Source organism: Pseudomonas sp. 05N432 (assembly GCF_056396945.1).
Genome location: NZ_JBFTMM010000013.1, coordinates 57,672 through 115,342 on the forward strand (window position 1 = coordinate 57,672; position 57,671 = coordinate 115,342).

Annotated in this window: 41 protein-coding genes and 1 pseudogene (2 of these 42 cut by a window edge); 14 read left to right on the forward strand and 28 right to left on the reverse strand. The window is 58.4% G+C overall.

Annotation, left to right across the window (positions count from 1 at the left end):
• The 7 genes from AC1DHT_RS15330 to AC1DHT_RS15360 all read right to left on the reverse strand — a co-directional run.
• A protein-coding gene (locus tag AC1DHT_RS15330; protein WP_427540934.1) for an AprI/Inh family metalloprotease inhibitor crosses the window boundary here: on the reverse strand, positions 1-130 show its 5' portion. Its footprint begins 257 nt before the window's first position; the window shows 130 of its 387 coding nt (coding positions 1-130); its start codon is at positions 128-130; its stop codon lies beyond the left edge, outside the window.
• A 103-nt stretch (positions 131-233) separates the two neighbouring features.
• On the reverse strand, positions 234-1,658 hold the full coding sequence (locus tag AC1DHT_RS15335; RefSeq protein WP_427540931.1) for a serralysin family metalloprotease: 1,425 nt from the start codon (positions 1,656-1,658) through the stop codon (positions 234-236).
• A gap of 410 nt (positions 1,659-2,068) precedes the next feature.
• The gene (locus AC1DHT_RS15340; protein WP_442114787.1) at positions 2,069-2,404 is read right to left on the reverse strand and encodes a hypothetical protein; all 336 of its coding nucleotides are present in this window, start codon (positions 2,402-2,404) and stop codon (positions 2,069-2,071) included.
• 776 nt (positions 2,405-3,180) lie between these two features.
• Positions 3,181-3,639 carry an REP-associated tyrosine transposase gene (locus AC1DHT_RS15345; protein ID WP_427540926.1) on the reverse strand — a complete coding sequence of 153 codons (459 nt, stop codon included), beginning with the start codon at positions 3,637-3,639 and terminating at the stop codon, positions 3,181-3,183.
• Positions 3,640-3,729: 90 nt separating this feature from the next.
• Positions 3,730-4,824, reverse strand: a complete 1,095-nt coding sequence (locus AC1DHT_RS15350; RefSeq protein ID WP_427540923.1) for a polyamine ABC transporter substrate-binding protein — start codon at positions 4,822-4,824, stop codon at positions 3,730-3,732.
• Positions 4,825-4,905: 81 nt separating this feature from the next.
• Positions 4,906-6,312: an NAD(P)/FAD-dependent oxidoreductase gene (locus tag AC1DHT_RS15355; RefSeq protein WP_442114788.1), complete on the reverse strand. Its 1,407-nt coding sequence runs from the start codon at positions 6,310-6,312 to the stop codon at positions 4,906-4,908.
• A 50-nt stretch (positions 6,313-6,362) separates the two neighbouring features.
• Entirely contained in the window at positions 6,363-7,178 is an 816-nt protein-coding gene (locus AC1DHT_RS15360) for an AraC family transcriptional regulator (RefSeq protein WP_427540918.1), read from the reverse strand.
• A gap of 274 nt (positions 7,179-7,452) precedes the next feature.
• On the opposite strand from AC1DHT_RS15360, the gene AC1DHT_RS15365 reads away from it, so the two are divergent.
• Positions 7,453-7,728: a DUF1652 domain-containing protein gene (locus AC1DHT_RS15365; protein WP_019690213.1), complete on the forward strand. Its 276-nt coding sequence runs from the start codon at positions 7,453-7,455 to the stop codon at positions 7,726-7,728.
• Positions 7,729-7,808: 80 nt separating this feature from the next.
• Here AC1DHT_RS15365 and AC1DHT_RS15370 read toward each other — a convergent pair whose 3' ends face one another.
• Positions 7,809-10,283: a UvrD-helicase domain-containing protein gene (locus tag AC1DHT_RS15370; RefSeq protein WP_427540915.1), complete on the reverse strand. Its 2,475-nt coding sequence runs from the start codon at positions 10,281-10,283 to the stop codon at positions 7,809-7,811.
• A gap of 276 nt (positions 10,284-10,559) precedes the next feature.
• On the opposite strand from AC1DHT_RS15370, the gene AC1DHT_RS15375 reads away from it, so the two are divergent.
• Positions 10,560-11,255 carry a pirin family protein gene (locus AC1DHT_RS15375; RefSeq protein WP_427540912.1) on the forward strand — a complete coding sequence of 232 codons (696 nt, stop codon included), beginning with the start codon at positions 10,560-10,562 and terminating at the stop codon, positions 11,253-11,255.
• A 334-nt stretch (positions 11,256-11,589) separates the two neighbouring features.
• Here AC1DHT_RS15375 and pgm read toward each other — a convergent pair whose 3' ends face one another.
• From pgm to AC1DHT_RS15395, 4 genes are all read right to left on the reverse strand, one after another.
• Complete coding sequence (gene pgm, locus AC1DHT_RS15380) at positions 11,590-13,236, reverse strand: phosphoglucomutase (alpha-D-glucose-1,6-bisphosphate-dependent) (RefSeq protein WP_427540909.1); 1,647 nt, start codon at positions 13,234-13,236, stop codon at positions 11,590-11,592.
• Between the two features lie 125 nt (positions 13,237-13,361).
• Positions 13,362-14,762, reverse strand: coding sequence for an aminotransferase-like domain-containing protein (locus AC1DHT_RS15385; protein WP_427540906.1), 1,401 nt, complete (start codon positions 14,760-14,762; stop codon positions 13,362-13,364).
• Between the two features lie 55 nt (positions 14,763-14,817).
• Positions 14,818-16,293 carry a hypothetical protein gene (locus AC1DHT_RS15390; protein ID WP_427540903.1) on the reverse strand — a complete coding sequence of 492 codons (1,476 nt, stop codon included), beginning with the start codon at positions 16,291-16,293 and terminating at the stop codon, positions 14,818-14,820.
• Positions 16,294-16,891: 598 nt separating this feature from the next.
• Positions 16,892-17,914 (reverse strand): zinc-dependent alcohol dehydrogenase family protein, encoded by a 1,023-nt coding sequence (locus tag AC1DHT_RS15395; RefSeq protein WP_427528794.1) that lies wholly within the window; start codon positions 17,912-17,914, stop codon positions 16,892-16,894.
• A gap of 267 nt (positions 17,915-18,181) precedes the next feature.
• On the opposite strand from AC1DHT_RS15395, the gene AC1DHT_RS15400 reads away from it, so the two are divergent.
• On the forward strand, positions 18,182-19,096 hold the full coding sequence (locus AC1DHT_RS15400) for a LysR family transcriptional regulator (protein WP_019690206.1): 915 nt from the start codon (positions 18,182-18,184) through the stop codon (positions 19,094-19,096).
• 16 nt (positions 19,097-19,112) lie between these two features.
• Here the strand turns inward: AC1DHT_RS15400 and fabF are convergent, their stop codons facing one another.
• The 3 genes from fabF to AC1DHT_RS15415 are packed head-to-tail and all read right to left on the reverse strand — an operon-like array spanning position 19,113 to position 24,719.
• Positions 19,113-20,405: a beta-ketoacyl-ACP synthase II gene (gene fabF / locus AC1DHT_RS15405; protein WP_427537286.1), complete on the reverse strand. Its 1,293-nt coding sequence runs from the start codon at positions 20,403-20,405 to the stop codon at positions 19,113-19,115.
• Positions 20,406-20,463: 58 nt separating this feature from the next.
• Positions 20,464-23,613: an efflux RND transporter permease subunit gene (locus AC1DHT_RS15410; protein ID WP_427537289.1), complete on the reverse strand. Its 3,150-nt coding sequence runs from the start codon at positions 23,611-23,613 to the stop codon at positions 20,464-20,466.
• Positions 23,610-24,719, reverse strand: coding sequence for an efflux RND transporter periplasmic adaptor subunit (locus tag AC1DHT_RS15415; RefSeq protein WP_427537292.1), 1,110 nt, complete (start codon positions 24,717-24,719; stop codon positions 23,610-23,612). The genes AC1DHT_RS15410 and AC1DHT_RS15415 overlap by 4 nt, the downstream gene beginning before the upstream one ends.
• 219 nt (positions 24,720-24,938) lie before the next feature.
• Here AC1DHT_RS15415 and AC1DHT_RS15420 point away from each other — a divergent pair, with 219 nt between their 5' ends.
• Both AC1DHT_RS15420 and AC1DHT_RS15425 read left to right on the forward strand, forming a co-directional pair.
• Positions 24,939-26,399, forward strand: coding sequence for an efflux transporter outer membrane subunit (locus tag AC1DHT_RS15420; RefSeq protein ID WP_427537295.1), 1,461 nt, complete (start codon positions 24,939-24,941; stop codon positions 26,397-26,399).
• A 140-nt stretch (positions 26,400-26,539) separates the two neighbouring features.
• A complete protein-coding gene (locus AC1DHT_RS15425) occupies positions 26,540-27,325 on the forward strand; it encodes an SDR family NAD(P)-dependent oxidoreductase (protein ID WP_427537298.1) in 786 nt (261 codons plus the stop codon).
• Positions 27,326-27,436: 111 nt separating this feature from the next.
• Here the strand turns inward: AC1DHT_RS15425 and AC1DHT_RS15430 are convergent, their stop codons facing one another.
• The 11 genes and pseudogenes from AC1DHT_RS15430 to AC1DHT_RS15480 form a co-directional block, all read right to left on the reverse strand.
• A complete protein-coding gene (locus tag AC1DHT_RS15430) occupies positions 27,437-28,708 on the reverse strand; it encodes an OmpP1/FadL family transporter (RefSeq protein WP_427537301.1) in 1,272 nt (423 codons plus the stop codon).
• 199 nt (positions 28,709-28,907) lie between these two features.
• Positions 28,908-29,534: a TetR/AcrR family transcriptional regulator gene (locus tag AC1DHT_RS15435; protein ID WP_054597228.1), complete on the reverse strand. Its 627-nt coding sequence runs from the start codon at positions 29,532-29,534 to the stop codon at positions 28,908-28,910.
• 78 nt (positions 29,535-29,612) lie between these two features.
• Positions 29,613-29,819 (reverse strand): annotated as a pseudogene (locus AC1DHT_RS15440) (12-oxophytodienoate reductase); the annotation flags it as partial.
• Positions 29,820-30,087: 268 nt separating this feature from the next.
• Positions 30,088-32,394, reverse strand: a complete 2,307-nt coding sequence (locus tag AC1DHT_RS15445; protein WP_427537305.1) for a TonB-dependent receptor — start codon at positions 32,392-32,394, stop codon at positions 30,088-30,090.
• Between the two features lie 193 nt (positions 32,395-32,587).
• Positions 32,588-33,571, reverse strand: coding sequence for a siderophore ABC transporter substrate-binding protein (locus AC1DHT_RS15450; RefSeq protein ID WP_427537308.1), 984 nt, complete (start codon positions 33,569-33,571; stop codon positions 32,588-32,590).
• Positions 33,568-34,350 carry an iron ABC transporter ATP-binding protein gene (locus AC1DHT_RS15455; RefSeq protein ID WP_477761392.1) on the reverse strand — a complete coding sequence of 261 codons (783 nt, stop codon included), beginning with the start codon at positions 34,348-34,350 and terminating at the stop codon, positions 33,568-33,570. The genes AC1DHT_RS15450 and AC1DHT_RS15455 overlap by 4 nt, the downstream gene beginning before the upstream one ends.
• Positions 34,347-35,297 (reverse strand): iron chelate uptake ABC transporter family permease subunit, encoded by a 951-nt coding sequence (locus AC1DHT_RS15460; RefSeq protein WP_427537314.1) that lies wholly within the window; start codon positions 35,295-35,297, stop codon positions 34,347-34,349. Before AC1DHT_RS15460 ends, AC1DHT_RS15455 begins: the two co-directional genes overlap by 4 nt.
• The gene (locus AC1DHT_RS15465) at positions 35,294-36,238 is read right to left on the reverse strand and encodes an ABC transporter permease (protein WP_427537317.1); all 945 of its coding nucleotides are present in this window, start codon (positions 36,236-36,238) and stop codon (positions 35,294-35,296) included. Before AC1DHT_RS15465 ends, AC1DHT_RS15460 begins: the two co-directional genes overlap by 4 nt.
• On the reverse strand, positions 36,235-38,004 hold the full coding sequence (locus AC1DHT_RS15470) for an ABC transporter ATP-binding protein (protein WP_477761393.1): 1,770 nt from the start codon (positions 38,002-38,004) through the stop codon (positions 36,235-36,237). The genes AC1DHT_RS15465 and AC1DHT_RS15470 overlap by 4 nt, the downstream gene beginning before the upstream one ends.
• Complete coding sequence (locus AC1DHT_RS15475) at positions 37,998-39,788, reverse strand: ABC transporter ATP-binding protein (protein WP_427537323.1); 1,791 nt, start codon at positions 39,786-39,788, stop codon at positions 37,998-38,000. Before AC1DHT_RS15475 ends, AC1DHT_RS15470 begins: the two co-directional genes overlap by 7 nt.
• Positions 39,789-39,948: 160 nt before the next feature.
• The gene (locus tag AC1DHT_RS15480) at positions 39,949-40,467 is read right to left on the reverse strand and encodes a sigma-70 family RNA polymerase sigma factor (protein ID WP_427537326.1); all 519 of its coding nucleotides are present in this window, start codon (positions 40,465-40,467) and stop codon (positions 39,949-39,951) included.
• A 229-nt stretch (positions 40,468-40,696) separates the two neighbouring features.
• Here AC1DHT_RS15480 and AC1DHT_RS15485 point away from each other — a divergent pair, with 229 nt between their 5' ends.
• Entirely contained in the window at positions 40,697-42,865 is a 2,169-nt protein-coding gene (locus AC1DHT_RS15485; protein WP_477761394.1) for a condensation domain-containing protein, read from the forward strand.
• Positions 42,866-42,923: 58 nt separating this feature from the next.
• Here AC1DHT_RS15485 and basC read toward each other — a convergent pair whose 3' ends face one another.
• On the reverse strand, positions 42,924-44,243 hold the full coding sequence (basC, locus tag AC1DHT_RS15490; RefSeq protein ID WP_427537332.1) for a putative histamine N-monooxygenase: 1,320 nt from the start codon (positions 44,241-44,243) through the stop codon (positions 42,924-42,926).
• A gap of 92 nt (positions 44,244-44,335) precedes the next feature.
• On the reverse strand, positions 44,336-48,670 hold the full coding sequence (locus AC1DHT_RS15495) for an amino acid adenylation domain-containing protein (protein ID WP_477761395.1): 4,335 nt from the start codon (positions 48,668-48,670) through the stop codon (positions 44,336-44,338).
• A 132-nt stretch (positions 48,671-48,802) separates the two neighbouring features.
• Between AC1DHT_RS15495 and AC1DHT_RS15500 the strand changes: the two genes are divergently transcribed.
• The 8 genes from AC1DHT_RS15500 to AC1DHT_RS15535 all read left to right on the forward strand — a co-directional run.
• Positions 48,803-49,978 (forward strand): isochorismate synthase, encoded by a 1,176-nt coding sequence (locus AC1DHT_RS15500; RefSeq protein WP_427537338.1) that lies wholly within the window; start codon positions 48,803-48,805, stop codon positions 49,976-49,978.
• Between the two features lie 26 nt (positions 49,979-50,004).
• Complete coding sequence (locus AC1DHT_RS15505) at positions 50,005-51,840, forward strand: (2,3-dihydroxybenzoyl)adenylate synthase (protein ID WP_427537341.1); 1,836 nt, start codon at positions 50,005-50,007, stop codon at positions 51,838-51,840.
• Positions 51,841-51,867: 27 nt separating this feature from the next.
• Complete coding sequence (locus AC1DHT_RS15510) at positions 51,868-53,094, forward strand: histidine decarboxylase (RefSeq protein WP_427537344.1); 1,227 nt, start codon at positions 51,868-51,870, stop codon at positions 53,092-53,094.
• Positions 53,095-53,130: 36 nt separating this feature from the next.
• Positions 53,131-53,454, forward strand: a complete 324-nt coding sequence (locus tag AC1DHT_RS15515; protein ID WP_427537347.1) for an isochorismate lyase — start codon at positions 53,131-53,133, stop codon at positions 53,452-53,454.
• Positions 53,455-53,721: 267 nt separating this feature from the next.
• Positions 53,722-54,072 carry a DUF4190 domain-containing protein gene (locus AC1DHT_RS15520; RefSeq protein ID WP_427537350.1) on the forward strand — a complete coding sequence of 117 codons (351 nt, stop codon included), beginning with the start codon at positions 53,722-53,724 and terminating at the stop codon, positions 54,070-54,072.
• A 15-nt stretch (positions 54,073-54,087) separates the two neighbouring features.
• The gene (locus AC1DHT_RS15525; RefSeq protein ID WP_427537353.1) at positions 54,088-54,543 is read left to right on the forward strand and encodes a DUF805 domain-containing protein; all 456 of its coding nucleotides are present in this window, start codon (positions 54,088-54,090) and stop codon (positions 54,541-54,543) included.
• A gap of 275 nt (positions 54,544-54,818) precedes the next feature.
• A complete protein-coding gene (gene mexE, locus AC1DHT_RS15530) occupies positions 54,819-56,072 on the forward strand; it encodes a multidrug efflux RND transporter periplasmic adaptor subunit MexE (protein WP_427537356.1) in 1,254 nt (417 codons plus the stop codon).
• Positions 56,073-56,087: 15 nt separating this feature from the next.
• On the forward strand, positions 56,088-57,671 hold the 5' end (the start) of the coding sequence (locus AC1DHT_RS15535) for an efflux RND transporter permease subunit (protein ID WP_427528762.1). The gene runs 1,596 nt beyond the window's last position; 1,584 of the gene's 3,180 nt are visible here — the first part of the coding sequence; its start codon is at positions 56,088-56,090; the stop codon falls past the right edge of the window.

Consider the following 57,671-nt stretch of genomic DNA (forward strand, 5'->3'; position numbering starts at 1 on the left):
GCCATTGCCCGGCCAGTTCCGACGGGTCCGCTAATCTCAGGCTGCTTGCCATGACTACATCTCCAGAAAACATCATCAGCGTGGCGATCAGCCAGGCCATTGCCCTGTAGGTAAAGGCGTTATGGGTCATAAGGTGCTTCGTTCCAGGTTGTAGCCTATGCAGCCTCGCCTACCGCAGCGGTGCTGGCAAGGACAAAGGGCAGCGCAGATGCGCTGCCCCCATAGTCATCGACTCAGGCCACGATGTCCGTGGTAGCTGCCTGGCCAATGGTGGCGACCAGGAAATCAGCCACGCCATGCCCGGAGAAGTCGATGGCAAGGCTGCTGCCACCGGAGATCGAGCTCAATACCGCGTCGCCCGCTGCACCGGTGAACGAATTCACGAAGTGCAGGCCTGCGCCGTTGGTAATGGCACTCAGGTCGATTTTGTCCAGACCACTGGTGAAATCCAGGATCTGATCGGCCGCACCCGGCTTGGAGTCGGAGCTTGCAGCAAACACGAAGGTGTCGGAACCGCTGCCACCCCAGAGTTTGTCCGCGCCACCCGCGCCGTAGATGATGTCGTTACCGGCACCGCCCTTGAGCTCGTTGGCCACGCTGTTACCGATCAGCAAGTCGTTGCCCGAACCGCCGATGGCGTTCTCGATGGTCACACCCTTGGCAATGGAAACGTTACCTACCATGCCGCCAACATCGGAGAACGAGGCCTCATTGAGGTTGATCTTCTGGTTTTGGGTGAAGCCGGAGAAATCCAGGGTATCCTTGCCGCCCGCGTCCCACACCGAGAACACGACTTTGTCCGACGACGAGGTCGCGCTGTAGAAATCGCGGCCGGCGTTGGAGTTGAAGCCGTAGGTGGTGTCACCGGTACGGGTGCTCATGTTGGCGCCGTAGAGCTTCTGCACCGCAGCAATATCGTCCATCAACGGACCGGACGAATAAGCCTCGACACCGCCCTTGCTGAAGTTCTGGTTGGTGTTGCTTTCACTCCAGTAACTCATGAGGCTGTAGCCGCGCGTGTCCTGGCCATAGGACGCGTCGTTGTAGGTCGGGTTGCCTTCGCCGGCGTTGTAGTCGCCTGGGTGAGACAGACCAAGGGTGTGCCCGATTTCGTGAGTCAGGGTCTGACGACCGTAGTTGTTCACGCCCGGGGTTTTGTTGACGTTGTAGCCACTGCCGGTCAGGTACCACGATTGGCCGTCATAGCCAGGCTCGGTACCCGGCAGGAAGGCGAACGCTGCTGCACCTTCCTGGCCGCCACTGTAGTTGCCAAAGGTCATGTGACCATCGCCACCCTTGGCGGCTTCAGTGAAGGTGACATTGGCCACGTCGCCCCAGGATTGCATGGCGAGTACGGCCTGAGCCTTCTGCAAGGAGCTGAACTGGCTAAAGCCGGTAACGCCCAGACCGCTGAAGTTTGACGTCGGTGCGGTCAGAAACGTGTAGGTGAGTTCGATCTTGCCGCTGCCGTTGAGATCGTGCCAGGAGGCACCATCACGCAGCAGTTGCGTCGCGGCTTGATCTACCGAGTAGGAGGGTTTGCCATTGACCGTAAGATTGCCGCCACGGTCATATTGATGGCTGAAACTATCGATCTGCGACCAGGCGCTACTTGTGGCGGCCAGTGAGTCAATAGCGTTCACTTTTACTTTCGACATAAACACACTTCCTTGTTTAGCAATGGAACAGTTTTTGTCAGACAGCGACAATCTCTGGCGAGATCGTCCTATCACTCGCCCAATGAAGGCGTAAGAAAGCTGACACATTTCGAAATCAAACGTCTACTACTTTTTTGACGTCAAATTGAACTGTTCCACAAAACTCCCGAAAACAATGACCGGAGAGTCGAAATAATCTTTGTAGTTCAATCTCAAAACAGGATTGTCGGACAATCTTTTATTTAAATATTAAATAACAGTACAGTTGTATTTGATTACTACGCCGCAGTTTTATGTGGCTTTTCTCCACCCACTTACACTCAACGCGCGCAGTAAATGTTCGGATTCAAGTGCATCAACTGCCGGGTTTACGAAGCAGTCGTAAAACCATGCCCTGCGGTGCGTCAGATTCACCGAGTCGCCGTATTGGCGAGCGCTTCGCCCGAACGCGGACCGACTCGAACGCCGGCTACGCCAGCTGCTACAAAAGCTGCGGTGCGCACATACCCCTGTAGCAGCGGCCGCAGGCCGCGTTCGGCTGCGCAGCAGTCGTAAAACCGGACGCTGCGGTGCATCAGACTCACCAAGCCGCCCGCATTGGCGAGCGCTTCGCCCGAACGCGGACCGACTCGAACGCCGGCTTCGCCAACTGCTACAAAAGCCACGTTGCACACACAACCCTGTAGCAGCGGCCGCAGGCCGCGTTCGGCTGCGAAGCAGTCGTAAAACCAGACGCTTCGGTGCATCAGATTCACCAAGCCGCCCGCATTGGCGAGCGCTTCGCACTCGAACGCCGGCTGCGCCAGCTGCTACAAAAGCTGCGGTGCGCACATACCCCTGTAGCAGCGGCCGCAGGCCGCGTTCGGCTGCGAAGCAGTCGTAAAACCAGACGCTTCGGTGCATCAGACTCACCGAGTCGTCCGCATTGGCGAGCGCTTCGCACTCGAACGCCGGCTACGCCAGTTGCTACAAAAGCTGCGGTGTTCACAACTCTGTAGCAGCGGCCGCAGGCCGCGTTCGGCTACGCAGCAGTCGTAAAACCAGACGCTGCTGTGCGTCAGATTCACCAAGTCGCCCGCATTGGCGAGCGCTTCGCACTCGAACGCCGGCTGCGCCAGCTGCTACAAAAGCCACGTTGCACACACAACCCTGTAGCAGCGGCCGCAGGCCGCGTTCGGCTGCGAAGCAGTCGTAAAACCAGACGCTGCGGTGCGCCAGATTCACCGAGTCGCCCGTATTGGCGAGCGCTTCGCACTCGAACGCCGGCTGCGCCAGCTGCTACAAAAGCCCGGCGCGCACACCCCTGTAGCAGCGGCCGCAGGCCGCGTTCGGCTGCGCAGCAGTCGTAAAACCAGACGCTTCGGTGCATCAGACTCACCGAGTCGCCCGCATTGGCGAGCGCTTCGCACTCGAACGCCGGCTGCGCCAGCTGCTACAAAAGCCACGCTGCACACACAACCCTGTAGCAGCGGCCGCAGGCCGCGTTCGGCTGCGCAGCAGTCGTAAACCAGGCGCCTCGGCATTAGAGCCAGCACGCATCCCATAACGGATAATCATGAACCCGTTGAACCAACCCGGCACGAATCGGGTTTTGAATAACGTATCGTGCAAGGGTTTTCACGTCTTCATCCGCGCGAACAGCGCGATCGTGATACCCCTTCTGCCAGAAACGCCCTTGACGCCCCAATGCCTGATTCACAGCCAAACTACTGCGCGACTTGATACGACACATCACTTGCGCCAACGTCTTTTCTCGCAGTTCAAGCACACAATGAAAATGATCTGGCATCACGACCCAGGTCAAGAAGTCTGCCCAGCCATCTTCCTGAACAAGCTTAAGTTGCTCCACGACCAACCGCCCCAAGCGCCAATCCGCAAAAACCGCACGGCGCTGATAGACGACTGTAGTCAGCAAATAAATCCGCCCAACCTCTGACACCCGCCCCTCGCGCAATCGCCCAGCCTTCGTTGAAACAGGCATTCCTTGCCCCTTCATCCATTCATAGGAGGCTCAGAACTTACAACGTTGACGACATTCAGGCTGGCGCAAAGCTCAACCGGATGTAACCCCTCAACTCCCGGTCCGGATCTTGTTCCACAACCGTGTACGAACCCGGTCGATGCTCAGCGGCATGGCCTCAAGGGCAAACAGCTTGCCCATCATTTCCGGGCTCGGATACACCTTGGTGTCGCTCTTGATGGCGGGATCGATCAGGCTGTCGGCCTGTTCGTTGCCGTTGGCGTAGTGCACATAGTTGCTGATGCCGGCCATGACGTCCGGGCGCAGCAGGTAGTTCATGAAGGCGTAACCGGTCTTTTCATCCGGGGCGTCGGCCGGCATGGCGACCATGTCGAACCAGATGGCCGCGCCTTCCTTGGGAATCGAGTAACCGATGTCCACACCATTTTTGGCTTCCTTGGCGCGGCTTTCGGCTTGCAGGATGTCGCCGGAGAAGCCCACCGCCACGCAGATATCACCGTTGGCCAGGTCGCTGGTGTATTTGGATGAATGGAAATAGCTGACGTAAGGCCGAACCTTCATCAGCAGATCTTCGGCCTTCTTATAGTCGGCCGGGTTCTTGCTGTGGTGCGGCAGGCCCAGGTAGTTCAATGCGGCTGGCAGCAATTCCGGACCGTTATCGAGGATCGCCACACCGCACTTCTGCAGCTTTTGCATGTTCTCGGGTTTGAAGATCAGGTCCCAGGAATCCACCGGTGCGTTGACACCAAGCACCGCTTTGACCTTGGCAATGTTGTAGCCAATACCCGTGCTGCCCCACAGGTACGGAAAACCATGTTCGTTACCCGGATCGTTGTTTTGCAGGGCCTTGAGCAATACCGGATTGAGGTTTTTCCAGTTTGGCAACTGGCTCTTGTCGAGCTTCTTCAGAGCCCTGCCCTCGATCTGCCGCGCCATGAAGTGGTTGGACGGAAACACCACGTCATAGCCCGATTTGCCCGTCATCAACTTGCCGTCGAGGGTTTCATTGCTGTCGTAGACGTCATAGCTGAAACCGATGCCGCTTTGCGCCTGGAAGTTTTTCATCGTGTCCGGGGCGATGTAGTCCGACCAGTTGTAGATCTTGACGGTTTCGGCAGCCTGACTGAGTGACGCAACGAGCATCAGCGGAGCCAGCATGAGAGAAGCAAAAGGCGTACGGATCATGATTCGATTCCTGTATGGCGTTTTTATTGGCAGGTTTTCGGGTGATCAGAGGATCAAGAAATCAAGACGCGGGTGCGGCGTTTACTGCATGAAACCTTCCATGAAACCCGCGACCCGAGAGGCCAGTTTGCGGCGCCACGGCGCGCTGGTCGGGTCGGCCAGGGTCTGGTCTTCATGGATGAAACTACGAATGATCGCGTTGTAGCCCAGCCAGCGCAGCGGCTCCGGTTCCCAGGCTTTGAGCGCGTCGAGGCCGCCCTGCGTGATGACCCACGGCTGGCGGACTCGCTCGGTGTCGCGTCCAAGGATCAGGTCTGCCAGGGTCCTGCCACCGAGATGGCTTGCGCCGACTCCCTCGCCGCCATAACCGCCAGACAAGGCGATACCGTTGCGCTGATCACAGAGCATGTGCGGCTTGAAGCGTCGGGACATGCCGAGGTTGCCGCCCCAGGAATGGGTGATGTTGACGTTCTTCAACTGCGGGAAAAGCTCGCCAAACAGGTAGCGGCGCAACTCGACTTCATTGCGGGTCAGGTCAAAGTCGTGGCGTAGCTTGCCGGCAAACTGATAGCCGCCACGGGCACCGAACACCAGCCGGTTGTCGGCGGTGCGCTGACCGTAAGTCACCTGGCGGCTGCTTTCGCTGAACGCCTGACCACGGTCCAGGCCAATCTCGTCCCAGGTCGCGACAGATAAAGGTTCGGTCGCCACCAGCAAGCTCTGCACCGGTAACTGATAACGCCCCAATGGCGCCAATGTCGCGGCGTAGCCCTCCACGGCTGGCACGATCCAGCGACTGCGCACAGTAGCTTTAGCGGTGCACAAACGGCCGGGCTGCCACTGACTGGCCGGGCTGTTTTCGTAGATGTTGACGCCCATGCGCTCCACCGTCCGCGCCAGGCCACGCACCAGCTTCGCCGGCTGGATCGTTGCGCAATGTGGCGCATACACTCCGCCGTAGGGCTTGGCGACACGGATCTGCTGAGCGAGTTGCTCGGGGTTGAGCCAGCGGTAATCGGCTTCGTTCAGGCCCTGACGGTAGAGCGAATCCAGATAGCGACGCAGGTTGCTTTCCTGTTCGGGATAACGGGCCGCGCAGTAAAGCACCCCGCCCTTGCGAAAATCGCAGTCGATGCCTTCACGTTCGAGGACACCTTGCACTTCATCGGGAATACGGTGCAGCAAATCAAAAGACGCGCGGCGCTGTTCAGCCGGCAAGCCGACGAGTAAACGGTCCTCGCCCAGCAAATTGCCCATCAGCCAACCGCCATTGCGGCCCGATGCGCCGAAACCGGCGGTCCTGGCTTCAATGATGGCAATCTTCAGGTCTGGCGCCTGACGCTTGAGGTAGTAAGCGGTCCAGAGACCGGTGTAACCGGCGCCGATGATTGCGACATCGACATCCAGGTCCCGCTCAAGTGACGGCCGCGCCAGTAGCGGTTCTTCAAGCTGGTCCATCCACAAACTGATAGTGCGCCACGCCGGCATGCAAGACTCCGCCACTCAAACTTCGATGGCGTCGATCCTAGTGCCTCGGTTCAGTGGCTGTCTTGCGCGCGTGCACGCAAGGAAATTTGCTTGGCATAGGCTTTGGGCGACAGGCCGGTGTGCTGGCGAAAGCAGCTGTAGAACGCCGAGAGCGAATTGAAGCCGGCGGCGAACGCCAGTTCGTCGATGCGCAGCGGCGGCGTTGCTGTGTCCAGCGCTGCCAGCAAATGCCGCAGGCGTGCCTGGTTCACGTAACGGTAAAAGCTCTGGCCGAGCACCTGGTTGAGCAGATAGGAAATCTGATTGCGGCTGTAACCACACTCCTTCGCCACCCGTTGCAGATCGAGTTCCGGGTCGAGATAGGGTTGCTGACGCTCGAAGTACTGTTGCAGGTCCTCAGCCATGAAACTCAGTTGCCGCGGCGAAAGCCCCAGTCGACTGACCGCCGGGCGCGAGCTGGCGGCCGACTTGCCGGACGCCTGTTCGTGGACCAGGGAGGCGTATTCATTGACGCGCCAGATCAGCCCGTCGCGCACGGTGATCGCCTCGCTGGATCGAAACGACACCAGCCCTTCACCGCCGCGTAATGTCACGCGGTACTGAATGAACGCAGTGTTGCCGTCCAGGCGAATCCGGTCCGAATGCTCCAGCGCTTCATCCGCGTCACGCGGCATGCTGCTGCGTACGTACTCGCGCAGTTCACTCAAGCCAAGCGTGCGGTTCTGGAAAAAGTCATTGTACTGAATGTCCGGGTGATACAGCGCCATGACGCCGTCCAGGTCCCGGTGCTTCCAGCACAAGTGATAACGCAGCACGGTTTCGCCGGTGGCCTGGGTTTGCAGCGGGCCATCATCCTGAGCAGGCATAGGGCACTCAACGACAGAAAAACCGAGCTTGCCGAACTTCGGCCAAGGCTTCAATGCTCAATTCAACCACCAGATACAGCGGCGCTCCGCCCGATGCCCTACAAAACATGATCCAGATCAATGACAGCACTTCAATCGCCAAACGGCCTTAAAGATTTCACGGTTCTTTCACCAACGAGTGCTATTTTTAAAATTCAAACGGTTGGGCCAGTGAGGGCTCATCCCTCCTAAACACGGGCTAACGGACGCGCTCGATGAACAAGGCGGGCAACACATGAATAGAGTGTCGTTGAGCAAGGTTACGTTTCCAAACGCCTGCCAGCTGATGCGCTGGTATTTTCATCCCATGGGATTCGAGGCGAGCATGGATGCCCCGGACAGCATGATTGCCCGGTTGTTTGATCGTGCCAGTGGCGAGACCATGATCGCCATTGCCGGAATTCCCTGCGCTACCGTGATGAACGCCGCCGATGTCGAGCGAATAATCGAAGCCGTAGAGGATGAGCTTGAAGCCTTTGCTCCTCCGCTTGCCCTGAAAAGTGCTTCTTGAGCCGCACCCCTTGATATCAAAGCCCACGCAGCGTGGGCTTTTTTCGTTCGAAGGCATTCCGGATGCCCGCGCCCTCCTGTTCAGGCTGACTGCTTGCCAACGCGCTGATCGGCGAAGAAAGGCTTGCCCTGCGCGATCCTGTCGGATGCCTTGGGCATATTGACCGCTTGATTGTCCTGGCCATCGACATACCAATAGCAATGCTTCACCGCCCGGGTGATGCCGACGTAAGCCAACCGCAGAATTTCGTCTTTCTGTGCACTGTCATAAGGCTCCGCGTCGCCGTCCTTGCCCAACCCAGCCATGCGATAAACCTGATTCTTGTACGGTGAACTGGTCAGGTGCTGGCAATCACCGAGCAGGAATACCGCATCGGCCTGAAGCCCCTTGGCACTGTGATAGGTCAACTGCTTGAGCCGTCGCGCCTCGAATGGCAAGCTAGAATCAGCATTAACTACAGGTGAAATATGCTCTTCAATCAATGACTTATCGCTACTTTTTCGATAAAGCATCAAGATTGAATCGCCGTTTCGATAGTGTTCCATCAGACGCTTGGCCATGGCCGAATCATCCCGATCATGGACGTTGACCGGCAGCAGTTCCCCCGGCTCGCCACTGGCCTTGGCTTTTTTGCCGGGAATCGCCGGTGCGGCGCGCACGATATGCTCGGCAGCGTCGATGATGTGCTGATGGCTGCGGTAGTTTTCGCTGAGCATTACCCGCGTGGTAGCGGGTGACGGAAATTCCTTGTTGAACTCCATGAAGTACTTCGGCGAACTGCCGCGCCAGCCATAGATCGACTGCCAGTCATCGCCGACACACAGCAGCGAGGAGCGTTGCGCCCCACGCCCGACGTGCATGGCCGGACCACGGCTGCGGATTTCCATCAGGGTTGCACGAATCCAGGAGACGATTTGCGGGGAAACGTCCTGAAATTCGTCGATCATCAAGTGCGACATCGGTCGCAGCAACTCATCGCTCAGCAGCTTGAGGTTTTCTGGCGAATGTTCACTGAACAAGGCGAACATCCGGTTGTAGGTCATCACCGGCGGCGACTGATCCAGTAGGTGATCCTCCAGGGCTCGCCAGTACAGGCTGAGTGCTTCAAAGAACAAACGGTCCGGATCGTCCTTGGCGAAACTCATCTGGCCCACGGCAGCCGGAACATCCAGCCCAAGGTTTTCAATAAAACTGGCCGCTGCGACAAAACAGTCGAGCAGCGGCGCGGAACCCAGTTCGCCCTTGACCTTGTAATCGAACCCGGGCCCGGCGCTGGCATCCCCGGCCAGCGTGGCCAAAACACGTTTTGAAGACTCGTAGCTATCTAGCCAAATCAAAGGCTTACGACAGAAAGCTTGAAACAAGGTGCGCTTGACTGCCCATTCGGCGCGAACCGTCAGTTTGGCGTTGGGACGGCTGACTTGCGGGTTTTCACGAGGGTCGAAGCCTAGAACCACCCAGGCGTCGAGCGTCGGGATGTAACCGTGACAATGGAAGGTCGAACCGTTGATCTCGAATGTCTGGCGGCTCGGCTCAATGCCCTTGATCGGCCAGGCGCCTGCGCGGATCCACAGATCTTCGACGACATCGCAGAGTTCTTCATCGCGCTTGGCCGCCAGTTCGGTCACCGCCATACGCTTTTGCACATCCGGGTGATCGCGTTCCAGCTCCTTGAGCTGCAAGGCGTGACGGGACAGCGGCGTGATCAGTTCGCGAAAGCGTTCACTTTGAGTAAACAGCCGGTGAAAACAGGCATTGAGTTGTTGGCGCTGGGTGTCGTTGATCCGCAGATCGAACGGGTTGCTGTCGACCTCTGCGTCATCGAACAGCGAACGGCCGCTGAGGTTTTCGAAGGCCTGCAGCCGCTCGAATCCCGGCAGGCTGCGGACCATCGGCAAAATGCGTGAGTGGAAAGTTCGCACCAGATCGCGGGCGTCTTTCTGAGAGAGCGCTCGGCCCCACACGGCAAACAGCCCGATCAGCTTGTTGATGAAGTCCTTGCGCGATTCGCGGGTGAAGGTCACCACGGTCAACGAGTCGAGTTCAAACCCCAGGTAATGGGTCAGCAGTAAAATGCGCAGCGCCAGGGTTGTCGACTTGCCGGCGCCCGCCCCGGCGATCACCGAGGTCGAAGGGGTGTCGCTGAAGATCATCTTCCACTGTGCGGCGCTCGGCTGTGCCGACTCCGGCAACAAGCGAGCGACATCGGCCTTCATGCGCTTCTTGATCTCGGCACTCAGCGGCAGCCGCCAGTCGTCGAACAGGTTTTCATCAATGCGCGGCGCCGGATGCTCGGTGGATCGGCTGTCGCGGATCAGCAGCACCTGACGGCCTTCCTCTATTCCGTCCAGCTTGCCTTCCTTGTAGCCGTAGTCGACGCCGGCGCTATGACCGCTGCGAAAGCCGTCGGCCTGGCCATGCAGCCAGGACGCCCGGTGCTGCGCGCGCAGGCGGTTGAGGCCGTGGCCAAAAAAACGCGCAGCCAGGCGTTTGAGCAACGGCATCTCGGCCAGGGGCAAAAGCTCGGAAGGAAGATCGGGATTGTGACGCGGCACGCTGACTCCAGGGTGTGAGGCTGTTGCAGGCTATGGTGTCTTCATTTGCCGGCGAGTTCTAGTCAAATGCTTATCCATCATTGGTTTAAGCGATGAAGTGAATGCTGGGACGTAGAGTTTAGCCTTCGATTTATATCTAATAAACTGATCAGATTAAGGCAGTTTTTACGCTTTTTATCGATCGTTGACTGATAGATGATGTTTGCCATCAACCACCGGTTCTCGTTTTGCGGCTCAAGTGTTCCGCCCCATGACGAACCTTTTCAGGAGACGATCATGCTTGAACTCAGACCCTTCAAATCCCTGGGCGGCGCCCATCATGGCTGGTTGGATGCCCATCACCATTTTTCGTTCGCCGAGTACTACGACCCCAAGCGCATGAACTGGGGCAACCTGCGGGTGTGGAACGACGATGTGATTGAGCCGGGTACCGGATTCCCGAAACACCCGCATCGGGACATGGAAATCATCACCTACGTTCGCGAAGGTGCGATCAGCCATGAAGACAACCTGGGTAACAAGGGCCGCACCGAGGCCGGTGATGTACAGGTCATGAGCGCCGGCACCGGGATTGCTCACAGCGAGTACAACCTGGAGTCGACGGCGACGAAGATTTTCCAGATCTGGATCATCCCGAATGAAACCGGGCTGGCACCGTCCTGGGGCGCCAAACCGTTTCCAAAAGGTCATCGCGAAGGTTTCGTGACCTTGGCCAGTGGCAAGGCCGGCGACGACCAAAGCCTGCGGATCCGCGCCGATGCACGGTTGGTGGCGGCAAACCTGAAGGCTGGCGAAACCGCCGAGTATCAACTGGACAACGGTCGCCGGGCGTACCTGGTGCCTGCCACCGGAGTCATTGAAGTCAATGGCTTGCGTGCACAAGCTCGAGACGGTGTAGCGGTTGCGCAGGAACAGGTGCTGCGGGTGACCGCCATCGAGGACAGTGAAATCGTGTTGGTGGACCTGGCTTGATACGCTGAAGGCCAGATGCAAAAAGGGGTGACCGTTTAGGTCACCCCTTTTTGTTTGCAATCGATATTGGCTGCACTGCCGTCATCGCTGGCATAAGTTTCTACACATCTTGCTGCTCCAGCTCTCGTAGCAGCTGCCGAGCCTGCGAGGCGGCGTTCGAGGACGAAGTCCTCGCAAATCCTGCGTACGCGATTCGCCTGAAGGATCGTGTTGGCTGATTTTACGACTGCTTCGCAGCCGAACGCAGCCTCGCACGCTCGACAGCTGCTACGGAGGTAGTCCTTCAGCGTATTTCTAAGTTGTGTAGATTCCTATGCAGTGATGGGGTCCTCGATTATTTGGTGCTGATGGCGCTGTCCACCAGTGTCTGGGCTTCGCTGACCAATTGCTTGAGGTGATCGTCGCTAATGAAGCTTTCAGCGTAGATCTTGTAGATGTCCTCGGTGCCCGAAGGACGGGCCGCGAACCAGCCATTTTCGGTCATGACTTTCAGCCCGCCGATCGCCTGGTCGTTACCCGGCGCCTTGCTGAGAATGCTCTGGATCGCTTCGCCAGCCAGTTGTGTCGATTTGACCTGGTCTGGTGACAGCTTGCCGAGCAAGGCTTTTTGCTCAGGGTTGGCCTTGGCATCGACACGTACCGAGAACGGCTCACCCAGTTCATCGGTCAGTGCGCGATAAGCCTGGCTTGGATCGCGTCCTGTGCGAGCAGTCATTTCAGCCGCCAGCAAGGCTGGAATCAGGCCGTCCTTGTCAGTGCTCCAGACGCCGCCATCCTTACGCAAGAACGAGGCACCGGCACTTTCTTCACCACCAAAACCCAGCGAGCCGTCGAACAGGCCATCGGCAAACCATTTGAAACCGACCGGCACTTCGTACAGGCGACGATTCAGGCGCTTGGCAACGCGGTCGATCAAGCCACTGCTGACCACGGTTTTACCCACCGCCGCATCGGCGCGCCATTGCGGGCGGTTCTGGAACAGATAGTCGATGGATACGGCCAGGTAGTTGTTCGGCGCCAGCAAGCCGCCGGACGGGGTGACGATGCCATGACGATCGTGGTCCGGATCGCAGGCGAACGCCACGTCGAAACGCTCTTTCAGACCGATCAGGCCTTGCATGGCATAGCTCGACGATGGGTCCATGCGAATCTGACCGTCCCAATCGACGGACATGAAACGGAACGTTGGATCGACCTGGGTATTCACCACCTCAAGGTTCAGGCGGTAATGCTCGGCAATCGCCGACCAGTAGCGCACCCCTGCTCCGCCCAGCGGGTCCACGCCCAGGCGCAGGTTGGCGCCACGGATGGCGTCGAAGTCGATCACGTTGACCAGATCGGCGACGTAGGTATTGAGGTAATCGTGACGATGGGTGGTGTCGGCCTTGAGTGCCTGCTCGTAGCTGATGCGTTTGACACCCGCAAGCTTGTTGGCCAGCAACTCGTTGGCCTTGGCCTCGATCCACTTGGTGATGTGGGTATCGGCCGGACCACCGTTGGTGGGGTTGTACTTGTAACCGCCGCTTTGCGGCGGGTTATGGGACGGCGTGATGACGATGCCGTCTGCCAGCCCCGACGTACGGCCGCGGTTGTAGCAAAGAATGGCGTGGGAAATAGCTGGCGTCGGCGTGTACTCGTCGCCTTCGGCAATCATCACAGTCACGCCATTGGCGGCGAGGACTTCCAGCGCACTGGCGCCGGCTGGCGTCGATAGCGCGTGGGTGTCGATGCCGACAAACAAAGGGCCGTCGATGCCCTGGGCTTCGCGATACAGACAGATGGCCTGGCTGATGGCCAGAACGTGCCATTCGTTGAAACTCAGCTCGAACGAGCTGCCACGATGGCCTGAAGTACCAAACGCAACGCGCTGGGTCGAAACAGAGGCATCGGGCTGGCCGGTGTAATAGGCCGTTACCAGTCGCGGGATGTCGACCAACAACTCTACGGGTGCCGGTTTGCCCGCAAAAGGACTGAGTGTCATGCAAAACCTCTGAAAAAGAGTGGTTCAGGAATGGGGAGGCAGTTTACTGGCAGTTGGACCAGAGAGCGACGATATCTATCCAGACAAAATCTATCCAGACGTCAGCTGGGTATATTGACGCCCGGTCAATCGATGAGTTCAAGCCTCAACGCATCCGCCAGCATCGTCAATGCAGCCTCCAGGTCGTGCTGCCCGCTGAATGTGTGGCTGAGCCTGACGTTCTGCGAATGCAGCCCATGCAAGCTGAACAATTCACCGGGGGCAATCACCACCTGTTGCTTGAGCATGCGCTGGAAGACCCGACGCACATCGACCGGCCGTAACGAGCGCGCCCAGATGGTCGCCCCGCCCGCCGGCTCGACAAACTCCAGCGAATCGCTCAGACGGTCCTGCAGCATCTGGATCATTCGGCTCTTGCGCTCTTTCAACAGCCGGCGCAGCACCAGCAAGTGCTGGTCGATACGGCCGCTGCTGTACAAGCGTGCGATGGCTTTCTGACGAATCGGCGACAGGCGAAACGAGCGCAGCAAAAAATGCCGCTGCAGCTCCACGCTCAAATGCCGTGAAAGCAGATACCCGTAAGGTGCCTCAGGCCCCATGAGCTTTTCGAAGGTGGAAAACACGATCAGGCGATCAGGATCGAGCACATCGCGAAAACGACTTTCATTCGGCTCATGAGCGAGTTCGCCGTACACGTCGTTTTCCAGTACCCAACTGCCGTGTTGTTCCAACAGTTCGGCGGTGGATTGCCGGTTGTCCGACGGCATCAGGCTGCCGCGCGGCATGCTCACGCCCGACGACAGCACCACCAGGCGAACCGCCTCGGTCCGGAGCAAATGCTCGAGCAACTCAAGGTCAAGGCAGCCGTTGCTGTCTATCGGCAACTCGATCACCTGCACGCCAGCGGTCTGGAACAAGCGCAAAATGGCCCAGTCGCAGGGCGATTCGACCAGCACGGTCGCATCCTTGAGTTCGAGCACGGCGATCAGTATTTCCAGCACACCCCGCCAGTCGGCACCGATGTAAACATCATCGGCGTGCCAGCAGCGTGCCGGTGAAGTGGTGTAGCGTGCCGCCAACGCGGTGCGTAACTCCAGCTCGCCACACGGCTGCGAGTGAAGCTGCGGTTGACGCGGATACTGGCGCACCAGTTCTCGCTCCAGCAGCAACAATGGACTGTCCAGCGACTGCAGAAGCGCGGGCTCGTCGATACTCAAGACCAGCATTCCCGGGCGCCTTGCGCTGACATAGACCGTTTCAAGCAGATCGTTACCGCTGCTGAACGACATGTTCAAGGACACCGGCAACGCGTAGTAACCGGACTTTGCCACCGAATACACCCGCCCTTCTTTCTCCAGCAGCGAATAGGCGTACTGAATAGTTGAAATCGACACGTTCAACCGGTCTGCCAGCTGCCTTAGAGAAGGCAGCTTGATCGGTGCTTCAGTCGCCATTTCATTGATCAGGCTGGTCAGGTATCGGTACACGGCCTGGTAAGCAAAATCTGTTTCCCTTTGCCCCTTCATGAACACTGGCCAATCGCTGTGCAGGTGTTTTTTGAATCGGTCAAACCGGACTCCTTCAACGTCTCGCTGACCATTCACTCAGCGCGTCATCCACCTCACACTCTCCGGTGCCTGCGGCACTCAAGCCCGAATCCCCCGCTTCGAGCCCGATCCCGGACACCGAACGCATGCCGTAGAGCCTGCAGATCAGGCTGACCGACAGGCCGCTGACGTCGATCATCCATTGCATGACTTGCTCAGGAGCGGCATTGCCCTGCATTGCTTTGTGCAGTTCGGGTATCGCCACTAACATGCCGGGATGGCAGCGGCGCAAAAAATGCTCGAGCCCGGCACCGGCATCGACAAAGGGGGCGAACAGCAGGCACAGCTGCTGTGTTTCATTGAGCCCCAGTGTTTGCTGAGCCTCGGCCGACGCCAGGGTCCGAAGCTCGGCCATTGCCTGCGGATTGCCGTAGACCTCCAACACCTGCTCGCAAAGCCGCTCGGGCAGACGTCGTTTACGCATCTTCAACAACGCCCGTTGTATGTACTCGCTGAATCCGCTTTCGTAGGCCAGGTCATTCACGAAGCAGGCTTGCAAGCCCCGCAAATGGGCCGAGAGCAAAGGACTGGCGAATTCGTTTTCGCGCAGGTGAACGTCAATTTCATCCGGTTGCAGCCCGAGAAAGTCGGTCAGCAATGGCCAGCGCTCCTCCATGTTGCCGGTCACCAGGTCCTGGATATCGATGTAGTCTGCGCCGCGTCGCGCCTCAAAACTCTCGCGTGGCCGCCACTCGACCGTTTCATGGCCCGCATAAAGCTTGCGATAACAATCGCCGCCCAATTGATCGAGCGTTAAAAACAATCCTTCATAACCGAAGGCCGGATGAGTGATTGCCGGCAGGCCGGCCTTTTGCGCCTCGTGCATCAGGCCGGCCAAAAACTGCTTTTGCTGACGTACGGTTTCACCGCTGATCAACGCATCGACACCGCCCTCCCATCGGGCCATCTGCGAGTAGAACTCGCCTGTCGCCAGATAGCCGTCGCTACACGCTTCAAACACCCCGTCAGCCCCTCGCAAATGGCCGAGCATCAGCATGTTGGTGCGATTCAAATCGCGACCAGCCTCGGACATCGGCATCAGATGGCTGAAGGGCAACACCTCGCGGTTATCGACCATCACCACCTCGACCCGAGGATCGTCGTAGACAAACAGGGCGCCGTAGCTGCTATGAATATTCTCCATGATCGTCGGCGTCGTCCCGCCCAGCCGTAGCGTGGCGACACGCAACTGGAAGGTCGCTGGCGCCCTGCCCGCGATACTCAATTGCGCGGCACGCAGGAATGCCAATGTGTAGCAACTGTCGCGCGTTCCCGAGTGCATCATCAGCACCTTGTAAGTACCGATTCTCTCCATTCCCCCCGCCGCCACCAACAGACGCTGGATCAACAGCTGCAATGCAGTACGTTCCGCACGAGAAAAGAAACTCAGCAACCGCTGCAAAACTTGCTGATAGACATAGTTCATCGCTTGATCATGAGTTGTGCTCATTGTCATTTACCTGATATTCAAAAAGTCGGCATCGCACAAGCAATCATTTGCTTGCACGACCTGCGATCGATGCTGGCTGATAACGGCTTATCGTGAGTATCTGCTTTCAAATGCTAACACTTTGGTTGTGGTAACTATTTGAAACGATTGTTATAGAAATAACGTTCACGACCGAGCCAATCGCCCACAACCCCCGAGCCCACGAGCTCCGACGGACCGGATGGGCGGCCTAGGACTTTTCCGACAACGTCCCACAGACAATGAGCACGAGAAATAAGGAAACCAGAACAAGGCAATACTTCCATAACTAACAAGCGAACCGCTTACTTGCCGCGTTTCAACGCGAAGCGCAGGTGAGCAATGGTCCGTATACATAGCACCAAAAGCAGAACCCATTAAAAAAAGATGCCCAGCCATGACTCATTCCTTGAGATGAATTTAATCATTCAATTATCAGGGCTTATATGATGATTAGAAGATACAGATCAGAAGCAAAAACCAGTTCAGTTGCTGAACCGGCAGATGACGAAGGGGGATGAAAGGTGTGCCCGTACAACAAAAACGCAAGAGTCCGTAAACACGGACTCTTGCGCAAGCGTCATGCAGGTTCTACTTGAAGCGCCACTCGCTCGCGACACGGACACTCATCCATGTAACGGTGCGCCTGGACAAACTCGCTAAACGGGAAGACCCGGGTCTTGAGTGGTAGCAGTACCCGGTCAGCCGTCAACTGGTTGATATCGCGCAGCGCCCGTTGCAGTGCGACCTGGTCCTGAATGATCCCGAGTTCCGGTTTGCCGGTGAAGTTGCCGATGCAGTGCACGAAGAACTGAATGTTTTTCTGGAACGCTGCACAGGCCGGGAACGGCGTCTGGTTACCGCCTTGCAGGCCATACAGCACCAGGCTGCCACGAGGCGCCAGCACGTCACCGAGCATCGACATCTGCGGACCGCCGAGGCCATCGAATACCACGTCGACACCGCGGTTGTCGGTGAGCTTGTTGATCTGCATGAGCAGATCCTGCTCTTCAGTCACGATCACCGTCTCGGCACCCAGGGATAACAGGTACTCGCGCTCGCTGGCCGTTTTGGTCGCGGCAATGACCCGCACACCCAAGGCCTTGCCCAGTTGCACGAAGGACGGGCCGGCACAATGGCTCGCATCGGTGACCAGGGCAAACTGGCCAGGCTTGACCCGTGCCAGATCGGCGTAAGCAAAGTAGGCAACCAACAGCGGCGTGTAATGCACAGCGGCTTCGACCGGACTGAGCACATCCGGATAACGCGTCAACGCCGAACGCGGCAGTACGATCTGCTCGCCGTAGACGGGATAGTCATTGGGACTTTCTGCCGGGAAGCTGGCGACCTTGTCACCCACCGCCAGATCATCCACACCTTCGCCGACGGCAGTGACCACGCCGGCCATTTCATGACCAAGGCCCGATGGCAACCGGGCATGGGAAGATGCCAGGTTCTGGCGCCAGAGGATGTCATACCAACTGATGCCGATCGCTTCGACACGCACCTGCACTTCGCCCGGCGCTGGCAGAGCTGCCGCATGCTCTTCGCATTTGAGCACCTCGGCAGGACCAAACTTGTGAAAACGGATCGTGCGGGACATCGCAAACCTCGTCAAATTAACCTCTAATGCCCTGAACTCTATCCGGGCTTTCTGACCAAGACCATCAGTGGCTATTAATAGTCGACATGCCTGTCATTGATTCCGCAGCCCCGGCAATACGTCAATCAACGTAGAAAACCGAACCAGCATTGTGGGAAAAATGAATTACTCGGTGCAGAGTAACAGCCTTTCCCCGTAAGATTCATGCCGGCCATTGTTCTCATATGGCCGCTCTCGTCAAGTTTACTGACTCTGCCAGGACTCCAGATGAATCGTAATGACCTGCGTCGTGTCGACCTGAACCTGTTGATCGTGTTCGAAACCCTCATGCATGAACGCAGCGTGACCCGCGCAGCGGAAAAGCTGTTTCTCGGCCAACCGGCCATCAGTGCGGCGTTATCACGCCTGCGCAGTCTGTTCGACGACCCGCTGTTCGTGCGTACCGGCCGCAGCATGGAGCCTTCGGCCCGGGCAGTGGAGATCTTCGCCCTGCTCTCTCCCGCGCTGGATTCGATTTCGACCGCTGTCAGTCGCGCCGCTGAATTCGACCCGGCCACCAGCACCGCGGTGTTTCGCATCGGCCTCTCGGATGATGTCGAGTTCGCCCTGCTGCCGATGCTGTTGAAGCGCCTGCGTGCGGAGGCGCCCGGTATCGTGCTGGTGGTGCGACGCGTCAACTATCTATTGATGCCGAGCTTGTTGGCATCAGGCGAAATCTCGATTGGCGTCAGCTACACCACCGATCTGCCGGCCAACGCCAAACGCAAAGTCCTGCGACGCAGCATGCCGAAACTGCTGCGCGCCGACTCGGTACCTGGCGCCTTGAGCCTGGACGACTTCTGCGCTCGCCCCCATGCCCTGGTGTCCTTTGCCGGCGACCTCAGCGGTTTCATCGATGAAGAACTGGAAAAACTCGGGCGCAAGCGTCATGTGGTGCTCGCGGTTCCGCAGTTCAATGGTTTGGGGACGCTGTTGGCCGGCACCGATATTCTCGCCACCGTGCCGGACTACACCGCCGATGCACTGACTGCCGCCGGTGGCGTACGCGCCGAAGACCCGCCGCTGCCGACGCGAACCTTCGAGCTGCACATGGCCTGGCGCGGCTCGCAGGATAACGATCCGGGTGAGCGCTGGTTAAGATCGCGGATTCAGATGTTTTTCGGGGATCCTGATAGTTTGTAACAACCCCCCGCCAGGCTCAAAATTCAGGCTCCCAGCGGCGGAACAGGACGCTGGCGTTAACACCACCAAACCCGAACCCATTTGAGAGCGCGTGCCTTATCAACGTCTTCCGGGACTTCAGGCCGACCAGATCGAGCCCGACGGCCGCCTCATCGGGATGAACCAGATTCAACGTGGGGGGCACGACCTGGTCACGAAGCGCCAGTACGGTGAAGATGGCTTCAATACCACCGGCCGCTCCCAGAAGATGCCCGGTGGCGGACTTGGTCGAAGTGATCGCCACGCCGGAGTCACTCCCGAACAACGAGCGAATTGCCGCCAGTTCCCCTTTATCGCCAACCGGAGTGGAGGTCGCGTGCGCGTTGATATGCTGCACGTCCGCAGGACTGACAGCGGCCTGGCGCAGTGCTTGCTCCATGGCGCGCCGTGCGCCGCTGCCATCTTCCGGACCTGCCGTCAGGTGATAGGCATCGGCGCTGGTGCCATAGCCGACCAGTTCCGCCAAGGGTTTGGCTCCACGTGAGAGGGCATGCTCCAGCGATTCGATTACAAGCAACCCGGCCCCCTCAGACATTACGAAGCCGTCACGATCGCGATCAAAGGGACGTGATGCCTCCTGCGGACGCTGGGCAAAACCAGTGGATAGTGCGCGGGCCGCAGCAAAACACCCCAGAGTCACACGGTCTATCGCTGCTTCGGTACCGCCGCATATGGCGATGTCCGCCTCGCCACTTCTGATGAGCCTGGCCGCATCGCCGATAGCCTGCACCCCTGCAGCACAGGCCGTTATGGGCGCCCCGAGCGGCCCTTTGAAACCATGCCGAATGGAAACGTGCCCGGCCGCCATATTGGCGAGAAATGACGGTGCAGTGAACGGCGACAATCTGCGAGGGCCACGCGCGTCGGTGGTACGTACAGCGTCGGCAATCGCGCCAAAACCACCTACGCCCGATGCAATGATCGTAGCGGTACGCTCCTGGTCTGCGACATCCGTCGGATGCCAGCCGGCCTGCTCCAGAGCTTCGTGCGCGGCCACAAGCGCAAACTCGATGAAGCGATCCATCTTCTTGCGATCCTTGGCCGAGATAATGCGCTCCGGGTCGTAACCCGCGATGGCATCATCTTCTAAAGACGGCACCTGGCCGCCTACTGCAACGCCCGTACCCTCAGTAATATCGTCGGGCAGGCTACGGATGCCAGAACGTCCGGCCAGCAATCTCTTCCAGACTTCTTCTACTCCGCATCCCAGAGGTCCGACAATTCCGGCGCCCGTGACTACGATTCGCTTCTGACTTTCGAGATTAAACATTGAACCCTCTTCATTTTTCAGTCGACACCCAATAAAAACAGCAAGCTATGGCGTACGGCTAAAGCTTTGTGGTGAGGTGAGTGGCGAGAGGACGGGGTGGCGTCCTGTCCACTAGGCTTGCTTGCCTTTTCGCTGGTTCAGGTTGATCCGTATTGTCAGGACGGATCTTGAACCAGATGGAGTACATCGCTGGCAGGAACACCAGCGTCATGATGGTTCCGATGAACGTACCTCCGATCAACGTGTAGGCCAGCGTCCCCCAGAAGACGGAGTGTGTCAGGGGAATGAACGCCAGGATTGCCGCCAGCGCTGTCAGCAGTACCGGGCGGGCACGTTGGACCGTGGCTTCGACCACCGCGTGAAACGGATCCAGCCCTTCTTGCGCGTTGTGATGGATTTGGCCAATCAGAATCAGCGTATTGCGCATCAAAATGCCTGAAAGGGCGATTAAACCTACCAGAGCGTTGATACCAAACGGCTGCTGGAAGATAAGCAGTGTCGGCACCACACCAATCAACCCCAGTGGCGAGGTGAGGAACACCATGATCATCGCCGAGATCGAACGTACCTGCAGAATGATGATCAGTAGCGTCATGGCAATCATGATCGGGAACAACGGCAACATCGCTTTACCGGCTTTGCCCGACTCCTCGATTGCACCCGCCTGCTCGATCCGGTACCCGTCAGGCAGCTTGTCGATGACCGGCTGCAGCTCTTTCATGATCACGCTCGAGACGTCCGGTGGCTGCAGGCCTTCGGCAATGTCACCGCGCACGGTGATGGTCGGCGTGCGATCACGACGTCGGAGGATCGGGTCCTCCATACGAACATCGACCTCTCCCACCTGAGACAGCGGAATCCGCTGACCCGCCGTGCCTACCAGAGTAAAACCTTCTATCTTGGCGGGATCGAGCCGGATATCACCCGCTGCGCGACCAACCACCTGCACCGCACGAATGTCCTCACGAACTGCGGTGATCGGTACTCCGGCCAACAGGAACTGCAGTTGCTGCGCGACTGAGTTTGACGTCAACCCCACCGCCTCCAAGCGATCCTGATCCAGAGCGAAATGCAGCGTCGGCGTCAGGGGCCCCCAGTCAGTGTTGACGGTTCTCATCATCGAGCTCGATTGCATCACGTCCTGTACCTGGCCCGCGATCTCGCGCAATTTCGACGGATCAGGCCCCATCACCCGATAGGCAACAGGGAACGGCGAATACGGACCAAACACAAGCTGAGTCACCCTGACACGCGCTTCTGGGGCAAGTCCCTCGGCAGCGGCCTCGCGGAGACGGAACTTGAGGGCCTCGCGCGCCTCCTGGCTGTCCGTCAGCACCACAATCTTCGCGAAAGACGGATCGGGGAGTTCCGGCGCCATCGCCAGATAGAAACGCGGCGCGCCTTGCCCGATATAAGCGGTGACGATTTTTGCCTCATCCTGCTTTTGCAGCCAGGCCTCTATCTTGGCGGTAGTGGCGCTGGTCTGTTCAATGGAGGTTCCATAAGGCATTTGCACTTCAATCAATACCTCTGGACGGTCCGAGGTAGGGAAGAACTGCTTCTTGACCAGGCTCATGCCGAGAATCGCCACGCCAAACATTGCGATAACAGTACCGGCTACCAGCCATTTGCGAGCGATGACACGCGTCAACACCTGGCGGAAGTGGTTGTAATTTCGGGTGTTGTAGATGGCCGCATGACCACCCTCCACCTTCTTGATGTTCGGCAACATCTTCACACCCAGGTACGGGGTAAAGGCCACCGCAACCACCCAGGAGGCAATCAGGGCAATGCCCACGATCCAGAACATGTTGCTGGTGTACTCGCCGGCTGTCGACTGCGCGAAGCCGTTGGGCATAAAGCCGATAGCCGTCACCAGCGTACCGGAAAGCATCGGTGCGGCTGTATGACTCCAGGCATACGCGGAAGCTTTGATGCGGTCGTAGCCCTCCTCCATTTTCACCACCATCATTTCGATAGCAATGATGGCGTCGTCCACCAGCAGTCCGAGCGCCAGAATCAACGAGCCGAGGGTGATACGGTCAAAGTTCTTTCCAGTGGCCGCCATCACCACAAACACCACCGCCAACGTCAACGGTACAGCCGCAGCGACCACAACGCCTACGCGCCAGCCCATGCTGAGGAAACAGACAAGCATCACCACAAGCAGCGCGACGAAAAACTTGACCATGAACTCGCCGACGGCCGAACTGATATTTACAGATTGATCGGTGACCTTGGAGAGCGTCATGCCCAAAGGCATGCCTTCATTTATCTTGACCGTCTCCGCGTCCAACGCCTTGCCGAGGTCAAGACCGTTCCAGCCCTCACGCATCACGATCCCCAGCAACAAGGCCTCTTCACCGTTATTACGCACGAGAAAGGTTGCCGGATCTTCATAACCACGTTCGATCGTCGCCACGTCCGAGAGCTTCAGCGTCCGCCCCTGAACCGCAATGGGTGTGTCACGAATCTTTTGCACCTTATCGAAGGCGCCATCCAGCCGGAGGAAGACTTGTGGCCCGTTGCTTTCGATCGAACCGGCAGGTGTGAGCACGTTCTGATTGTTCAGCGCGGCAAAGATGTCCTGAGGCGATACGCCCAAGGTGGCCAGCCGATCATGGGAAAAGGAAACAAAGATGCGCTCGGGTTGCTCACCAATAATGTTGACCTTCTTCACGCCCGGCACATGCAACAGTTGTTGGCGCAACGACTCTGCATCACGTACCAACAGTCGCTGCGGTTCGCCTTTGGCTTTCAGGGCGAACAGTGCAAATGTCACGTCCGAAAACTCGTCGTTGACCATTGGCCCGATGACACCCGCCGGCAGCTTCCGGGCCTCATCGTCGAGTTTTTTACGCGCCTGATAGAACTCCTCCTGCACTTGCGAGGGCGGCGTGCTATCGCGCAGTGACACCATCGTGAAAGCGAGGCCTGGACGGGTGTAAGTTTCCGTGCGGTCGTACCATTTCAGTTCTTGCAGGCGTTTTTCAAGTGGCTCTGCTACCTGATCCTGCATCTCCTGCGCCGTGGCGCCCGGCCACGCGGTAATGACCGTCAATTGCTTGACCGTAAACGGAGGATCTTCCGCACGCCCCAGTTGGAAGAACGACAGGATGCCCGCAACGGCGATCAGGAAGATCAGAAACACCGTGATGGAGCGCTCACGAACGGCGATCGCGGAAAGATTGAAGCGCCCCTCGCTCATGGATGACTCCCGGCAACCTTGACGTCACCCGGTTGAGCCAGTCTCACCTCCTCACCATCGCGCAGCAGATGCGCGCCTAACGCTACAATCTTTTCGCCGACCTTGAGATCGCCTGCGACTCGCGCTGCGTCGTCGCTCAAGCCCAGGACCTGAACAGATCGCCAAGTCACTTTCGCCGGTGTACCGGCGATGACCCACACGCCAGTGCCTTGGCCTGGGTCATAAACGGCAGCGATCGGTACTTGCAGCCCCTGCCCTTGCCTGGTGCTTTCAGCGATCCGAAGTGTAACGGTCGAACCTAGCGGTGCATTGGCCAGTGCGCCCTCAAGCACATACCGCGCCTCGAAGGTGCGCGTCATACGGTCGGCCGAGTCAGAAAGCAGCCTCAGCTTCGCTGTAACTGCACCCGTGGTATTGCCATAAAGCGTCGCCTGCGCAGTGGATCCTGCTGTGGGGCGTAGCGTCTCGGGCAGATGCACGATGGCTTCGCGTTGCCCTGCCCGCGCCAGTCGAACCACGGGCTGTCCCGGGCTGACAACTTGTCCGGGCTCGGCGAGCGTCTCCACCACTATGCCGTCGGAATCCGCAAACAGCACCGCATAACCAGAAGCATTGCGGGCAACGTCAGCCTGCGCTTCAGCAGCGCTGAGCTGCGCTTTTGCGGTATCCGCTGCGGCTTTGATCTGGTCATAGGCCGATGCAGAAACAGCACCTGCGGCGACCAGGTCGCGATATCGCGCCTCGTCATCTGCAGTCTGCTTGGCTCGGGCCCGAGCGGCTATGACTGACTCTTGCTGTGCTCGCGCCTGCAACCCCAGGTCGATTGGGTCAAGGCGCATGAGTGGCTGCCCACGTTTAACGGTCTGACCGGTGTCAACCAGACGCTCAAGCACCTTGCCTGATACCCGAAAACCCAGATCGCCCTGGACGCGAGCAGCCACGACACCCGTGAAAGAACGTGAGACGTCGGACGAAGCCTGAACCGCAGAAGACCTCACCAAAGGGGCCTGCGTGCGTGGATCTTCAACGGTGGATGAGTCGCCACACGCCGTCAGGACGAGAGGCAACAAGCAAGCGGCAATGGGGACAGGTCGAAGCCGGCGCATAAGTTCCCTTACTTAAAAAATAGGACAGGCGCCATATTCTCAGTCTGGTGACCATATCTGTCAATGGTCACTTTTTATGAAATACCGAGCCCCTTAATCTCAGTACTAGTATTGCCGCACGCTGATGGCCAACCTTGAGCTTAGCCCAAAGAGTGTCGATTGACAGAAAGTGACCATAACGTAATATGGTCACAAACATCCTCAATTGAAGGAACCTCAATGCCTACCCTCCGTCCCGTTGCTCTCTTGGTGAGTGCCAGCTTGATGACAGGTTGCGCGGTCGGTCCGGACTATCACCGTCCGGACGCCCCACTTTCGGACCATTACCTGGGGCAGTCTTCTGTCGAACAGAGGCCTGGGGCGACGCCGGCCGGTCTTGTCGCCTGGTGGGAAGGCTTTGGTGATCCACTGTTAGCCGACTTCGTCTCCAAGGCACTTGAGCAGAACCTGGATCTGGCGCAGGCGTCGGCGCGAGTCACGCAGGCACGGGCAGGACTGGGCGCCGCAAATGCCGCTTTACTGCCCTCAGGGAACATCAGCGGACAGGCCGCGCGCTCCTACCAGTCAATCGAGACGCCGCTCGGCCAGGTGTTGAACTCAACGCCTGGCTATGATCGGTACGGAAGCTCCTACGAGGCCAACCTCGATGCCAGCTGGGAGGTAGATGTCTTTGGCGGATTGCGCCGCGGACGCGAGGCTGCTCTGGCCGAGTACCAAGCTTCCCAGGCGGGCGTCGCTGCCACACGATTGGCCATCGCCGCGCAGACCGCTGATATCTACATCACTGTCCGCGGACTGCAGACCCGGCTGGACATTGCGAACCGACAAGTCAAAACACAGCAGGAGCTACTAGAGAAAGTCCAATTGCTCTACAGCAAGGGGCTCGCCGCCAACTATCAGGTTCGCCAGACAGAGGGCGCGCTATCGCAGGTCCAAGCGACAGTGCCGGTCCTGCAGACCGGTCTGGATGCCGCCATGAATGCGCTGGATGTCATGCTCGGCACGCCGCCAGGCACTCACCGCACACAACTGGCAAGTGCGGGGAGCATTCCTGTAGCGCCGCAATTAAAGGCGATGGGAACGCCGGCCGATTTGCTGCGCCGCAGGCCAGACCTCATTGTGGCTGAGCGCCGTCTTGCGGCCTCAAACGCACGCATCGGGGAGGCGATTGCCGAGTACTACCCGAAATTCTCCCTTAGCGCATTGCTGGGCAGTGCCACGGCTGTATCCGCAGGCAACCTTTTTACTGGCGGCGCCAGCCAGTCGGCGGGCGTATTGGGATTGCGCTGGAGGCTCTTCGATTTTGGTCGCATAAACGCCCAAATCGACCAAGCCAAGGGACAGGAAGCCGAAACCCTGGCTGCTTACCGTCAGTCTGTGCTGCGCGCCACCGAGGATGTCGAGAACGCGCTCTCCTCACTGGTGAATCGGGAAGCTCAAGCAACCACCCTCACTGGGGGAGAGGCGTCTCTGACACAGGCTCGCCAATCGTCATTCATTGCCTATGAGAAAGGCACTGCCAGCCTGATCGACGTCCTGCACGCCGACGAGACGATGCTGCAGGCTTCCGATGCCCGGGCACAAGCACGAACGGAATCGGCACGGGCGGCGGTCGCGGCATTCAAGGCGCTCGGTGGTGGCTGGCAGCCTCCTGAAGCCCAGCCTGTTGCGACACGATGATTTAACCAGGTGACGTAGCACTTGATGCACGCACCTCCCCCTCCTCTTTCAGCTACTACCCAATCCGAGCGCGGGTTCGTTCACCGACGGACGCGGTCAGTAGCCAATTGCTCAATAGAAACCAACCGGAGTACAGCGAAATGAAGTCGAACGAGAATTCCTGGGTGCTCATCACCGGAGCATCAAGCGGATTTGGCGAGGAGTTTGCCCGGCAATATGCAGCGCAGGGAAAATCGCTCATTCTGGTAGCAAGAAGACTGAGTAAGCTCGAAGCGCTATCGGCGCAGTTGCGCGAACGCTTCGGCATTGATGTGATCGTCGAACAAGTAGACCTGTCCTCGATCCCGGCGATCATCGAACTGCATGAGCGACTCAGCGAACGCAATATAGTGATCGATGTGCTCATCAACAATGCGGGTCATGGATTGCAGGGGCCTTTCCTGGATCAGCCTCTGGATGAGTCTCTGACCATGATTGATTTGGATATCGCCAGCCTGACAGGGCTGACACGCCTTTTCGCGGCCGACATGCGAGCCCGCAAACGTGGGCACATCCTGATGGTCGCCAGCTTGCTGTCCTTCCAGGGCGTGAAGAATTTCGCCGTTTACTCTGCCGCGAAAGCCTATGTTCTTCGCTTCTCTGATGCGCTTCATCGCGAACTGAAAAATGACGGCGTCGTCGTTACCGCTCTTTGCCCAGGAATGTCGGATACCGGATTTGCAGAAAGCGCCAAGCAACGGATCACACCGACCTTGAAAATGGTGATGATGCAGCCTCAACCCGTCGTGCGTGCAGGAATCCGTGCGCTGCAAGCCGGACGCATGAGTGTGGTGCCGGGTTTTGGCAACAAGGCCATTACTGTCTTGACTTGGGCCACGCCTCGTCGGTTTCATCAGAGCCTTATGGCGCAGGTGATGGGAGTCTGAGGGGGCGACAAAGGGGCCTTTTACCTCAGGGGAAAGGCCCGAGATATGTTCTTGAAGGTCGGGAGGCAACGCATGCTCCCGACAGGACATTTATCGTGTAACAGCACTCAATTAGAAGCGGTAACTAACGGACGTACCGAGCCCGCTCGCACTGTTCTTGAATTTGGCACTGTATGCACCTCTGTTCGCAGAGGCGTCGTTGATCTGCACGCTCTCCTCCCATAGGTAGGAATAAGCAACATCGATCGTGACATTGTCCGCCGGAGTCCAGCCAGCACCGAAGCTGATAACCTTCCGGTCGCCCGTGGGAATACGTGGTCCTCGGTTGGTGTTGTTGGTGGGCGACTGGTCGACCGAGAAGCCTGCGCGAAGTACCCATTGGCTGTTCAATTTGTACGCCGTGCCGATAGCGTGAGCCCACGTATCATGCCAGTTCTGTTCTTCGGTAATAGTGCCCAGCGAGCCGCTCAACAAAGGGGGTAAACCCGTGTTCTCGATGGTTAACTCTTTAAAGCGACTCCAGCGTGTCCAGGTGCTCCCTAAATATAGAGTCCAGTCATTATTGAGCTGATGAGTCACCGAGAAGTCCACAGACTCTGGGGTATCCACATCCAGCGAAGCGTCATAACTCCGGCCGCTGACCCCCAACACGCTAAAGATGCCGTCAGTGACCTTGGTCTTGGCGTCCAAGTGGTAACTGACCTTGGAATGGTAAGTCATGCCCAAGCGAGTTTGGTCTGTAGCCTGCACCAGGATACCGGCGTTGAAACCGAGGGCCATGTCGTCGCCCGTGCTTTTGAGTTTTCCGTCATTGCGACCTGGGCTCAGTGGATTGGGCACCATTCCGGACAGCTCACCGGTGATGCGGTTGATAGTCGGACCGAACCCGATCGAAACTTTGTCGTTAAAGGCATAGCTGATGGTGGGCTGGAACGTAAGCGTCGTGACCTCACTTTTGTTGGCGTAGTAACGCCCGGCAAAACCGCTGCCATAGTCAGTCATCAGACCGAAAGGTACATAAAAACCTACACCGAACGCCCAATGCTCATCGATGGGTTTGACGTAGTAACCCATAGGCACTGTGGTGGTTGGCACCATGTCACCGTCTTCCTGGCCTCCGAATGTACTGCGGGTTTGGCTTATGTCGGTCTTCGCGAATAGAGTCGCCGCGCCCACGCTGACCTGCTCTCTTTTCAATCGAGACATGCCCGCCGGATTACCGAAGACCGTGCTCGCATCTTCAGCGGATGAGGAGCGCCCGGCAAACCCGGCCCCCATCCCGCTGACGCTTTGTTCATTGAGAGCGAAACCGCTTGCAAACACATTTGAAGATGCGAGCACGACAGCGAGGCCAAATGGGCTCTTGAGCACTATTTTTTTCATTGTTTGAACTCTATGGGGATCACTGAGATGAAGCAGTAGAAGCAATGGCTCACCATATTTATTCATGTGACCAATTCAGTCAACGGTCACAATGCGAATAAATGAAATGCCCTTCGACGACTGGAAGAAGGGCAAAGTGAAAAGCCGTTTTGGTGATGTGTCGCTTACACAGGCATGACGTAAAACCGTTAGCCGAAGGTCAAGGCATGAGGCTACGCAAAATGAGGTTGGAGGTGAGCGTGGGCGCCTCCTCGACATAATCGAGGTTGTACTGCAGGAGTAAAGGATTGACGAAAGGCCGCAAAGCCAGATGTATCGCCTCTACTGTTTCGTCCAGGGGAGTCTTGCGTTCAAATTCGCCGATCTCTCGCCCCTCCCGCACAATTTGCAACACGAAGCGTTTGATCTGTGCGTCATAAGCCTGCGTACTGGGCCAGCTTTCCGACGCCGCGAATGCTGCAATGTCATAGAGTTTTCGGTCGTTAAAGAACAGATTCACACCTGTGGCGATCACAGTTTTGACCAATCGTCGAAAGCGCTCCGTCGGCGACAGGTCTTCTATATTGATCGCCTGCTCCACAGCCGCGACGATTTCTGCCAGACAATTTGCGCAGATGGCTTCACCGATCGCCTGCTTGGAATCAAAAAATTTGTAGATGTAGGCCTTGGAAAACCCGATGGCCCTGGCCAGGTCGGAAACCGTGGTTTTGCCGTAGCCGTATTGACTGAAGTGTTCATTGGCCGCCGCGACAATCTGGTCTCGAATGTCGTGATCGGCTGGGCCACGGGGGCTGGGTGAAGCTGAAGATATTGATGGCTGATTCATGGGAACAGCTTACTCATCCTATCGAGGACTGACAACTTGTGACCGACAAGATATATAGTCACAAATCGACCATGAAAAATCTAACGCTACATTACCTAGCGACACTCTGTAGCCTGCGCGTAAATGCCCGGACCACACTGCAACGCAGTTCAGTCCGTTCTCCCCGTCAATTTCGGGAAATTCAGGGTCCCAGAAGCGTCGCTGCGAGCAATGCAGAACATCAACACCAGCCTCAACCAACGGTAGCAGCCAGTCTTCCATTAATGCAGGGGTCTCGGCGAACCGATGTTTCAGGCACATCCGCACTTGTGGCGAGGGAGCTTGCTCCCGCCGGACTGCGTAGCAGGCCCAATTCAGGGCCGCTTCGCGCCCCGGCGGGAGCAAGCTCCCTCGCCACAGATACTTCTCAGCCCTCCAGACTTCCTTAAGTGAACAGCATTGCCGATCAATCGAGGCTTTATTGTTATCCAGCGGGAATTCCTGCGCGCCGTGTCGTACCGCCAAGAGCGGAGAAAGTCGTAGAACTCTCCCCCCCCTCTTGGCTGGCCGACTATCAGAAATCAATCGATGCTGAAAGCTGAAGGGTACGTGGAGCGCCCAGGCCGCCGGACAGGCCACTGCCGTCGCCGCCACTGTAGGAGCCGAGCCAGTAGGCCCGGTTGGCGAGGTTCTCTACGTTAGCCCGTAAGGTCACAGGTTTGGACATGACCTTGGTGGTGTACCGACCGCCCACATCGAAAACGGTGTAGGACGGCAACTCCATCCGATGGTCGTCGGTAACGTAGCGGCTGCCAACGTAGTTTGTGCCCGCGGTCAGGGTTAGCCCAGGGACCCTCTCCAGATCGTACTCGACTCCAAGTTTGCCGATGATTTTCGGAACGCCGGTCACCTGATTGCCTTCGTTCGCCGCTACCTGCGCCTTCGTCAACACCGCCTGCGTGTAGGAAACACCGCCCATCAAACGCAAATCTGGTCGGGCCTCACCGAAGAAGCTCCATTCCACGCCACGGTTGCGCTGCTCACCATTGACGCCAAAAATGTTGGTGACCGGGTCGGTAAAGGTGCTGGGTTTTTCGATCTGGAACACGGCCAACGTAGTGGCGAACGTACCCAGGTCAAGCTTGGCGCCCACCTCATACTGCTTTGTCTGAATCGGGCTCAGGATTTCACTTGGGTTGGCTGCCGTCGTCGGAGCCGTCCCCCCCTGAGACAGACCTTCGATGTAGTTCGCGTAGACCGATACATCGTCAGTGATCTTGACCAACAACGCGGTAGCCGGCGAAACACGGCTCTCGTTGTAGTGAGAGGTCCTGACGCGCGCCGGGGTCAGGTTGGAGCTTTCCACCGACTGACGTCGCACGCCCAGCGTCCATTGGATGCGATCATCAAGGAACGAGAGGGTATCGAGAAAAGCCACACTGCCCAGCTTGGCTTCGGTCCTAGAGGTGACCGCACCGAAATTATCCAAGGGCGGTGTTTTGCCAAAGTCGAGGTTGTAGTAGTTGGTGGTCACGTAGTTGGCTATCTGTTTATCCTTGAAGCTCATCTCCGACTTGTACTGTGTAGCCGCCAGCGACCATTGGTGGCCTACGGGACCGGTGTCAAATCTGCCCTTCAGGCCAGCCTCGCCCGATTTCTGGGTGCCCTGCCCATCCGAGCGATAAGCCAGGACGCTGATATCACCGGCGTTGTTGACCAGCGTGTCGCGCGTCATCAGGGCGTTGCGGCCACCCTCCCTCTGTCCGTAGGCCGCAAAGGCGGTGAGCGAGTCATTCAAATCGACCTCGCCTCTGAGCAAGAAGGTTTCGGTGTCGTTGGTGGTGTATGCCCAGTCAGGTGCCAGCGCGTAATCACCCTTCTTTGCGCGGGGTACGCTGGTGACCGTAGGGTTGATCGAGGCAATACCGAAGTAGTTGGCGCCCTCCAGATGTTCACGGTGCTTGTAGGCGTCCAACGACAGGCGGATGCGTTCGGCGCGCCAGTCCAGGCCCAGCGCATTGAGCTGCATGTTTTGTTTTTGATCGTCCACGGCGGTGTCGCCGTCGCGGTACGCCCCGTTGTAGCGGATACCAAACTGATTCTGCTCGCCAAAGCGCCGACCCACATCGGCATGCGCACCGTATAAACCATTGGATTCAAAAGAGGTCGTCAGGCGTGTCAGCGGTTCGTCGCCAGCGCGCTTGGGCACCATGTTGATGCTGCCTGCGACGCTGCCATCCGGTGGCATGCCATTCAATAGCGCCGACGGGCCCTTGAGCACTTCGATGCGCTCGGCCAGCTCGGTCGCACCGCGCAGGTTCGGCGCCATGCCGATCAGGCCGTTGTAGGTGATGTCGTTGGCGCTGGTATTGAAGCCACGAATGAAGAAGGTTTCGATGATGGCCCGTTTGGAGGGGACGTTCACCGATGGATCGGTTGCACCGATTACCGAACCGATGTCCTTCGCCTGGTGGTTGCGCACGAATTCATCGGTGTAGCTGATGGCGCTGAAGGGCGTCTCCATAAAGTCCTTGGTGCCCAGCAGCCCGACTCGACTGCCAGTGGCAACCTGGCCTCCCGCATACGCGGGCGGCAGGTCGGCAGTTGCACCCATAGTGCCCTCCACCGTCGTTTCAGACAGCACAAGGCTACCTTCGCCAGTGCCCGTCGGAGACTGCGGCTCAGAGGCAGGCGCAGCGGCCACAGCCATCGCGCCCCCGGTCAGCCCTAGTAACAGCGCCATGTGTACGGCAGAGAAAGTGCGATTCAAGGTAAACGAAAAAGCGCGTTGCGTAGCCTGCGATGAATCAGGATTGGCGCTGTGTGGGCGGCCGTGTTCCGACATGCTGGATTCCTTTCGATGCGATGAATTGAAGTGCATTCATTAGGTTTCCGTACCAGAACGCCAATCCCTCAATCCAAATGATAATAATTTGCATATACCGCACCAGAAACACTCCAACGGGCTGGATCAGTGGCGATCCCCCAATGACCGAAACAACATTCGAAAGCCACAAAAAAGGGCCGGTGCCTGAACAGGACCAGCCCTTTGTGCTGCAGATACACGTCGTGAATCAGCCCTTGTAGCCCTGAATCACCTCGTCAGCCATTCGATTGAGACAGGTCACGCTGGCGGTACACAGATACCAGGTCTGAGCATCGACAAAGATGACACGGCCGTTGTTCCAGGCCTTGGTCTTGCGCAGCAGCGGGTTATCCAGGCTCTGGATGTCCAGCGCCGGACGATGCTCCATCACCGCAGTTCGGTCGATTACATAGAGGATGTCGGGATCGGCCTGCTGGATAAACTCATTGGAAATCGGCTGTCCATGCAAACCCGCTTCGATGTCAGCGCTGGCCGGTTTCACGCCCAGGGTGTCGAAGATGAAGCCGTAGCGCGACTTCACACCGTAGGAGGTGAAGGCGCCGTTGTTGTGCAGCACGATCAACGCTTTCTCTGGACGTCCTTCGGTGACACGGCGGGTCTGTTCCACCTTGGCGTCCATTTCCGCGACTTTCTGGCGGGCCAGTTGCTCTTTGCCGAGGATGCGTCCCAGGAGGGTCAAATGCTTCTTGGCTGTGCCGATGAAATTGCCTTGTTTGTTGGTCAGGTCCACGTCGTCGTAGACGGTCGGGGCGATCTGGCTGAGATCCTTGTAGCTTTGCGCCTGGAGCGGAGAGATCAGAATGAGATCGGGCTTGAGCGCATGCAGCCGCTCGAGATTGGGCTGAATAGTCGATCCGACATCCATGACATTCGAGTCGTCACGGTATTTGGCGAGAAAGCTGGTGACGTAGTCCTTGGCGATGCCCACCACCGGCGCGCCCAACTGATCGAGTGTATCGAGTTCGCTCATATCGAAAGCCACTACGCGCTCGGGCAGTTTGCTCACCACGGTTGTGCCCAGAGGATGCTCGATCTTGATCGGCTCGTAGTGCGCCTGCGCACTCACTGGCGGCGCGGCCTCTGCCGCCGGTTTGTCACAGCCCTGCAGCCCGGCCGCTACGGCCATTGCCAGTAGCACGCCACAGATTTTTTTTGCGTCATCCATGCTCATATCAGTTCCCTTGAAGGTGATGGGTTGAAGTAGTTGCAGACGAACCCTTGTTCGCTCTGCAGGATTTCGAAATCCAGACCAAAAAGTTCGCGCAGGTGCGCCTCGGTCACCACCTCCTCGACCGGGCCGTGGCGGTGAATTCTCCCGCCTTTCATGGCAACGATATGATCGGAATAGTTGGCCGCGAAGTTGATGTCATGGACCACCAGGATCACTGTGCGGCCTTGCTCGTCACACAAGCGCCGCAGGGCACGCATGATTTGTACGCCATGCTTCATGTCGAGGTTGTTGAGCGGCTCGTCCAGCAACAGGTAATCCGTTTGCTGGGCAATGGTCATCGCCAGGAAGGCCATCTGCCGTTGTCCGCCGCTGAGCTCGTCAATGTAGGCGAGGCGCAGGGACTGCAAAGACAGGAACTCGATGGCCTCATCGATAGCCACGCGATCCTGGGCGGTAAGCACTCCACGGCTGTAGGGGAAGCGCCCGAAGGCGACCAGTTCCTCGACGGTCAGGCGCAGGTTGAAATCCGGGGACTGGCGCAAGGTGGCCACGCGCTTGGCATAGTCGCGAACGGGCACATCCAGAATGCTCCGCCCGCCAATCAGCACGTCACCCCGGGTCGGCGCCAGCAGGCGAGCGATCAACATCAGCAGCGTGGTCTTGCCCGCCCCGTTTGGGYCGATCAGCGACGTGACCTGCCCCGGTGGAAACCGGACGCTGACGTCACTCAGGACATGCCGGCTGCCATAGGCCTTGTAAACGTGATTGAGGGCGATCATGGGGTGCCTCGGGTTCGAATCATCAGCGCAAGGAAATACACACCGCACACCAGGTTGATGAGAATGCTGACGGAGGTGTTGTAGTTGAATATCTGCTCGACCAGGTATTGGGCGACAATGAAAATGCCAATGGCGATGGCGCAACTCATGGGCAACGTGACCCGGTGCCGAGCGGTTCGGGCAAGCGCATAGGAGATGTTCGCAACGAACACGCCCATGAATGCCGTCGGCCCGACGAGGCTCGTCGAGATCGCCACCAGAATGGCAATAAGTGCCAGTTGAAGGCGCACGCTGCGCGGGTAATCGACCCCCAGGGAAATGGCCTGGTCACGCCCCAGGGAAAGCACATCGAGCACCGGCAGGGTTCGTTGGGCGATGCCGCACACCACCGCGACCAGCATGCCCGAATAGATCACTTGCCCAGGTTGCGCCTTGTTGAAGGAGGCGTAGTTGAATCCTTGGAAAATCGAGAATTCTCCGGGGCTTATCTTCAGCTGGATGAATTGGGTAAACGTCCCCATCACCATGCTCAGTACCAGTCCCAACAGGAGCAACAGGTACACGTTGTTGCTCCCGTCACGGAACAGCCACCGATGAATAAACCATGAATAGCCGAGCATCAGCAGGACCGACAACAGGACGTTACCGTTACGCCCCAGCAACACCAGGCTCTGGGTGCCCAGCAGCAGGATCAGCAGTGCCTGGAACAGCAGGTAGATCGCCTCATACCCCATGATCGCCGGCGTCAGTATCCGGTTGCCGGCGATGGTCTGGAAAATCACCGATGAATAGGCAATGCACACCCCGGCAATGCCCATCGCCGCCAAACGGGTCAGTCGCTTGGGAATGACGTAGTCGAAGTCGAAACCGGAGCCCAACAACAGGAACCCGATCGCCAGCGCCAGAACCAGCAGCCAGAGACCATAACGGGTAGCCACGCGCCTCATGTGTACTTCCTGATGAGCAGCACGAGAAATAACAGGCCGCCCACACTGCCGGCGGTGAGGCCGATAGGCACTTCGAAGGGGTAGATCAGCAGGCGGCCAAGGATGTCGCAGGCCAATAACAACGACGCGCCGCACAAGGCGACGATGGGCAATGTTCGCTCCAGGTTTTCGCCGTAGTGCAGCGCCACCAGGTTGGGAATCACCAGTCCGACAAAGGGGATCGCCCCCACCGTGATAACCGTGGCGGAAACGGTGACCGCCACGAGCATCAGGCCTACCGCCGCATTGGCCGCGTAGTTCAGGCCCAGACTGCTGGCCATGCCCTCACCCATTCCCAGTACGGTAAACCGGTGCGCATACAGGTAGGTGAGCACGACGATCGGCAGGATCAGATAGATGATCTCGTAATTGCCCTGCACGATTTTCGAGAAGTCACCGAGCATCCAGCCCTGCATGCTCTGCAAGATGTTATGACGGTAGGCGTAGAACTCGGCGACGGCGCTCAACACGCCGCCATACATCAGGCCTATGACCGGGACCATCACCGTGTTCTTGAACTTGATACGGCGGATGATCGCGATATAGATCAGGCTCGCGGCAAAACAGAACGCCAGGGCAAACAGCATCCTGCCGGCAGTCCCCGCGGCGGGGGCTACCGTCAGTGAAATCAGAATGCCCAGCTTTGCCGCATCCAGCCCACCGGACGTGGCGGGCTCGACGAACCGGTTACGCACAATCTGCTGCAGGATCACGCCACAGACGGCCAGCCCTACCCCGGTGAGTATCAGGGCCGCGAGACGCGGAAGGCGGCTGGCGGTCAGTGTCAGCCAGGCATCTTCGGAAAAGGTGAAAAGTTCCGTCCAGGAGACTTGCTTGACTCCCACCATCAGCGAAAGGCAACAGAGCACAACAAACAGGAGCAGTAAGGTTGCACGACTCAAGAATCGTCCTCACTGCCAAACGCCCCGGCAATCCGCCAGCCCTTTGCGGCCCGGCGCTGAGCGAGAAAGTGCGCGTAGAGCCCTGGCTTGGCACTCAATTGCGCGTGGGAACCTTGCTCGCTGATCCGGCCATTATCGAGCACCAGAATCTGATCGGCCATGGCCACCGTCGAGAGCTGGTGCGCGATGACGATCAGCGTACGCGTACCACGCAAGCGCGCCAGTGCCTCGGCAATAGCAGCCTGGTTTTCGGCATCGAGCGCAGCAGTGGCCTCATCGACCAACAGAATCGGTGCATCCTTGATCAGCGCGCGGGCGATAGAAATCCGCTGGCGTTCGCCGCCGGACAATCGGGCGCCGCCCTCGCCCACCGGGGTATCCAGGCCTTGAGGCAGTCGTTCGATGATTTCCACGACACCGGCTTGTCGTGCCGCTTCCATCACCTGGGCATCACTGGCATCGGGTTTGCCAATGCGAATGTTGTCGGCGATGCTGCCCTGGAACAGGTAAGCATCCTGGAAGATCTGGCTGATCTGGCCGGCCAGTTGCTCGCCGGACATCTGGCGCACATCCACACCGCCGACGATCACAGAGCCTTGAGTCACGTCGAAGAAACGCGCGATCAGCCTCACCAGCGTGGTTTTGCCCGAGCCGGAAGCGCCGACCAGAGCGGTCATGCTGCCCGGCTCGATCCGCAGGCTGACCTTCTGTAATACATCAGCCTGATCCTCGGCATAACGAAAGCTCACGTTGCGCAGTTCGACGGACCCATCTACGGGTGCCTGTGGCGTCTGCGGTTCAGGCAACGGCTTGACCGCAAAAATCTCACGCACGGCTCCCAACTGGCCTCGCGCGCCACGCAACACCTCGCTATAGCCGGCCACTTCCAACAACGGATCGATAAAGCGGCTGACCAGCAGCAGTGAAACAATGACCGAGATGACGTTTCCCGCCTCCAGGCTTGCGCCCAACAGCTCAGCCAGCCATAGCGTGGCGGCCACCAACAAGGCGGCGAAGCTCGCCTGTACAGCCCAGGCATTGAACACCACCGACATCGCCGAGACGTGAATCAACCGTCTCGCGGAGCGCTGCTGGCGCCCGATGGCCTGTTCAAGAAACCGGGTACCACCGTCCTCGCCATTGAACGCCCGCAGTACCGATTGCGCCTGGGCGAACTCGACCATGCGCTGGCTGGTGTGGGCAGCGTTGTACTGGAAGTCCTGATCGGCACGCTGCCCCAAGCGAGCGGTCAACACAAAGACCCCCAGCAGGATTGGCAGCGTCACCAGCGCGATCAGGCCCATCTGCCAGTGCAAAGCGAACAGTGCAATCAGGATCACTACCGGCGTGATCACGCCGGTCATCAGCGGCGTGAAAACGTGGGCGGGAAGCTGCGCCATTTCCATCATGCCCTGGGACGCCACATGGTTTAGCCGCGCGGTGTTTTGCGCGCTGAACCAACCCACCGGCAAACGCGCCACGTGGTCGCCGAGCCGATGGCGGCCCCGCTGGAGAACCGCGATGCCGACTCGGATACCGGCTTTCTCCACGGTACGTCGTAGCGCCCAGCAGATCACCATGYCGATCACCAGCGCGATCAACCATTGCCCCGCTGCGCGCGTTTCACTGCCCAGCAAGCTGGTGAGTATCGGCACCAGGGTGACAATCGTCAGCCCGCAGAGCAGGCCGTAGACCAGCGTCATATAGAGATAGCGCCGCAGCACCGGGGCGTCTTCACCCAACAGTTGAATAAAGGTTCTCAGCATGACGGCACCGCCTGTTCCTTGGCCTGTTCGTAGCCGCCCAGCGCCCACAGTCGGGCGTAGCGGCCTTTGCGGGCGAGCAGTTCGTGATGACGTCCCTGCTCACAAATCGTACCGTTGTCGATCAGAATGATCCGGTCGGCGTGCATCACCGTATCAAGACGGTGAGCGATCACCATCAAGGTGCGGCCCCGGGCGAATCGCGATAGCGCTTGCTGGAGCTTCACCTCGTTCTCGGCATCGGCTGCCGCCGTGGCTTCATCAAGCACCAGCACCGGCGGGTCGAGCAACACGGCGCGGGCGATACTCACGCGCTGTAACTCGCCGCCGGAGAGCTGCACATCCTCACCGATCACCGAGTCATAACCGCGCGGCAAGGCGAGGATACGCTCGTGAATATTCGCGGTGCGCGCTGCGTCTTCGATTTCCTGCTGGCTGGCCGATGGCCTGCCCAAGGCAATGTTGTCGCGCAGGCTGGCATGGATAAGACGCACTTCCTGCAACACAAAACCGATGCGCCGGTACAACTGCGCGCTCTCGATCTGCCGGATGTCGACGCCGCCCAGCGTAATGCGCCCTTCAGTCGGATCGAAGAAGCGCAGCAGCAGGCGTGCCAATGTCGACTTGCCGGAGCCGGAAGCACCGACAATCGCGGTCACGGTGCCGGGCTTGAGGGTGAAGCCAATGTCCTTGAGCACCGGGTTCTGGCCGTCGTAGCTATAGCCGAGCTGCTCGACGCGAATTTCGGCATTTTCAGGCAACTGCCGTGATTCGCCCGCCAGGGTTTCCAGTACCGGCGTTTCCAGTAGCCCATGCACACGCTGGGCAGCGGCGGTAGCATTGTTCAGGTCGTGGGTGATGTAACTCAACAGCAGCAGTGGCGCGCAGATGCCCGGCGCCACCAAGGCGAAGGGCAACACCTCGACCGGTGTGATCCAGCCCAGGCTCACCAACAAAGTGCCAAAGGCCAGCACCACTCCGAGCACCGCAACCGGGGTAACCATGGCATGGGCGTTGGCCATCGCGCTGACCAGCGGCCGAGTGAAGTCGGTGAACGCTTCGGCGAAGGCATCCACCGCCTCACGGTAGCTGCCATGGGCCTTGCCCTCGACACCGAAGGCCTTGACCACGGGAATGCCGTTGACGAACTCGACCACTGCGTTGTTGATACGTGCCATACCGGCACCGAACGATTGCATGTTCGCCCCACTGGCCTTGGTCGCTCTGGAGAAAAACAGGAAAAACAGCGGGAATGGCAGCAGGGAGACAATCGCCATGCGCCAGTCCATGGCAAACAGGTACAGGATGGCGATGAGGATCGCCCCCACGGTGCGGCCCAGCGTGGTAAAGAAATGCGCAGTCAGGCTGTGCAGCGTACCGATATCATCCTGCATGGCCTGTTTGACTTCACCCGAAGCCCGACTGGTAAACCAACCCAGCGGCACCTTGGCCAGTCGACGAGTAATCGCCAGACGCAAATGGCCGGTGATGTGATTGTCGGCCAGGTGCGCGATCATCTCGCCCGCCGAAATCAACGTCATACCGAGGAACAGGCACACCAGGCTGACGCTGACAACCTGCCAGACCTGACTCTGCATCTGGACCCAGCCGGTAGCGACCTCGGCCTGCCCCATCGAGAGCTGTGCGATATGGGCGATGCCGGCCAGTGGCACCATCGTCAGCATGGTCCCGATTGCGGCCAGTACCGCGGCGACAATCAGCCGGCCGCGTACGGGTTTCAGTACCCGGGATACCGAGCCGGCGGCGGGTTGGTCTTTATCACTCATGAGCTCTCCTGAATAACCACTGGTGACAGCCTGAAGGCATGCCTGACTTCCTTTGTGTTCGAGCGTTTTGCGCGTTGCGTACCTTTATTCCGAACGGCGACGCAAAATCCTCAATCGAAATGCGGATTAATCCGTTCGCCGTCGTGAACCGAACGATCGATCACAGGCCCGCCCCCGATGCGAATGGGTGACAGGCCCGAAGGCCCGCAGCGATGTATTTCTCGACGGAGGACACCGACACCTTCAACTCGGCCGCGATATCCCGGTGGCCCATGCCATGCAACTTGCACAGCAGCAATGCTTCGCGGGCCTTGAGTGGCTTGTTATGCAAGGCAACATCGATCTGTGACAGGGCCTCGGATGCCAGCGCACGAACCTCTTCTGATGGCACCTGAGGCTCGGCTTGCTGCATCAGCCCTTCCAGGTGGCTGGCCTCAAGATGTCGGCGGCGATACAGATCTATCACCATGCCTTTGGCGATTTGAGTCAGATGACGGCGTGAGTTCTCGGTCGAGGGAACCCGGCCCTTCCTGATGAGATTGAGATAGACGTCATGGGCCAGATCCGCGGCATCCACCGAATTGCCCAGCTTGCGGCGCAACAAACTGCACAACCAGCGGTGGTGGTCGACATACAGCTTTTCAAATTGCTCCTGGGACGCGAACGCTCCGTTGTCCACAACACCTCTCCTGAGACGATGGTCTTCGCGATCAGATTTTGACTAATGCGAATAGGTATGATTATTATTTAACAGCATACGGTGTTCACAGAGCCCCTGCAATGCGACCTCATTGCAACTCCTTTGACGCCCGGGTCCCTGGGCGTTGCACCAGACCGAGGATCGGTCTGTCGGCACTCGGTGCCACCTCTACTTCTTACTGTTCAGTTTGATAAGGCGGGAAATTTCCATGATGGAACTCAGTCCAGATTCGTTACCGAAGCTCTCTGTCAACGGTCACGAGGAACATATCTGGCTCTTGCAGCAGCAATACCCCGAACGCATCCTCAAACACCTCTGCGCCTGGCGGCTCGACGCTGATGTCGATCTTTCAAGGCTCGAGCTGGCGATCAAGGCCGTCATCGAAACACTGCCCGATTTGAATGCACGCTATCAATTCAACGACGACGGCGAAGTGGACAAGGTCCACGCCAGTGACTGGAAATCCTGCATCGAACTCATTCGCTCACACTCCGACGCCGAAGCCACCGAGCAATTGCTCTCGCGGCAAGCGGCAGCGTGGGACGCGCAAAGCCAGCCGCCGTTCAAGGCGCTGATGATTCAAACCAGGCAGAACGTTATCCTGGGGTTCGTGATCCATCAGATCCTTGACCAGACCTGCCAGGAGATCGACCTCTATCACCAAGTCCTGAACGCCTATGTCGGTCACTCGACCAGCGACACCCCGTGGTTGCGCCGTCAGGCCGATGGCAAGGATGCAGCGCCAGCAGCCAGTGCACCCAACGCCCGGCCAGTGGCCAACAGCAGTGAAGTGGCGACGATTATCCTTGGCGAATTCCGTGGTGCCCTGGCGGAACCCGACATGCAACTTACGGATGACTTCTTTGATTTCGGCGGCCACTCCCTGCTGGCCACCCGCATCATTGGCAAGCTGTTGAGCAATCACGGCATCGAAGTCCAGTTCAATGACTTTTTCAGCGCCCCTACCGCCGAGGCCTTGGCATCACGAGCCCACGTCATTGCACATGACAACCCGGCAGCGTCTGCGCCAGGCTTGCCGCAAGACGTGCAGCGGGCGCCTTTCGCGCTGGCCCAGGCCTCCCTTGGGCGAGCCTATGCCGCCTATGGGTTCGGGACGATTTTMAACCTGCCCTTTGCCTTGGACTTCCTCGATAACGTGGATGAAGCGCTGTTCGAGCAAGCCTTCCGCGACCTGCTCGTACGCCATGCCAGCCTGCGCACGACCTTCCACTTCCAGGACGCTGAGGCATACCAGCAAATCGTGCCGATCGCGCAACTGTCCCGCTACAAATGGTTCTGGCCCAGCCATGAGAGCCGAGGGGCAACGCTGGAAAGCGAAGCCGCTTATCAGTTCGACCTGGCCCGCGAACTGCCCCTCAGGGTTCGCTTCATTTACGACTCGCAGCGCAAGCGCCAAACGCTGTCTTTGCTGATCCATCACATGGCCATTGATGAATGGTCGCTCAACGTCATGATGGAAGAACTGGCCCAAGCCTACCTCGCCCGTGCCGCCGACAAGGCGCCGGTCTGGGAAGCGCCTGCCCGCTCTTTCCACGAGTTCGCCGTGCAAGAACAAAGTACCGGCGTCAATCAGCAGCATCTCGACTATTGGACGAGCCTGTTGCGTGATGCAACCCGCGGTTTGACACTGCCCTCCCCTGATCATCAGGCGAGCGCGCCTGCCAATGCCGCTTCGACGAAGGCTCAATGGTTCGAAATCAAACCCGACCAGGACCTCACCGATAGCCTGTATGCCTTCGCCAGACAGAACAACTCGTCGCTGTTCGGCGTGGTCTATACGGCCATTGCACTGTCCCTGCACAAGCTCGGTGACTTGCAGGATCTGGTGATCGGCACATCGGCTTCCGGGCGCACCGACCCCGGGTTTTACGAAACGGTCGGTTACTTCACCACCATGGTCGCGCACCGGGTGCAGTTCGATCCTCGGCAGACAGTGGGCACTCTGATCGAAAACGTCACCCACCTGATCAATGACTCCATGGCTTATGCCGATGTGCCGATGGAGACGATTCAACAAGCCTTGGGCATGACCGCTGAGGACGGCCTGCTGTTCGACGTCTATATCCAGATTCATGCCAACAACGCATTGAACGGCACCCTGAGCACGCCAGACGCAGGAACGATCCGCTACCGACAGATTGACCCGGACAAGAACCAGTCGATGTTCGGTATTCAGTTCGAGATCCTGGAAAACCTGATCGACGGCAAACGCTCACTGCGCCTGGTGATCACCTACCGTTCGGAGCGTTACAGCGCCGAACAGATGGCACGCCTCAGCGCAATGATCGATCACGTCTTTGCACGCTTCACAATGCCAGATGCAGCCGGCATCGTTCTGAATCATATCCGCGCATAACCCTCAATCAGGGTCTTGGTAACACTAAAAGTGTTAACAAGACCCTGCACATCAAGCGCTACGCTTCATGCATTCCGTAGCGCTGGAACGATGAGTGCTTGGGCAAGCGGTAGTGCGTTCGACCGAGTAACCGGTTGGCAATCGTCGCATTGCGAATGGCCGCTACCCCGAGATCCGGCGAACCAACACCATGCTGGAAGATCTCCGCGTTCTGCACAAAAATACGGCCCGTGCCTTCGTCGCAGCGGCGCGCCGTAAAATCTTCCTCGACGATACAGTCGCCGAATTCATCGGTTTCAAGCACGACGCCTTTGAGCCGTTCAAACCACTGCGGCCAGGCATGCCCGTATCCCGTCGCCGCAACAATCGCGTCGGCCTCAAGGGTGCCGGTCTGATCCAGCTCGCGGTGCCGGTAGGCAATTCGCAGCGTGCCGTCGACATCCTCCACGGTCTCGACTTCGCAGTTGGAAAGCAACGTCAGACCTGTATCAGCGCCACCAATCGAGCGTTCGTAGATCAGGTCGTAGATCTGGGCAATGGTCGAAAAACTGATGCCCTTGTACAGCAACCCCTGCCCCGCAACGATGTCTCGGCGACGTTCCCGTGGAATACTGTGGAAGTACTCCATGTAGGATGGGGTAAAACACTCCTGCCCAAGTTTTGAATACTCCATGGGATGGAAGCCCGGCGAACGCGTGATCCAGCGAATCGAAGCTCCGGCCGCAATCCGTTCGGGGGTCAACTCGCTGAACAATGCCAGCACGCACTCCGCCGCACTCTGCCCGGAGCCAATCACCGTGACCCGCCGGCACTGCGCCAACTGCGCCTGTCTTTTGCCGAACTCCGCCGAATGCATGACTGGCACCGTGCTCTTGAGCTGGGCCCATTTCGGCAACAGCGGCACGGTGCCGACGCCAATCGCCAGGTCCCGGCTGTAGTAACGGCGTTTGAAGCCGGACACGGACTGGCTTTCAATCAGGAATCGGTCAACGCTCGCGTCATAGCTCACATCACAGATGTCTTCGCCGAAGTGGCAGGCGGGCAACTGCTGCGACGCCCATCGGCAGTAATGGTCGTACTCGCGCCGCGGCACCTGGAAGTTCTCGTAGTAATAGAACTGATACAGGCGATCGTGCTGATGCAGGTAGTTCAGATAACTCAGTGGGTGCGTGGGGTCAGCCATCGTCACCAGGTCCGCCAGGAAGGGAACCTGAAGCGTCGTGCCTGGCAAGAGAAGTCCTTCATGCCAGCGAAACTCCGCTTTGCGATCAAGGAAAATACCCGCCACGCCCGGGTGTCTGGACAGTAATGCAGCCAGCCCGAGATTAAAGGGCCCAATGCCAACACCGGCAATATCTACAGTGGGTATATCCGTCATCCGATCCATCTCCAAAGGGACTGCTGTCTGGATAGAAGGGAGCACGCTCTGTGGTGCCCCACTCCATTCATTTCAATATTATTCAGAGGCGCTCACGAACCTTCAGTCATGAGCAGCCGTTCGACGTCGTGTGCATTGCGGCAGCGCAGCAATTGCCCGGGTGAAAGCGCCACCGAAAAGTCTTCCTGGAACCGCGCCGAAATGGCCTTCAAATGCTGGGGACGCAACCCCAGGCTGATGAAATCCACCGCGTCATTGACCCCGTCTTCCAACGGTCGGCCCAATACACTCAAGTAGAGGTCCAGCACCTTGTTTCTCTTGGTCGAGATGATCCTGGTGGCAGGCTCGGCCACTTCATTCGCCGGCATAGTGAGCAGGCTGCGGGCCCGCTGGCGATCAGGCTTGCCGTTTTGCGACAGCGGCAACTCATCCACGCTCAAGAACCGCGTGGGTACATGGGAGTGCGGCAGATGTTGGCGGGCGTAGTTGCGCAACTCGGTTGCCGTCAGCTCTGCGGCACCCTGCTGGCCGACATACAGCGCACCGATGCAGACCTCACCTTGACGCTGTTCGCCATAATCCACGACCAACACGTGCCTGACCGATGGGTGATTGATCAGTTCGATCTCGATATCCGGGAGCGACACCCGTACACCGCGAACTTTCACGTAGCCGTTGACCCGACTGTCGAAGATCAAGGTGCCATCGCGACGGTAACGACCACAGTCACCGGTGCGGAAAGCACGAACGGCCCGGCCATGTTCATCGTTGACGGTCACGAACTCGCTCTGTGTCAGCTCGCCGTTTTCCAGGTAGCCCAGTGCGAGATTGACCCCGGCCGTGTGAATTCGGCCGACAACGCCCGCCGGGCAATGCTCACCCTGTGAATCAAGGGTGAAGTAACGGTTACCGGGCAACGGCCTGCCGTAGGGGATCAGCGCTTGGTCATCAGCAGTGATTTCGTGCCAGATACTCCAGATGGTTGTCTCCGTCGGCCCCCCAAGGGAGATCAACCGGGAATCCGGCAGCAGCGCGCGCAGCTCGGCAATGACGGCGGGCTTGATGTAGTCCCCTCCCTGCGCAATCAGGCGCAGGCTCTTCAAGTCATGGGTGGCGCGGCAAGAAAGAAGCATCTCGAGGATGGCGGGCACCGAACACCACAACGTTACCTGATGCCGGGCAATCAACTGATTCCAGCGCACTGCATCCTTTTCCTCGCCCTGGCCAGGCTGTACCAGCGTCGCCCCCGCTGTCAGGCAGCCCAACACGTCGAAAACCGACATGTCATGGTGAAGCGGAGTTACGGACATGAACACATCGCGCTCGGTCACTGCCCAGCGCTCAAGGGTGCTGCCAATGACATTGGCGGTGGCTCGGTTGCTCAGCACCACGCATTTGGGCTTTCCGGTGGTACCCGAGGTATAGAGGTAATAGGCCGGCGCTTCGCTTGACGACAGGTCCTCCATCAGCGGTGGAACCAGGGCTTGTGCTGCCAGCAGCTCATCAGGTGTCGCACAAGGATGCTCGACAGACTCGCCCTGGGTGATCACCACCAGATCAGGTCGACAGTTTTCCAGCAGGAAAAGCCGTCGCTCCTCAGGTGCCGAAGCATCGATGGGGACCCAGATCAAGCCCGTCAGTGCACAGGCCAACGTTACCTTTGTGTGCTCCGGGCTGCGGGGCAGGCATATGGCAACCACATCGCGCCGAGAAAGCCCGCGCGCTTGCAACGCAGCAATCATCCGGCATACGCCGTCGCCAAGCTCGGCATAACTGATTTGCCGGTCGCCGCTGATGAGGGCGATTCTGGCGTTGCTACGATCAAAGATATTGCTCGCGATCTGCTCGAGAAACGCTGCGTGACACGCCTCGGTCACGGGGCTATTCAGCCGGTAGTGGCGCCTGTCGATAATCGCCGGGGCATCAATGGCAAACACACCGTTTGCCGTGATCTGACTGATCGCCCTTTCGAAGGCACTCAAGATATCGCTGACCACCGCCGGATCCAGTACTTCGCGCGCATAGTCGATGTCGAACACCAAGGTACCCTCGGCGTTGGCCGAGAAGCGGATATCCATTGCCACCTGTGGTGTCTGGGTCAGTCCGCCACACAGGCTCATGGGACTGTCCGTCGACAAGACCGGCCAGGAAAAACCGTTGGTGATCACAACGGGCAGGACGGGGCCTGGACCGTGGGATTCGAACAGCAACCGGGCAACGTCAACCCCTGAAAAGGCCAGATGCTGCAAACCTTCCAGCACATCGACTTGCAGCTGGGTAGCCCGCTGCGCAAAACCGTCTGGATCGGAGCTCCAGTTGACCGCGATAAAGCTTGAACGATTGGCAAAAGCGCCACTTGTTTGCGGAGCAACAGGCACCGCGACACACACGCCCCCCTCATCGACCCAGTGGGAAAGCACTTCCAGCACCAGCGCCATCAGGGCGGAATTCTTGAACAGCCGTTGCCGCGCGCCCAGTTTGCAGAACGCGCTGAACACCGCTTTGGGCACCAACAGGCTCTGTCGCTCATAGCGAGAAGCGCCCACCTGCTCCAGCGGGGTGATCCACGGCAAACGTGGAGCGCCGCTCACGCTGGCGAGTTTGGCTTTCCAATAAACGGCATCCGCCTTGCGTTGGTGGGCGAGGTCTTCTGGCTCGGGCATGACCTCGGTGAACGGTTCCTCGCCGACCACACCGTCGAACAGTTCAACCATGAGGGTTGCGATCGATCGCCCATCGAGAATCAATGCATCAAGGCGCACAAAAACCCTCAGATGACCTTCCGGGAGACAGAAGACCGTGACATCCCAGGGCGAGCGATCCAGTTCGAACAGCGCATGCGCATACGCCTCACGACGCTCCTCAACATAGCCAAGCGCATCGTCTGGCGACAGAGCCGTGAGGTCGACTTCCTGCAGGTTTATCTGCACCTCGTCACTGACAAACTGCACGAGTTTTTGCGCATCGATCCGTGTTCTCAGGCTTTCGTGGCGCCGGACCATCCCGGCCAAACGGCTTCGCAGCAGAGCAGGATCCAAAGAACCGCGGTACTCGCGAAACTCCTGCATGGCCACGCCGCCCAGCGGCATCTGCGGGCTGCGCCCAAGCAGATAGGCCTGCTGAAGAGCGGTCAGCGGCAGTGTGCGCTGAGAAAACGGTTGATCCAGGACCGCGGAGCAGACAGACGCCTCACGCACGATCGCCACGAAGCGATCGAACAGATCCGACACCCAGGCTTCTGGCAGAGCATCAAGGCGAATGTCCCAATTGATCAAGATGCCGCCGTCGGCGCATGCGATCTGCGCGTCGAGTGCAACCTGGGGCCCTTGGGAGATCACCCAGTTCATCGGCCCGAAGACACGCCGGACGCGCTCCGAGAGAAGATCGCCGCCCGGCATGTCCAGCGCTGCGGTAAACACCACCGGTGCCAGTTGTGGCGAACCATGATGGCGAGAAAGATCGCGCATCAGATTCACCCCGGGATAGGCGCTATGTTCGAGCAAGTCGAGCATTCTTTTCGCCATCTGCGTGCAAAGGGCTGCGGGGCTGCGGGCCGACTCGATATCCACATCGAGAATCAGCACGTTGGCAAAATCACCGACTACCCGTTCGACGTCATCTACCAGTGGCGGACGCCAGAACGAGGGCACGTTGAGGCGGAATTTCCGGTCCCCCGTCTGCGCCCCGAGTACCGCCGCGAAAAGCCCCATCATCAAGGTCGACAGGGTCATTCTTCGCTCACGGGCCAGACGCTGCAGCGCCTGGCGCTCATCAAGGCCAAGCCATGTGCTTAATCGATGGCTGCGGGCTTGATCAGGCTGATCCTCGAGAAACGGCAATGTGGGTGCAGGAGCGATTTCAGCCAGGCGCTCACGCCACCAAATGCGGTCTCGTTCCCGGGCGACTTTGAGCGAGGCATCGGTACGCGCCTTGTCGTACCAATCGAAGAAAGAAGGTGTGTGCGGGACCGGTCCGTCGGGGTCATCATAAAACCGTGCGAGGTCTTCGATTAACGTGCGAAAACCCGACGGGTCGATGGCGATCATGTCTGTATCGACGTGTAAGCGGAACTCATCGTCCGCCAGCAGGCTGACCGAGAAACGGACGCCCGGGCATTGGCCGAGATCAAGCTGCTGATGAGTCCATTCCTCGCGCTTGCAGAGCAGATGCCGCGCTACTTCCGGCTCGGTCATCGAGCGTAGATCTTCGACTTCCAGCTGCGGTGACTGGTCCATCGAAGCAATGGATTGCAGGCCATCCGCATTCAGCCGGACCCGCAGCATGGGGTGCAGCCGGCATACCCGTTCAAGCGCCGCGCGCAGCCGTTCCAGGTCAATGGAACGACCATCGAACTCGGCATAAAGATGAGCCGAAACTCTCCCTAAAGACGCATGAGCAGCGCGCCCGATCCAACAGGCGGCTTGCATTGAAGTTAACTCTCTCATGGCTCACTCATGTGATTGACAAATCTAAATGATTAGCGTCCCATAATAGAAACGATAATGATTATATTTCAAGACTTAATTTTTACCCTATAGGCCACGGAGGCTTCCCCCCAAATGAGATCGGGCACCCTAAGAGCAAATGACACGGATGAGGTGCAAGCCATTGATGAAAAAGAGAGTTTTTCATTTACCTCCGGCGATCGAGAACTAACGGTCGCCGGGATGCTTCAGCGAATCGAAACACCTGCCATTGGCGGCGATAACGCCAATAGCTTGTTCCAGAAAACCGTGCTGCAAGCCTTCGACCGGGCGCGCAAGGCCGGTCAGAGCAACCCGATAATCGTCGGCGCCATCCCCTTCGATCCTGCTGAAGCCTCTTGCCTCTATATTCCCGAACACGCCGAGTGGCGAGCACGAAGCGCCACCGTACAGACAGGCGTCGCAGCACTGCCTGAACTGATCGAGCAAAAAAACATACCGGACGAGCAAGGCTTCAAACGCGCGGTAGAGCACGCAATCGTCAACTTCCGCCACAGTGACGTGCGCAAGGCCGTGCTCTCGGTGCAACGTGAGTTGGTGTTTGCGCAGAATGTGGATGTGGCCGCCATGCAGAACAATCTGCGGGCCCAGAATCAAAGCGGTTATCACTTCCGTGTACCCATGCCGGACGGCGCTACGCTGATCGGCGTCAGCCCCGAACTGCTCGTTCACAAGGACGGTCTGAACTTCGTTTCCAACCCGCTGGCTGGCTCGGCCAAACGCATGACCGATCCACAAGCGGACCAGCGCAACGCAGATTGGCTATCAGCCTCGGAAAAGGATCACTACGAGCATCGCCTCGTGACCGAGGACATCGCCACTCAACTGGGGGAGCTGTGCACACAGCTGAGTGTGCCCCAGCGCCCTTCCCTCATCAGCACGCCTGCACTTTGGCATCTCTCCACGCGTATCGAAGGCACCTTGGCGGATCCGACCGTCTCGGCCTTGCAGCTTGCCTGTCGCCTGCATCCAACCCCGGCCGTCTGTGGCTTCCCCACCGAGCGCGCCCGGCGCCTGATCCGCTTCGTCGAACCCTTCGAGCGTGGTTTGTTCACCGGCATGGTTGGCTGGTGCGACGCCCAAGGCAATGGCGAGTGGGTGGTGACCATTCGCTGCGGCACCGTCAAGCGCAACAGGGTCCGCCTGTTCGCCGGCGCCGGCATCGTCGAAGCTTCGAGCCCCGACTCCGAATGGACAGAAGTCCAGACCAAACTCGGCACCATGCTGCGCGCATGCGGTTTGTCCCACTAATACGAACTTTTTCAGCAGTGACAATCATGACCATAGAATTCAATCACTGGCCCCTCGACAGAGCACAGCGCTATCGGGAAAAAGGCTACTGGATCGACCAACCACTCACACACATTCTCCAGGCACGCAGCCAGTCGCAACCTCACGCATCGGCGATCATTTGCGGTGATCGTCGTTTCAGCTATGCCGAGCTGGAGCAACTGTCGTCCAACCTGGCTTCGCGCCTGGCGGCCAGCGGACTTGGCAAAGGCGACACCGCCTTGGTGCAATTGCCCAATATTGCGGAGTTTTACATTGTCCTGTTCGCGCTGCTCAAGGCCGGGATTGCGCCCCTCAACGCGCTCTACAGCCATCGGAAACTCGAACTCAAGAGCTACGCCCAGCAAATCACGCCGAGGTTGCTGATCGGCTCTCGCGAACATGAAGTCTTTCGCGACGACAGCTACATCACAGACCTCAAGGAGGTGGGTTCCAGCCCCGAAATCACCCTGCTGCTGGGCGAACCGCGTGACGAAAACAACCTCGCCGCCTGGATCAAAACCCCAAGTGAGCACCCCGTGGACTTCTCCCCCAGCGAACCGGGCGAAGTGGCGCTATTCCAATTGTCGGGCGGCAGCACAGGCACCCCCAAACTCATCCCGCGCACCCATAACGACTATCACTACAACGCCCGGGCGAGTGCGCAAGTATGCGAGCTCACTGCACAAACACGCTTTCTCTGCGCCCTGCCTGCGGCGCACAACTTCTTGCTCAGCTCGCCCGGCGCCCTGGGCGTCCTGTACGCCGGCGGCACTGTCGTCATGGCTCCGAGCCCGGAGCCGTCGACGTGCTTTTCGATCATTCAGCGCCATGAAGTGAATACCGTGGCCCTGGTTCCAAGTGCAGTCGCCTTGTGGTTGCAGGCCGCGCCGGAGCACAAGGAGCAACTGCAATCGCTGGAACTCCTCCAGGTCGGTGGTGCCTGTTTCGCCGACTCGCTGGCACGCCAGGTTCCCGGAGTGCTCGGCTGCAAGTTGCAGCAGGTGTTCGGCATGGCCGAGGGCCTGATCAACTACACCCGCCTGAACGACCCTGACGAACAGATCTTCACCACCCAAGGCCGTCCGATCTGCCCGGATGACGAAATCAAAATCGTCGACGAACAAGGCATCCCCGTCCCGCACGGCGAGCCTGGCATGCTCGCCACTCGCGGCCCTTACACGTTCTGCGGGTATTACCGAAGCCCCGAGCAGAATGCCCAGGCGTTTGACCATGAGGGTTACTACTATTCCGGCGACCTCGTTGAACTCACACCGACAGGCGATTTGCGGGTCGTCGGCAGGGTCAAGGATCAGATCAACCGCGGTGGCGAAAAAGTCGCCTCGGAGGAAATCGAAAACCTCATCGTCCTCCACCCGGACGTGACCCACGCCGGCCTGGTGGCCATGCCCGACGACAGACTGGGGGAAAAGAGCTGCGCCTTCGTCGTCACCCGCAACCCCCATCTCAAACCGCCCGCCTTGAGACGCCACTTGATGGAACTCGGCATCGCCGAATACAAACTGCCCGATCGCATCCGGCTCATCGAGACCATGCCCCTGACGGCCGTCGGCAAGATCGACAAAAAGCAACTACGCCAACTCCTGGCGGCGGAAACCACCCGCGCCTGGCTACACACCCGCGTACTGCAACTTGTCGAGGACTGTGAAGACCTGGACCCGGAGGAAAACCTGATTTTCTACGGACTCGATTCCTTGCGGGTGATGAAGCTCGCTGCGGAGCTCAAAGAACGCGGCATCGCTGTGAGCTTCGAAGAGCTGGCGGCCTCGCCCACGCTCGCCAGTTGGTGGTCACTGGTGGACACGAAGCAAAAAGCCGCCTGACCGGGCGGCCTCTAAAAGGAGTTAGGAATGACTTTATCCACTGCCGACCAAAGCAGGCTCGAGCGCTTCTGGCAGCACTGCGTGACGAATCAGTACTTCAATATCGGGTACCCCGAATCAGCAGACTTCGATTACTCCCAGTTGCATCGTTTCCTGCGCTTTTCGATCAACAACTGCGGGGATTGGAACGAGTACAGCAACTACCTGTTGAACTCATTCGACTTTGAAAAGGACGTCATGACGTACTTCTCCGAGCTGTTCAACATCGCGCTCGAAGACAGCTGGGGCTACGTCACCAACGGGGGGACCGAAGGCAACATGTTTGGCTGCTACCTGGGTCGTGAACTGTTCCCGAACAGTACCCTGTACTACTCGAAAGACACCCATTACTCCGTTGCGAAGATCGTCAAGTTGCTACGGATCAAATGCCGTGCAGTCGAGTCACTGGCCAATGGCGAGATCGACTACGACGACCTGCTGGCAAAAATAACCGCCGACCAGGAACGCCACCCGATCATCTTCGCCAACATCGGCACCACCCTGCGCGGAGCCGTCGACAATATCGCCACCATTCAACAGCGTCTGCTGCAGGCGGGCATTGCCCGTCATGACTACTACCTGCACGCAGACGCAGCGCTGAGCGGGATGATCCTGCCCTTCGTCGATCACCCGCAGCCCTTCTCGTTCGCCGATGGCATCGACTCGATCTGCGTTTCCGGCCACAAGATGATCGGTTCGCCCATTCCTTGCGGAATCGTCGTGGCCAAACGCAAGGACGTTGCGCGCATCTCGGTGGAAGTGGACTACATCCTGGCCCATGACAAGACCATCAGCGGCTCGCGCAATGGCCATACACCCTTGATGATGTGGGCGGCGCTACGCAGCCACTCGTTCGCTGACTGGCGCCAGCGTATCCACCACTGCCTGGAAAAAGCCCAGTATGCGGTGGATCGATTCCAGGCTGCAGGTATTGGTGCCTGGCGCAACGAGAACTCCATCACCGTAGTGTTTCCTTGTCCGTCGCAGAGGATTGCGAAGAAATATTGCCTGGCGGTATCTGGCGATACAGCGCACTTGATAACGACACCCCATCATCACGACAACGTAATGATCGACGCATTGATCGATGAGGTCATTACCGAGCTTGAGACGGATGCCTGGCGATTCGGGGGCGCGCATGTCAAACAAGTAGGGAATGAGCGACGACCTTCAAACTCCGTCAGGGAGATCTGCCCCCGATTCGACGTCATCTGAAATTGGCTATTTTCAACACACCTTGAGACAAGCACCATGTCGCCACTTAAAACACCTGAAGCCTGCGAAAACCTCAATGATATTCGGGCAGGCATCGATTTTTATGATCGCCAGATCCTTGAGTCCTTGAAACTACGCCTGGGATATGTAAAAGCCGCTGCGCAATTCAAAGCCAATGAACGGGCTATCCCCGCTCCAGAGCGGGTCGCGGCGATGCTCGAAGACCGTCGCGAGTGGGCAGTCGCCGCCGGGTTCGAAGTGGCCTTCGTCGAGAAACTCTACAAGCACATTATTCATTGGAATATCCAACAGCAGATTCTGCACTGGCAAGCAACTTATTCCGACCGAAATACGGCCTAAGCCATTGATGAGCGTATGACCAGGGATACGGTGTAGACGATTCAGAGTTTGTGGTTCTAAAAGGGCGCCAGAGAGGGGCGCCCTGCACTTTCAATGTTGCGTTCGCTGGCCGGCTTGTGACCGCGCCATCAAGGCAGCACCGGGATCCGGACAGACTCCGACAGCAGTGAGTAAACCCTACCGAAATTTATTTTAAATAATCCTAAAGTTTTTCCAGGCTTGGTCGATAATGAGGCGGGTATTTAGCATTAGACGTTAAGGAAAACGATGGCAATGGTCTTTTGTCGTGCGTGCGCCAAGGAAATTCACGAGACGGCCCCAACGTGCCCCCAATGCGGCGCGAGCCAACACGTTGCTATCGCTGCAACGAGTGACGTTGGTTCGCCGTGGCTGGCCATCCTCTCGTTAATATTGGGCATCCTCTGCGTACTCAGCCTGCTTGATGACTCTGAATGGGATAGAGATACCCTCATTGGACTGGGAGCTCTCTCCGTCACAGGTCTCATTTGCGGCATCATCAGCATTAACCAAAAAAAATCCGGAAATAACCTGGCGATCGCCGGTGTCGTCTTATCGGCCATTGCGACGTTTATTTTTGTTGGACTGTCGTTTGATTAATTTTAGGGAAAAAATATGAGCATGGTTTTTTGTCGTGGTTGCGCCAAGGAAATTCACAGCACTGCTACGACCTGCCCACAATGTGGCGCACCTCAGGCGTTCCAGCCAACACGTGCAGCGTCAAACGCTGTACCAGAAACCGGCAATCCGTACCTTGAAGTGCTCAAGAAATATGCCGAGTTTAAAGGCCGCGCCAGCCGCCGCGAATACTGGATGTTTATTCTGATCAACCTCGGGATCTCTTTAGGGCTTATCGTTATTGAGGCCTTGCTGGGTGGCAAAGGGTACATTTACAACCTTTATAGCCTTGCCGTGTTTCTGCCTGGTCTGGCGGCAGCTGTTCGCCGGATGCACGACACTAACCGCAGTGGCTGGTGGATCTTGCTGCCTATCGTGAACATTGTCTTCATGGTCCAGGACAGCCAGCCTGGCGACAACCGTTTCGGGCCGAACCCAAAAGGGATCAACTGAACCTGGTTCACAAGACGCTTATCGAGACGGCCGCAATGGCCGTCTCTTTGCTTATACCAGTTGACCCGCCTGACAATCCGTCCGATCTTTGCACTCCCCGCAACACTGAATTGCGTTTGAGCCAATTGATAGCCACCTAACAAAAACCCCATGCTAGAGGGCTTACTTCGCGCTTATATCATTCCGAATGATAGTTACCTTTGCCTCATTCGATTCGTTTGATACAGCCCCGCCAAGCATTATCCGCCCATCTCAATACAGTGGCGGATGCATCCATGGAACAGTCATTCAAACATTTGCGCTTCCCCTTGGCCGTTTTGGCCTTGATGGTGATGAGCGCTTGCGGCAAGACCCCGGGCACCGCTGCCGCCATGCCTGCGGCCAAAGTCAGCGTGGCCAAGGTGCTGGAACAACCGGTCAACGAATGGGACGATTTCACCGGCCGCCTCGAAGCACCGGAAACCGTCGAGATTCGTCCTCGAGTGTCAGGCCAGATCGACGAAGTCGCATTCACCGAAGGCGCCCTTGTGAAAAAGGGCGATTTGCTGTTCCAGATCGACCCTCGCCCGTTCCAGGCCGAAGTCCGCCGTCTTGAAGCCCTGGTTGCCCAGGGCCGAGCCAATGCTACCCGCAGCGAAAATGAAGCCCAACGCGGTGAACGCCTGCGCGCCAGCAATGCGATTTCTGCAGAATTGGCCGACTCGCGCAGCAGCGCCGCCCAAGAAGCCCGAGCCGCTGTCGGCGCCCTCCAGGCGCAATTGGACCTGGCCAAACTGAACCTCAGTTTCACCCGCGTCACCGCACCGATCAGCGGCCGCGTCAGCCGTGCGGAAATCACCGCCGGCAACCTGGTCACCGCGGATGTCACTCCGCTGACCAGTGTGGTCTCCACTGACAAGATTTACGCCTACTTCGACGCCGATGAGCGTGTGTACCTCAAGTACACCCAGCTCGCCCGCCAGGGCCAACGCGGTCAAACCACACCGGTTTACCTTGGCCTGTCCAATGAAGAAGGCAACCCACACCTGGGCCAGATGAACTTCGTCGACAACCAGGTCAACCCGAAAACCGGCACCATCCGTGGTCGTGCCGTATTTGACAACAGCAAGGGCGAATACACCCCCGGCCTCTACGCTCGCCTGAAACTGGTGGGCAGCGGGACCTATTCCGCCGTGCTGATCAACGACGAAGCCGTCGGCACCGACCTGGGTAAAAAGTTTGTACTGGTGATGGACGCCGACAACAAGTCGGCTTATCGCGCCGTCGAACTGGGCCCGAAGATCGAAGGTTTGCGCATTGTGCGCAGCGGCCTGAACAAGGACGACACGATCATCGTCAAGGGCTTGCAACGGGTACGTCCGGGTTCCCCGGTGACACCTGAAGTGATCCCGATGGCCAGCCAGGAAACCCTCGCGGCCCTCGCTCAACAACGCCAAGCGCTTGAAGCCAGCAACCTGCCCCAAGTCGCACCTGCCAAGGTTGCGCCGGGTACGGCTGTGAAACTCGCCGCTGCGACTCCACGCGGTTAAGGGACGACAACTCCGATGAATTTTTCCCAATTCTTCATTTCACGGCCGATCTTCGCAGCGGTGCTCTCGCTGCTGATCCTGATCGCCGGCAGCATCTCGCTGTTCCAGCTACCGATCAGCGAATACCCGGAAGTCGTGCCACCGACCGTGGTGGTTCGCGCCAACTTCCCGGGTGCCAACCCTAAAGTCATCGGTGAAACCGTGGCCGCTCCGCTGGAGCAAGCCATCACCGGCGTCGAGAACATGCTGTACATGTCCTCGCAGTCCACCGCTGACGGCAAGATCACCCTGACCATCACCTTTGCGCTGGGCACCGACCTGGACAACGCTCAGGTACAGGTACAGAACCGCGTCACCCGCTCCGAGCCCAAGCTGCCCGCAGAAGTGACCCGGATCGGTATCACGGTGGACAAGGCCTCGCCCGACCTGACCATGGTTGTGCACTTGACCTCGCCGGACAAGCGCTACGACATGCTCTACCTGTCCAACTACGCCCTGCTCAACATCAAGGATGAGCTGGCGCGGCTGGGCGGCGTCGGTGACGTGCAACTGTTCGGCATGGGCGACTACTCGCTGCGGGTCTGGCTCGATCCGAACAAGACCGCTTCGCGCAACCTGACCGCGACCGATGTGGTCAACGCGATTCGCGAACAGAACCGTCAGGTCGCCGCCGGTGCCCTGGGTGCGCCGCCTGCGCCGAACGCCACCGCGTTCCAGCTCTCGGTCAACACCCAAGGTCGCCTGGTCTCCGAGGAAGAGTTCGAGAACATCATTATTCGCTCTGGCGAAAACGGTGAAATCACTCGCCTCAAGGACATTGCTCGCGTCGAACTCGGTTCCAGTCAGTACGCCTTGCGCTCCCTGCTGAATAACCAGCCGGCTGTGGCCATCCCAATCTTCCAGCGTCCGGGTTCCAACGCTATCGAGATCTCCAACGAAGTGCGTGCCAAAATGGCCGAGCTGAAGAAGAGCTTCCCCGAAGGCATGGACTTCAGCATCGTGTATGACCCGACGATTTTCGTTCGCGGTTCCATCGAAGCGGTGGTGCACACGTTGTTCGAAGCACTGATTCTGGTGGTGCTGGTGGTGATCCTGTTCCTGCAAACCTGGCGCGCCTCGATCATTCCGTTGGTGGCAGTCCCGGTATCGCTGATCGGTACGTTCGCCGTGATGCACCTGTTCGGCTTCTCGCTGAACGCGTTGTCATTGTTCGGATTGGTATTGGCCATCGGTATCGTGGTCGACGATGCGATTGTGGTGGTGGAAAACGTCGAACGGAATATCGGCCTCGGGCTGACACCGGTCGAAGCGACCAAGCGCGCCATGCGTGAAGTAACCGGACCGATCATCGCCACCGCGCTGGTGCTGTGTGCCGTGTTTATCCCGGCGGCCTTCATCTCCGGGTTGACCGGGCAGTTCTACAAGCAGTTCGCCTTGACCATTGCGATCTCCACGGTGATCTCGGCCTTCAACTCGCTGACCCTGTCGCCAGCGTTGGCGGCCGTATTGCTCAAGAGCCATGACGCCCCGAAGGACCGCTTCTCGAAAGTCCTCGACGGGATCTTCGGTGGCTGGCTGTTCCGCCCGTTCAACCGTTTC

What these genes read in the sequence shown, in the direction of transcription:
- AC1DHT_RS15335 (WP_427540931.1), bottom strand. Translation starts at nt 1,658, where the DNA reads ATGTCGAAAGTAAAAGTGAACGCTATTGACTCACTGGCCGCCACAAGT.
- mexE (WP_427537356.1), top strand. Translation starts at nt 54,819, where the DNA reads ATGGAACAGTCATTCAAACATTTGCGCTTCCCCTTGGCCGTTTTGGCC.
- basC (WP_427537332.1), bottom strand. Translation starts at nt 44,243, where the DNA reads ATGACGGATATACCCACTGTAGATATTGCCGGTGTTGGCATTGGGCCC.
- AC1DHT_RS15505 (WP_427537341.1), top strand. Translation starts at nt 50,005, where the DNA reads ATGACCATAGAATTCAATCACTGGCCCCTCGACAGAGCACAGCGCTAT.
- AC1DHT_RS15355 (WP_442114788.1), bottom strand. Translation starts at nt 6,312, where the DNA reads ATGCCGGCGTGGCGCACTATCAGTTTGTGGATGGACCAGCTTGAAGAA.
- AC1DHT_RS15425 (WP_427537298.1), top strand. Translation starts at nt 26,540, where the DNA reads ATGAAGTCGAACGAGAATTCCTGGGTGCTCATCACCGGAGCATCAAGC.
- AC1DHT_RS15360 (WP_427540918.1), bottom strand. Translation starts at nt 7,178, where the DNA reads ATGCCTGCTCAGGATGATGGCCCGCTGCAAACCCAGGCCACCGGCGAA.
- AC1DHT_RS15400 (WP_019690206.1), top strand. Translation starts at nt 18,182, where the DNA reads ATGAATCGTAATGACCTGCGTCGTGTCGACCTGAACCTGTTGATCGTG.
- AC1DHT_RS15495 (WP_477761395.1), bottom strand. Translation starts at nt 48,670, where the DNA reads ATGCAAGCCGCCTGTTGGATCGGGCGCGCTGCTCATGCGTCTTTAGGG.
- AC1DHT_RS15375 (WP_427540912.1), top strand. Translation starts at nt 10,560, where the DNA reads ATGCTTGAACTCAGACCCTTCAAATCCCTGGGCGGCGCCCATCATGGC.
- AC1DHT_RS15515 (WP_427537347.1), top strand. Translation starts at nt 53,131, where the DNA reads ATGTCGCCACTTAAAACACCTGAAGCCTGCGAAAACCTCAATGATATT.
- AC1DHT_RS15445 (WP_427537305.1), bottom strand. Translation starts at nt 32,394, where the DNA reads ATGCACTTCAATTCATCGCATCGAAAGGAATCCAGCATGTCGGAACAC.
- AC1DHT_RS15420 (WP_427537295.1), top strand. Translation starts at nt 24,939, where the DNA reads ATGCCTACCCTCCGTCCCGTTGCTCTCTTGGTGAGTGCCAGCTTGATG.
- AC1DHT_RS15520 (WP_427537350.1), top strand. Translation starts at nt 53,722, where the DNA reads ATGGCAATGGTCTTTTGTCGTGCGTGCGCCAAGGAAATTCACGAGACG.
- AC1DHT_RS15350 (WP_427540923.1), bottom strand. Translation starts at nt 4,824, where the DNA reads ATGATCCGTACGCCTTTTGCTTCTCTCATGCTGGCTCCGCTGATGCTC.
- AC1DHT_RS15525 (WP_427537353.1), top strand. Translation starts at nt 54,088, where the DNA reads ATGAGCATGGTTTTTTGTCGTGGTTGCGCCAAGGAAATTCACAGCACT.
- AC1DHT_RS15390 (WP_427540903.1), bottom strand. Translation starts at nt 16,293, where the DNA reads ATGAGCACAACTCATGATCAAGCGATGAACTATGTCTATCAGCAAGTT.
- AC1DHT_RS15345 (WP_427540926.1), bottom strand. Translation starts at nt 3,639, where the DNA reads ATGCCTGTTTCAACGAAGGCTGGGCGATTGCGCGAGGGGCGGGTGTCA.
- AC1DHT_RS15410 (WP_427537289.1), bottom strand. Translation starts at nt 23,613, where the DNA reads ATGAGCGAGGGGCGCTTCAATCTTTCCGCGATCGCCGTTCGTGAGCGC.
- pgm (WP_427540909.1), bottom strand. Translation starts at nt 13,236, where the DNA reads ATGACACTCAGTCCTTTTGCGGGCAAACCGGCACCCGTAGAGTTGTTG.
- AC1DHT_RS15430 (WP_427537301.1), bottom strand. Translation starts at nt 28,708, where the DNA reads ATGAAAAAAATAGTGCTCAAGAGCCCATTTGGCCTCGCTGTCGTGCTC.
- AC1DHT_RS15340 (WP_442114787.1), bottom strand. Translation starts at nt 2,404, where the DNA reads ATGCACCGAAGCGTCTGGTTTTACGACTGCTTCGCAGCCGAACGCGGC.
- fabF (WP_427537286.1), bottom strand. Translation starts at nt 20,405, where the DNA reads ATGTTTAATCTCGAAAGTCAGAAGCGAATCGTAGTCACGGGCGCCGGA.
- AC1DHT_RS15435 (WP_054597228.1), bottom strand. Translation starts at nt 29,534, where the DNA reads ATGAATCAGCCATCAATATCTTCAGCTTCACCCAGCCCCCGTGGCCCA.
- AC1DHT_RS15510 (WP_427537344.1), top strand. Translation starts at nt 51,868, where the DNA reads ATGACTTTATCCACTGCCGACCAAAGCAGGCTCGAGCGCTTCTGGCAG.
- AC1DHT_RS15365 (WP_019690213.1), top strand. Translation starts at nt 7,453, where the DNA reads ATGAATAGAGTGTCGTTGAGCAAGGTTACGTTTCCAAACGCCTGCCAG.
- AC1DHT_RS15500 (WP_427537338.1), top strand. Translation starts at nt 48,803, where the DNA reads ATGAGATCGGGCACCCTAAGAGCAAATGACACGGATGAGGTGCAAGCC.
- AC1DHT_RS15450 (WP_427537308.1), bottom strand. Translation starts at nt 33,571, where the DNA reads ATGAGCATGGATGACGCAAAAAAAATCTGTGGCGTGCTACTGGCAATG.
- AC1DHT_RS15460 (WP_427537314.1), bottom strand. Translation starts at nt 35,297, where the DNA reads ATGAGGCGCGTGGCTACCCGTTATGGTCTCTGGCTGCTGGTTCTGGCG.
- AC1DHT_RS15395 (WP_427528794.1), bottom strand. Translation starts at nt 17,914, where the DNA reads ATGTCCCGCACGATCCGTTTTCACAAGTTTGGTCCTGCCGAGGTGCTC.
- AC1DHT_RS15385 (WP_427540906.1), bottom strand. Translation starts at nt 14,762, where the DNA reads ATGAAGGGGCAAAGGGAAACAGATTTTGCTTACCAGGCCGTGTACCGA.
- AC1DHT_RS15475 (WP_427537323.1), bottom strand. Translation starts at nt 39,788, where the DNA reads ATGAGTGATAAAGACCAACCCGCCGCCGGCTCGGTATCCCGGGTACTG.
- AC1DHT_RS15415 (WP_427537292.1), bottom strand. Translation starts at nt 24,719, where the DNA reads ATGCGCCGGCTTCGACCTGTCCCCATTGCCGCTTGCTTGTTGCCTCTC.